52 protein-coding genes and 1 tRNA gene (2 of these 53 cut by a window edge) are annotated in these 57,273 nt (G+C 73.3%); 34 read left to right on the forward strand and 19 right to left on the reverse strand.

From position 1 onward, the window contains the following. On the reverse strand, positions 1–180 hold the start of the coding sequence (locus tag CFP65_RS23060) for a hypothetical protein (RefSeq protein WP_104814471.1). Its footprint begins 366 nt before the window's first position; 180 of the gene's 546 nt are visible here — the first part of the coding sequence; its start codon is at positions 178–180; its stop codon lies off the left edge, out of view. Between the two features lie 194 nt (positions 181–374). Between CFP65_RS23060 and CFP65_RS23065 the strand changes: the two genes are divergently transcribed. Beyond that, a complete protein-coding gene (locus CFP65_RS23065) occupies positions 375–794 on the forward strand; it encodes a hypothetical protein (RefSeq protein WP_158702325.1) in 420 nt (139 codons plus the stop codon). Between the two features lie 614 nt (positions 795–1,408). On the opposite strand, the gene CFP65_RS23075 is transcribed toward CFP65_RS23065, so the two are convergent. Together CFP65_RS23075 and CFP65_RS23080 are read right to left on the reverse strand one after the other, a co-directional pair. Next, positions 1,409–1,711 carry a hypothetical protein gene (locus CFP65_RS23075; protein ID WP_104817981.1) on the reverse strand — a complete coding sequence of 101 codons (303 nt, stop codon included), beginning with the start codon at positions 1,709–1,711 and terminating at the stop codon, positions 1,409–1,411. 267 nt (positions 1,712–1,978) lie between these two features. Beyond that, positions 1,979–2,806, reverse strand: a complete 828-nt coding sequence (locus tag CFP65_RS23080) for an SGNH/GDSL hydrolase family protein (RefSeq protein WP_104817982.1) — start codon at positions 2,804–2,806, stop codon at positions 1,979–1,981. Positions 2,807–3,151: 345 nt separating this feature from the next. Here CFP65_RS23080 and CFP65_RS41130 point away from each other — a divergent pair, with 345 nt between their 5' ends. Next, positions 3,152–3,577 (forward strand): FAD-dependent monooxygenase, encoded by a 426-nt coding sequence (locus tag CFP65_RS41130; protein ID WP_256387311.1) that lies wholly within the window; start codon positions 3,152–3,154, stop codon positions 3,575–3,577. A gap of 85 nt (positions 3,578–3,662) precedes the next feature. On the opposite strand, the gene CFP65_RS23090 is transcribed toward CFP65_RS41130, so the two are convergent. Continuing rightward, entirely contained in the window at positions 3,663–3,830 is a 168-nt protein-coding gene (locus CFP65_RS23090) for a hypothetical protein (RefSeq protein ID WP_158702326.1), read from the reverse strand. Positions 3,831–4,062: 232 nt separating this feature from the next. On the opposite strand from CFP65_RS23090, the gene CFP65_RS23095 reads away from it, so the two are divergent. The 5 genes from CFP65_RS23095 (at position 4,063) to CFP65_RS23115 (ending at position 11,169) form a co-directional block, all read left to right on the forward strand. Then, complete coding sequence (locus CFP65_RS23095) at positions 4,063–4,521, forward strand: hypothetical protein (protein WP_104817984.1); 459 nt, start codon at positions 4,063–4,065, stop codon at positions 4,519–4,521. Between the two features lie 306 nt (positions 4,522–4,827). After that, positions 4,828–6,738 carry a hypothetical protein gene (locus tag CFP65_RS23100; protein WP_104817985.1) on the forward strand — a complete coding sequence of 637 codons (1,911 nt, stop codon included), beginning with the start codon at positions 4,828–4,830 and terminating at the stop codon, positions 6,736–6,738. 66 nt (positions 6,739–6,804) lie between these two features. Then, positions 6,805–9,546, forward strand: a complete 2,742-nt coding sequence (locus CFP65_RS23105) for a hypothetical protein (RefSeq protein WP_104817986.1) — start codon at positions 6,805–6,807, stop codon at positions 9,544–9,546. Between the two features lie 150 nt (positions 9,547–9,696). After that, positions 9,697–10,350 carry a GNAT family N-acetyltransferase gene (locus CFP65_RS23110; protein WP_104817987.1) on the forward strand — a complete coding sequence of 218 codons (654 nt, stop codon included), beginning with the start codon at positions 9,697–9,699 and terminating at the stop codon, positions 10,348–10,350. 147 nt (positions 10,351–10,497) lie between these two features. Continuing rightward, positions 10,498–11,169 (forward strand): hypothetical protein, encoded by a 672-nt coding sequence (locus tag CFP65_RS23115; protein WP_104817988.1) that lies wholly within the window; start codon positions 10,498–10,500, stop codon positions 11,167–11,169. Between the two features lie 43 nt (positions 11,170–11,212). On the opposite strand, the gene CFP65_RS23120 is transcribed toward CFP65_RS23115, so the two are convergent. The 3 genes from CFP65_RS23120 to CFP65_RS23130 all read right to left on the reverse strand — a co-directional run bounded on the left by CFP65_RS23120 (position 11,213) and on the right by CFP65_RS23130 (position 14,299). Continuing rightward, complete coding sequence (locus CFP65_RS23120; RefSeq protein WP_104817989.1) at positions 11,213–11,647, reverse strand: DUF3052 domain-containing protein; 435 nt, start codon at positions 11,645–11,647, stop codon at positions 11,213–11,215. A 319-nt stretch (positions 11,648–11,966) separates the two neighbouring features. After that, a complete protein-coding gene (locus tag CFP65_RS23125) occupies positions 11,967–12,875 on the reverse strand; it encodes a peptidase (RefSeq protein ID WP_254552526.1) in 909 nt (302 codons plus the stop codon). A gap of 14 nt (positions 12,876–12,889) precedes the next feature. Further along, positions 12,890–14,299 (reverse strand): VWA domain-containing protein, encoded by a 1,410-nt coding sequence (locus CFP65_RS23130; RefSeq protein WP_217368180.1) that lies wholly within the window; start codon positions 14,297–14,299, stop codon positions 12,890–12,892. A 298-nt stretch (positions 14,300–14,597) separates the two neighbouring features. Here CFP65_RS23130 and CFP65_RS23135 point away from each other — a divergent pair, with 298 nt between their 5' ends. The 10 genes from CFP65_RS23135 to CFP65_RS23180 all read left to right on the forward strand — a co-directional run bounded on the left by CFP65_RS23135 (position 14,598) and on the right by CFP65_RS23180 (position 28,033). Beyond that, entirely contained in the window at positions 14,598–15,482 is an 885-nt protein-coding gene (locus CFP65_RS23135) for an ATP-binding cassette domain-containing protein (RefSeq protein WP_254552527.1), read from the forward strand. Further along, complete coding sequence (locus CFP65_RS23140) at positions 15,479–16,174, forward strand: ABC transporter (protein WP_104817991.1); 696 nt, start codon at positions 15,479–15,481, stop codon at positions 16,172–16,174. Before CFP65_RS23135 ends, CFP65_RS23140 begins: the two co-directional genes overlap by 4 nt. A gap of 134 nt (positions 16,175–16,308) precedes the next feature. Beyond that, the gene (locus CFP65_RS23145; RefSeq protein WP_104817992.1) at positions 16,309–16,818 is read left to right on the forward strand and encodes a DUF1269 domain-containing protein; all 510 of its coding nucleotides are present in this window, start codon (positions 16,309–16,311) and stop codon (positions 16,816–16,818) included. Positions 16,819–17,099: 281 nt separating this feature from the next. Then, positions 17,100–18,500: an FtsW/RodA/SpoVE family cell cycle protein gene (locus CFP65_RS23150; RefSeq protein ID WP_254553065.1), complete on the forward strand. Its 1,401-nt coding sequence runs from the start codon at positions 17,100–17,102 to the stop codon at positions 18,498–18,500. Positions 18,501–18,625: 125 nt separating this feature from the next. Beyond that, positions 18,626–20,050: a penicillin-binding transpeptidase domain-containing protein gene (locus tag CFP65_RS23155; protein ID WP_254553067.1), complete on the forward strand. Its 1,425-nt coding sequence runs from the start codon at positions 18,626–18,628 to the stop codon at positions 20,048–20,050. A 259-nt stretch (positions 20,051–20,309) separates the two neighbouring features. Next, on the forward strand, positions 20,310–21,737 hold the full coding sequence (locus CFP65_RS23160) for a DUF2079 domain-containing protein (protein WP_254552528.1): 1,428 nt from the start codon (positions 20,310–20,312) through the stop codon (positions 21,735–21,737). A 164-nt stretch (positions 21,738–21,901) separates the two neighbouring features. After that, entirely contained in the window at positions 21,902–23,596 is a 1,695-nt protein-coding gene (locus tag CFP65_RS23165; RefSeq protein WP_104817995.1) for a DUF2079 domain-containing protein, read from the forward strand. A gap of 117 nt (positions 23,597–23,713) precedes the next feature. Further along, positions 23,714–25,195 (forward strand): APC family permease, encoded by a 1,482-nt coding sequence (locus tag CFP65_RS23170; RefSeq protein WP_104817996.1) that lies wholly within the window; start codon positions 23,714–23,716, stop codon positions 25,193–25,195. A gap of 19 nt (positions 25,196–25,214) precedes the next feature. Further along, on the forward strand, positions 25,215–26,522 hold the full coding sequence (locus tag CFP65_RS23175) for a glycosyltransferase 87 family protein (protein WP_104817997.1): 1,308 nt from the start codon (positions 25,215–25,217) through the stop codon (positions 26,520–26,522). Next, positions 26,453–28,033 (forward strand): N,N-dimethylformamidase beta subunit family domain-containing protein, encoded by a 1,581-nt coding sequence (locus CFP65_RS23180; protein WP_104817998.1) that lies wholly within the window; start codon positions 26,453–26,455, stop codon positions 28,031–28,033. Before CFP65_RS23175 ends, CFP65_RS23180 begins: the two co-directional genes overlap by 70 nt. A 5-nt stretch (positions 28,034–28,038) precedes the next feature. Here CFP65_RS23180 and CFP65_RS23185 read toward each other — a convergent pair whose 3' ends face one another. Further along, positions 28,039–29,736 carry a penicillin-binding transpeptidase domain-containing protein gene (locus tag CFP65_RS23185; RefSeq protein ID WP_104817999.1) on the reverse strand — a complete coding sequence of 566 codons (1,698 nt, stop codon included), beginning with the start codon at positions 29,734–29,736 and terminating at the stop codon, positions 28,039–28,041. 26 nt (positions 29,737–29,762) lie between these two features. After that, positions 29,763–31,520: a dolichyl-phosphate-mannose--protein mannosyltransferase gene (locus tag CFP65_RS23190; RefSeq protein WP_104818000.1), complete on the reverse strand. Its 1,758-nt coding sequence runs from the start codon at positions 31,518–31,520 to the stop codon at positions 29,763–29,765. 88 nt (positions 31,521–31,608) lie between these two features. Between CFP65_RS23190 and rsmI the strand changes: the two genes are divergently transcribed. The 8 genes from rsmI (at position 31,609) to CFP65_RS23230 (ending at position 40,137) form a co-directional block, all read left to right on the forward strand. Next, the gene (rsmI, locus tag CFP65_RS23195) at positions 31,609–32,451 is read left to right on the forward strand and encodes a 16S rRNA (cytidine(1402)-2'-O)-methyltransferase (protein ID WP_104818001.1); all 843 of its coding nucleotides are present in this window, start codon (positions 31,609–31,611) and stop codon (positions 32,449–32,451) included. Between the two features lie 238 nt (positions 32,452–32,689). Further along, positions 32,690–33,115: a hypothetical protein gene (locus CFP65_RS23200; RefSeq protein WP_104818002.1), complete on the forward strand. Its 426-nt coding sequence runs from the start codon at positions 32,690–32,692 to the stop codon at positions 33,113–33,115. An 89-nt stretch (positions 33,116–33,204) separates the two neighbouring features. Beyond that, positions 33,205–34,806 (forward strand): methionine--tRNA ligase, encoded by a 1,602-nt coding sequence (gene metG / locus CFP65_RS23205; protein ID WP_104818003.1) that lies wholly within the window; start codon positions 33,205–33,207, stop codon positions 34,804–34,806. Further along, positions 34,806–35,684: a TatD family hydrolase gene (locus CFP65_RS23210; protein WP_104818004.1), complete on the forward strand. Its 879-nt coding sequence runs from the start codon at positions 34,806–34,808 to the stop codon at positions 35,682–35,684. The genes metG and CFP65_RS23210 overlap by 1 nt, the downstream gene beginning before the upstream one ends. 56 nt (positions 35,685–35,740) lie before the next feature. Beyond that, complete coding sequence (locus CFP65_RS23215) at positions 35,741–36,316, forward strand: Uma2 family endonuclease (RefSeq protein WP_104818005.1); 576 nt, start codon at positions 35,741–35,743, stop codon at positions 36,314–36,316. A 16-nt stretch (positions 36,317–36,332) separates the two neighbouring features. Then, positions 36,333–37,217: a 16S rRNA (adenine(1518)-N(6)/adenine(1519)-N(6))-dimethyltransferase RsmA gene (rsmA, locus tag CFP65_RS23220; RefSeq protein WP_104818006.1), complete on the forward strand. Its 885-nt coding sequence runs from the start codon at positions 36,333–36,335 to the stop codon at positions 37,215–37,217. Further along, positions 37,214–38,134, forward strand: coding sequence for a 4-(cytidine 5'-diphospho)-2-C-methyl-D-erythritol kinase (locus CFP65_RS23225; protein WP_104818007.1), 921 nt, complete (start codon positions 37,214–37,216; stop codon positions 38,132–38,134). The genes rsmA and CFP65_RS23225 overlap by 4 nt, the downstream gene beginning before the upstream one ends. A gap of 209 nt (positions 38,135–38,343) precedes the next feature. Then, positions 38,344–40,137 carry an ABC-F family ATP-binding cassette domain-containing protein gene (locus CFP65_RS23230; protein ID WP_104818008.1) on the forward strand — a complete coding sequence of 598 codons (1,794 nt, stop codon included), beginning with the start codon at positions 38,344–38,346 and terminating at the stop codon, positions 40,135–40,137. A gap of 21 nt (positions 40,138–40,158) precedes the next feature. Here CFP65_RS23230 and CFP65_RS23235 read toward each other — a convergent pair whose 3' ends face one another. Then, positions 40,159–42,024, reverse strand: coding sequence for an FUSC family protein (locus CFP65_RS23235; RefSeq protein WP_104818009.1), 1,866 nt, complete (start codon positions 42,022–42,024; stop codon positions 40,159–40,161). A 144-nt stretch (positions 42,025–42,168) separates the two neighbouring features. Here CFP65_RS23235 and CFP65_RS23240 point away from each other — a divergent pair, with 144 nt between their 5' ends. Further along, entirely contained in the window at positions 42,169–43,485 is a 1,317-nt protein-coding gene (locus CFP65_RS23240; RefSeq protein WP_104818010.1) for an MFS transporter, read from the forward strand. A 114-nt stretch (positions 43,486–43,599) separates the two neighbouring features. On the opposite strand, the gene CFP65_RS23245 is transcribed toward CFP65_RS23240, so the two are convergent. After that, positions 43,600–44,199 (reverse strand): flavodoxin family protein, encoded by a 600-nt coding sequence (locus CFP65_RS23245; RefSeq protein WP_104818011.1) that lies wholly within the window; start codon positions 44,197–44,199, stop codon positions 43,600–43,602. A gap of 113 nt (positions 44,200–44,312) precedes the next feature. On the opposite strand from CFP65_RS23245, the gene CFP65_RS23250 reads away from it, so the two are divergent. The 8 genes from CFP65_RS23250 (at position 44,313) to CFP65_RS23285 (ending at position 51,095) form a co-directional block, all read left to right on the forward strand. Beyond that, positions 44,313–44,747, forward strand: a complete 435-nt coding sequence (locus CFP65_RS23250; RefSeq protein WP_104818012.1) for a helix-turn-helix domain-containing protein — start codon at positions 44,313–44,315, stop codon at positions 44,745–44,747. A 97-nt stretch (positions 44,748–44,844) separates the two neighbouring features. Then, a tRNA-Thr gene (locus tag CFP65_RS23255) sits at positions 44,845–44,920 on the forward strand. Between the two features lie 178 nt (positions 44,921–45,098). Next, positions 45,099–45,773, forward strand: coding sequence for a response regulator transcription factor (locus CFP65_RS23260; RefSeq protein ID WP_104821058.1), 675 nt, complete (start codon positions 45,099–45,101; stop codon positions 45,771–45,773). Positions 45,774–45,896: 123 nt separating this feature from the next. Beyond that, positions 45,897–47,054, forward strand: a complete 1,158-nt coding sequence (galT, locus tag CFP65_RS23265) for a galactose-1-phosphate uridylyltransferase (protein WP_104818013.1) — start codon at positions 45,897–45,899, stop codon at positions 47,052–47,054. Further along, a complete protein-coding gene (gene galE / locus CFP65_RS23270) occupies positions 47,051–48,025 on the forward strand; it encodes a UDP-glucose 4-epimerase GalE (RefSeq protein ID WP_104818014.1) in 975 nt (324 codons plus the stop codon). Before galT ends, galE begins: the two co-directional genes overlap by 4 nt. Continuing rightward, entirely contained in the window at positions 48,018–49,160 is a 1,143-nt protein-coding gene (gene galK / locus CFP65_RS23275) for a galactokinase (RefSeq protein WP_104818015.1), read from the forward strand. The genes galE and galK overlap by 8 nt, the downstream gene beginning before the upstream one ends. A 210-nt stretch (positions 49,161–49,370) precedes the next feature. Then, positions 49,371–50,216: a response regulator transcription factor gene (locus CFP65_RS23280; RefSeq protein WP_104818016.1), complete on the forward strand. Its 846-nt coding sequence runs from the start codon at positions 49,371–49,373 to the stop codon at positions 50,214–50,216. Positions 50,217–50,312: 96 nt separating this feature from the next. Next, on the forward strand, positions 50,313–51,095 hold the full coding sequence (locus CFP65_RS23285; protein WP_104818017.1) for an isocitrate lyase/phosphoenolpyruvate mutase family protein: 783 nt from the start codon (positions 50,313–50,315) through the stop codon (positions 51,093–51,095). 8 nt (positions 51,096–51,103) lie between these two features. Here CFP65_RS23285 and CFP65_RS23290 read toward each other — a convergent pair whose 3' ends face one another. From CFP65_RS23290 to CFP65_RS23325, 8 genes are all read right to left on the reverse strand, one after another. Then, complete coding sequence (locus CFP65_RS23290) at positions 51,104–52,048, reverse strand: serine hydrolase (protein WP_104818018.1); 945 nt, start codon at positions 52,046–52,048, stop codon at positions 51,104–51,106. After that, complete coding sequence (locus CFP65_RS23295; RefSeq protein WP_104818019.1) at positions 52,048–53,277, reverse strand: oxygenase MpaB family protein; 1,230 nt, start codon at positions 53,275–53,277, stop codon at positions 52,048–52,050. Before CFP65_RS23295 ends, CFP65_RS23290 begins: the two co-directional genes overlap by 1 nt. Positions 53,278–53,353: 76 nt before the next feature. Beyond that, the gene (locus CFP65_RS23300; RefSeq protein WP_104818020.1) at positions 53,354–54,271 is read right to left on the reverse strand and encodes a hypothetical protein; all 918 of its coding nucleotides are present in this window, start codon (positions 54,269–54,271) and stop codon (positions 53,354–53,356) included. 85 nt (positions 54,272–54,356) lie between these two features. Beyond that, positions 54,357–55,298, reverse strand: a complete 942-nt coding sequence (locus CFP65_RS39160) for a hypothetical protein (RefSeq protein ID WP_158702327.1) — start codon at positions 55,296–55,298, stop codon at positions 54,357–54,359. A 23-nt stretch (positions 55,299–55,321) separates the two neighbouring features. Next, entirely contained in the window at positions 55,322–55,528 is a 207-nt protein-coding gene (locus CFP65_RS23310; RefSeq protein ID WP_254552530.1) for a hypothetical protein, read from the reverse strand. A 134-nt stretch (positions 55,529–55,662) separates the two neighbouring features. Beyond that, positions 55,663–56,157, reverse strand: a complete 495-nt coding sequence (locus tag CFP65_RS23315; protein ID WP_104818021.1) for a MarR family winged helix-turn-helix transcriptional regulator — start codon at positions 56,155–56,157, stop codon at positions 55,663–55,665. 117 nt (positions 56,158–56,274) lie between these two features. Beyond that, complete coding sequence (locus CFP65_RS23320; RefSeq protein ID WP_104821060.1) at positions 56,275–56,877, reverse strand: TetR/AcrR family transcriptional regulator; 603 nt, start codon at positions 56,875–56,877, stop codon at positions 56,275–56,277. Positions 56,878–57,026: 149 nt separating this feature from the next. Then, on the reverse strand, positions 57,027–57,273 hold the end of the coding sequence (locus CFP65_RS23325; protein WP_104818022.1) for an acyl-CoA desaturase. 716 nt of this gene lie beyond the right edge of the window; only the last 247 of its 963 coding nucleotides appear in the window; the start codon falls outside the window, past its right edge; its stop codon occupies positions 57,027–57,029.

Raw genomic sequence — 57,273 nt, forward strand, 5'->3', positions numbered from 1 at the left:
GTCTCCTTCGCCCGGGGACAGCACCTCGCCGACGCGTGAACGGGCGATGACCCACTCGCTCCACTCCCGCTCGGCCGCGACCAGCTCGGCCTGGATACGGTCCGCCTCCTCCCGCAGCTCATCCACACGACGGCGAGCGGTCAGCTCACGCTGTTCCAGCAGCCCCACGACCGACGGCATCCTTGACCTCCACCAGAGCGACGACACGACACGTCACCACTCCCCGAGACCACCGCCCCTATGCCTGACCAGCGGAAACACAGCTCTCAAGTCAGGAAAGACAACAGCCACTGAGGGCAGACATCACCGTCACCCTGGACGCTGCCGCAGTCGAGGCCACCCAGCGGCTGGTGCAGGCGTGCCAGCAGCAACAGTTGGAGGACGCTGTCTTCCTCCAGGCAGTCCGAGCGCGGGCCCGTGCGCTGGCCGACCCGGCAGTTCTGGCTGCAGCGCTGACCATGCCGGAGGTCGGCCCATGGGCCGACCTCGTCAAGGACTTCAAGCTGACCGACGACGGCGGCAGGAAACAGTTCGCCGGTGCGCTGACCCACCTGTCTCAGCTCCTCGCCACAGCCCGTGCACCGTCTCATGAGCCGTCCGACCGCCAAGTCCTCGAGATCATGCGCACCTTCTTCTCCCGCTTCCAGAGCTCGCACCAGCAGCGTGCTCTTGTCACATTCACGGCCGACTACATGAGGGCACTCGGTCACCCGGATCTGGCCACCCAACTGGAACAAGGCGATGAGATGTTCGCGAATACATACGGGGGCGATGGCCTAGAAGTGGCGCCATGACAACCGCCCTCCTGCGATGGCTGCTCGCTCCGCGCACAAGCTGGCTGGCTTGGCGTCTGGTGCGGAGGGCCTCGGGGCTCATCGACTTCGATGCGGCATGGCGCAACGCCCGGGTGTGGCTTCACCGGGACGAGGACGGGTTCCGAGCACAAGGTCATCTGTCCTCTCCGGGATCGCAAGGGCCAGAGCCGCATCGGGCGGGGCAGCACGGCCCGGAATGAGCAGGGTGCCTGGCTTCCGGACGACAGGGATAAGTCATGGACATGATGATGTGGGAAGTGATCTTCGCCGGGATGGGAAGCCCACCGTCTGACTCGCCCATTCCTGCAGACCAGCGACACTCGTGAACGGCCCACCCAATGACTGTTTACGAGTGAGACTCGTGAAGGGTCACGAAATCCCGCTCGGCCGATTCGGCCGGGCGGGATTTCTGCTTTGAGCGGGCTTGTTCGAGGTGGCGTGCGATGGCGACGGGGCTTCGTGGCGTAGGTCATGGCGCCATGCGGGCTGTTCGTCAGTCCGCCGAGGGGCGGCGGACGCGAGGACCTGGCCCTGGACGGGTCGGTCAACGGCTGTGCGTGGTGGATCTCTTCAGGACGGTCGCGGAGTGGTCGTCAGCTGAACGGAGCGGGGCCGGACGGGGCTGGTGTGAGGCCGTCGTAGTCCTCGACAGTGACGGCCGTGGCCAACTCGGGGGTGGTGGTGAGGAGCCAGTCCTGGATGGTCAGCAGGTTGATCATGAAGACCATCAGTGCGAGCAGGACCGCCTGGACGACGCGTCCGTGGGCGAGGCGCTTCTTGGGATCCGCTATCTCGATGTGATGGCCCTTGGCCCGGCCGTTGATTCCTTCGTTGTGGGCCCGGTGCCGGCTGCGGAACTGGAGGAGACGGACACCCTGCTGGTCGAGCCGGACCACCCCAAGGTGCGGGGCCCGTACGAGCGGTGGGGTTACCGGCCGATGGGCTGACCGGCCGGGGCGTAGCTCGACCGGACTGCCCCCATGGCCGCCGGGCGGAACACGGTGCGGTCCCCGGTCTGCCCGCTGGCTCGGCGCCGAGCCGGGCGGCCGCCGCTGCCTTGGTCGGCTTCTGCGGAATCCGCTGGGTCAGGGCCCCGTCCGACCCGCTTCCGTCTGCCGTACGCGGTTGCTCCATGAGGTGGAGCAGGAGCTGGGCAAGGCCCGTCAGCGCGGGATCAACTCCGGCTCCGGGCGCTTCGCCGTGAGCCGGTCGCCGGAGGATTCGCCGCGCACTCGGCGGCCGACCCACGGCAGGAGGAACTCGCGCGCCCACTGGATGTTCTCCCGTCGCAGCTCCGCGCTGGAGTGCGGGGCGGTGTGAGGCCACGGCGCCTCCGGGTCGTCCGCGGGCACGCCGAGGGCTCGGGCTGCTAGTTCGGCGACCCGCTGGTGACCCTGGGGCGAGAGGTGGAGCCGGTCCTCGCTCCACGCCCGCCGGTCCTGCACCGAGCGCAGTCCCCACAGGTCCGCGACCAGCAGATCGTGCCGGTCGGCGATGGCGCGCAGGTTGGAGTTGTAGATGGCGATCTTGCCTCGCAGGTGCTTCAGGACCGGTGTCGCCCGGGTGTCGAAGCCGGTGAAGATGAGCACTCGGCCGGCGTGCGGCGTGAGCAGCTCGATCGCGCGCTCGAACCGTTCCGCGACCTCGTCCGGGTCGGTGCCGGGGCGCAAGATGTCGTTGCCGCCCGCGCAGATGCTGACCAGATCGGGTTGAAGCTGTTCGACCTGCGGCACCTGTTCGGCGACGATCTGGTCCAGCAGGCGGCCGCGGACCGCCAGGTTGGCATACCGCAGGTCGTAATGCCCGGACGCTGTCACCGGGCGGCGTTCGGCCAGCAACCGGGCCAGCCGGTCAGCCCAGCCCGCGAAATTCCCGCCGGGACCGGGATCGTTGAGGCCTTCGGTGAAGCTGTCCCCGAGCGCCGCGTACGAGGTGATCGGTGCGGACCGCCCGGGTCCGCCTGGTGTCGGCCGTGCGCCATCATTCTGCATATGGCTAATATTTCAGCACATGAAGCTTTTGTGCTCTCCCAGCTGGGGTGATATTTCCCACGCGCGCCGTCGCCGGGCCCTCGCCCCATGGGCCCGCCCGGCCAGCGGATGCGAGAAAGCCGCTGGTGGGCCGCTGCGGCGGTACGTCGGCCGACTCCGGGGACCGCCGGCGGGCGGACGCTGATGAACTGGGTCCTGGGAGTCCGGCACCAGAGCGGCCAGGACGCACGGGTGGGTTCGAACCGCCGGATCAACGCGGCCGAGGCCGGCGCCGGCCCCGGCCGCCTGGAAGCTGCCGTGGGTTGACCTGCCGGACCTCCTGGCGAACTCCTCAGGGATCTTCGAATACCCGATGCTCGACCGGGACCCACTGGCGCGCGCTGGAGCTTCGGCCGGGTCACGCTGCTCGGCGACGCGGCACACCCGATGTTCCCGATGGGCATGGACGGCGGCTCGCAGTCCATCATCGACGCCCGGGCGTTGGCCTGGTGCCTGGCCAAGGACGAGGAACCGGTGGCCGCGCTGCGCCGCTATGACCAGATCCGCCGCGAGGTGGTCAACCGAGTCGTTCTGCGCAACCGGGAGTTGGGCCCCGAGGAGATCATCGCCCGGGCCGTGGAATGCGGTGGAGCGCTGCCCGGTCCGCAGGCCGCGCTGATCTCGCGTGACTACAAGCGGGTGGCGCGGTTCACCACCGAACACGTCAATGCCGGCGCATCCTGGACGGTGCCCCGCAGCGACGCCGGCCGGGCCAGGGTCCGATCCAGGTGAACTGACGAAACGTCGATCAGCACTGGGACGACGTCCGGCCGTCCCCCGTCGAGTGCGATCCGGCAGAGGCCGAGGGTGGTGCGCGTCAGCCGACGCTGGGCCGAACGGAGTCCAGGAGGGCAACCAGCTTCTCGACCGTCTCCTGGTTGGCACGTCCGAGCATGATCAGCGGCTGGCCCCCGAGGGGGAAGTCGGCCCCCAGCGAGGGGAACGTGATGTCGTGCCGCCCCAGCGCCGTCATCAGCCTGTTCACGAGTGCGTCGCCGAGATGGTGGACGTCGGTTCCCGGGGCGGGCTCGCTCCAGCTTCGCGTCGACGGCGCGCACATCAAATAGCAGCATTCATCCATCAAGGTTCGATCAGCCGTGAATGCCCGTGAACCGGGGTAATCCGATGCCCCTCCTCGACTCATCCCTCAGCGAGCCGGCTGCCCGCCGGACCTGACACGCACCACGCCGGTGCGAACACCGAGGAGACCGACCCGCATGAGCGTCGTCCCGCTCGACCCCGCCTCACCCGCCTCTCACGCCGTGGGCATCGACTTCGACCAGACCCTGGTCGCACACGACGACGGCTGGCAGGACGGACGCATCTACGGCCGACCCATCCCCGGAGCGATCGAGTCGCTGCACGAGCTGAGGAAGGTGCGGTCGGTGTTCGTCGTCACCGCCCGCCCCCGCCGGTTCCACCCCGAGATCGCGGCCTGGCTGCGCCGGCACACCGGCCTGGAGACCATCGTCGACGACGACCCCGACCGCGCCTACTGGCAGGGAGACTGCCTGCTGGTCACGAACAAGAAGCTCGGCGCCGCCGTCTACATCGACGACCGAGCCCTGCGCTTCACCGGAGACTGGACGACCACCCTGGCCGAAGCCCACCACGCCATCGGCCTGCACCACCGCGGGCCCTTCCAGGGCATGGGGGCGTGCACGCCGCGGTGTTGACGGTCACGTCGGCCATCGGACCGCCGGCGCCAGCGCTGACGGGGCGTCGAGTCCTCCGGAGGCGTGCGGCTGCCGGGGCGTTACGCGTTCTTCACGTGATCCGGTACAACCATTCCCCCGTTGCGGAATCTTGACGAAATGGGTTGGGCACGGCCCAGCCCCGGCTGGTAGAAGTGTTCAGCCGGGATCACGATCCGGCCGGGGGACCTCCCAGTGACAGCCGTGGCGCAGCCTCTGCGCGCCCGCTGCCGGTGATGGCCGCACCCCGGCGCCCGGCCCGCCACTTTCTCTCACTGGAGCCACCAGATGGTCCGGGCCTCTTCGCCCTCCCTGCCCCGTCGCCTAGGCCGCCTCTCGCTGGCCGGCGCCGCCGCGCTCTCGCTCGCCACCGGCGTCACGCCGGCCTTCGCCGCCGACCCGACGCCGACCGGCTCGGTGCCGCCGCCCGCGCAGACCGGCAAGTTCGTGCCGACCACGCCCACCCGGATCCTGGACACCCGTCACGCGATCGGCGTGCCCGGCCGGACGCCGGTGGCCAACCGGGCCAGCATCCGGGTCGACACCGGCCTGGTCGCGGCGGACGTCACCGCGGTGGTCATGAACGTCACCGTCACCGACACCACCGGCCCCGGCTTCCTGACGGTGTATCCGGACGGCACCCAGCCGCCGACCACCTCGAACCTCAACTTCACGGCGGGTCAGACTGTGCCGAACCTGGTCACCGTCCCGGTCACCAACGGCCACGTCGACTTCTACAACTTCGGCGGCAGCACCGACGTCATCGCCGACCTGGCGGGCTACTACACGGACAGCGGCGCGATCGCGGGCTCCTCGTACGTGCCGCTGCCCCCCTCGCGGGCGCTCGACACCCGCTCCGCCCTCGGCACCCCCAAGGCCGCGCCGATCGGCCAGCGGGGCACCCTCAACCTCAAGCTGGCCGGCACCCACGGCATCCCGCCGAAGGGCGCCACCGCGGTCGTCCTGAACGTCACCGCGACCCGCCCGAGCACGGGCGGCTTCCTCACCGTCTACCCGCACGGCACCGCCCTGCCCACCACCTCGAACCTCAACTTCACGACCGGGCAGACCGTGCCGAACCTGGTCACCGTCCCGCTCGGCGCCGACGGCAGCGTGGACGTCTACAACTTCCTCGGCACCACCGACGTGGTCGCCGACGTGTTCGGCTACTACCAGAGCGCCCCGACCGGAGCCGGGTTCACCCCGACCGGCCCGAAGCGCATGGTCGACACCCGCGACAAGGGCCACGCCCCGATCGGCCCGGGCGGTCTCCTCCAACTCCCCGTCGCGACCGGCGGCCTCGGCACCACCAAGGTCTCCGCAGTCGTCCTGAACGTCACCGCGGTCAACGCCACCAAGGGCGGCTACCTCACCGTCTTCCCGGGCAACGGCACCAACCGCCCCACCACCTCGAACCTCAACTTCGGGCCCAAGCAGGTCGTCCCGAACATGGTCGTGGTCCCGGTCGACGACTCCGGCCTGATCAACATCTACAACTTCCTCGGCACCACCGACGTGGTGGTCGACCTGTTCGGCTACTTCACCGACCCGGTCGGCGGCCCGACCGGCCTGAGTTACGGCGGCGGCAACGCCCCGGTCTACTCCTGCGGTGCCACTGCTCCCGGCCGATGGGCGACCGTCGCGCAGGGCGACCCGATCACCCTGGGCATGGACCCGGGCCCGTTCCGGGCTCCGGGCCAGCTGTCGGACACCCAGATCCACGCCGTGGTGACCGATCCTTCCGGCAAGACCACCGACTCGGTGGCCGGCAACGCGACCCTGGCGCGCCTGACTATTCCCACGCCGTTGAGCGGGGCGTACAGCTGGTACGCCTACGCGACTGACGGTACGAAGTCCTCCCCGCCGAGTAAGCCCTGCTACTTCCAGGCGGACGGTGACAGCGTGATCACCGGTGTGCAGGTCACCTCCAACACCGGTAACGGTCCGACCCACACCGGTGACCCGCTGACCCTCACCTTCAAGGCGACCTCGACCGGTTCGACGGACGGCAAGAAGATCGCGAGCTTCTGCTACGCGGAGGAGAGCGGGAGCTGCACCCAGATCCCGGCCGATGCGAACGGCCAGGCGACGGTCAACACGACAGCCGGCCACTGGGGCACCCACGTCCTGTACGTCCAGGCGTTCACCGTCTCCGGCTGGGTCGCGTCCACCACCTCCTCGTACTACGTCGCCGGCTAGCTCCACCCGCACCGCAGGGGCGCCCGCCCCGACACCCACCGCACGCTACCCAAGACTGGAGGGCCGGTGTCCCACCGCCGCCTCACCGCGACGGCCGCCCTGTGCGCGGCCGGCCTCGCACTGATACCCGCCGTCGGCCACGCGGCCGACCACGGCGCCGACCCCACCTTCGTCCAGGCCCCGGCGCCCGCCGGTGACCTGGCGGCCGCCCGCTCGGCCGCGCTGGACACCTTCGAGAGCCCGGCGGCCAAGTCCCACCGGGTCGCCCAGGCGCTGCCCAAGGGCGTGGTGAAGAGCCGGGTGGCCGCCACCGGGCAGACGATCTACGTGTCGCCCCGCGACTGCCAGTACGGGGTCGGGACGGGCACGGCGGCCTCGCCGTTCTGCTCCGTCCAGCACGGCGTGGACGCCGCGCAGTCCGGTGACACCGTGCAGGTCGAGGGGGGCAACCTCCGGGAGTCGGTGACGGTCCACACCTCGGGCCTCACCATCCTCGGCCTCGGCAACGCGGGCGTCTTCGCCACCGACGCGCAGGCCGGCAAGCCCGCGCTGACCCTGGACGGCGCCAATGACGTGACGCTGCGCAACCTCAGCCTGGTCTCCGCCGGAGCCCCGGCGCTCAAGGTGGTCGGCTCCGCCCGGACCACGATGGACTCGGGCGTCGCGAACGCCACCGATGCTGACGCCATCACCGTCGACGGCACCTCCAAGGACGTCTCGGTCACCCGGACCTACGCCGTGGCCGGCCGCACCGTCGGCGACAAGCTGACCGGCCTGGCCACCGTCCGGGTCGCGGCCGGCGCGAGCGGGATCACCCTCAGCGCCGACGCGCTGGTCGACGGCGGCGTGGTCGCCACCGGCGTGCAGGGCCTGGCCGTGGCCGGCAACACCGTCCAGCGCGGGTGCGCCCCGGCCGTGGATCTGGACGGCGCCTCCACCGGGGTCAGCCTCCGCAACAACCTGTTCGTCGACTCCGGCCCGGTCGAGAACTCGCTGGGCAACAAGGCGGCCTGCCTGGCCGGCGGACAGAGCTGGGACCCGAGCGTGCGGGTCTCGGCGGACGCGGCGGCGGGCACCACCGCCGACACCAACACCTTCTACTTCCAGCCCGGCAACGACACCGCCCCGTACGCATTCGGCGGGACGACCTACCCGACCCTCGCCGATGTCCAGGCCAAGACCGGCCAGGCCGTGCACGACACCGTCGACACCGTCGCGCCCCGCTCGACCGTGGTCCGCGGCATGTACGGCGGCCAGGACCTGGCGCTGCAGAAGGGCTCGACCGCGATCGGCACCGCCGACCAATCGGCGCCCGGCCAGCTGGACACGGACTTCTACGGCACCAAGCCGCGCACCAGCCGCGGCGCGGTGGAGTACCTGAGCACCGACCCGGGCCTGGCGATCGGGCTGAAGATCACGAACACCAGCGCCCGGGGGGTCCAGGCCGCCACCACGCTGGTCTCGAAGAACTCCGACTTCATCGGCTACGTGGTCGACTGGGGCGACGGGCAGAAGAGCTACGGCGCGATCTCCCCGACCAGCGGCCGGATCGACCCGCACACCTACGACAAGCCGGGCCACTACACCGTCACCGTCACGGCCACGCCGAATTACACCGGCGACCAGGTGACCAACTCGGTGGACATCACCACGGCCGGCTCGCACTACACCGCGTACGGCCCGACCCGGCTGCTCGACACCCGCAACGGCACCGGTGCGCGGCTCGGCAAGGTGGGTCCGTTCTCCACCGTCCGGATCAAGGTGGCCGGCCAGGGCGGCGTGCCCGCCGACGCCGTCGCCGCGGCGCTCAACGTCACCGCGACCGGCACCGAGCAGGGCGGCTTCATCACCGCCTACCCGGTGGGCAAGGACCGCCCGGGCACCTCGAACGTCAACTACGTGGCCGGACAGACCGTGCCGAACCTGACGATCACTCCGATCGGCCAGGACGGCGAGGTCGAGTTCTACAACGGCAGCCGCGGCTCGGTCGACCTGGTCGCCGACATCACCGGCTACTTCACCCGCTCGTTCTCCAGCGCCTACACGGCCACCAGCCCGGGCCGCCTGGTCGACACCCGGATCGGCGTCGGCACGGCCAAGGGCTCGGTGCGCGGCGGCGGCTCGTTCACCGTGCAGATCGCGGGCAACCGGGTCGGCCCGCTGCCGGCGAGCGGCGTCACCGCGGTGGCCCTGAACGTCACCGTGACCGGCCCGCAGAACTCCGGCTACCTGACCGTCTTCCCGGACGGCGGCTCGACCCCGACCGCCTCCAACCTGAACTACAGCCCCGGCCAGACCGTGGCCAACGCGGTGATCGCCCCGGTCGGCGCGGACGGCAAGATCAAGATCTACAACGGCAGCTGGGGCTCGGCCGACGTGGTCGTGGACGTGATCGGCTACTACAGCCCGACCGGCGTCAGCGCCTACCTGCCGGTCACCCCGTTCCGCTGGCTCGACACCCGCAGCTGGGGCCACGGCCCGCTCAAGACCAGCGGCGACTACTACATCTACTCCCGCTTCGGTGACCCGGGCGACACCGGCTTCGTGCTCAACACCACCGTCACCAACACCACCGGCGGCGGCTACCTGACCGTCTCTCCGGACCCGAACTACATCGACGCCTACAAGAACAAGTACGCGTCCTGGCCGAACCGCCCGCTGGTCTCGACCCTGAACTGGAACCGGGGCCAGACCGTCCCGAACCTGGTCCAGGCGACCCCGGGCCCCGGCGGCATCGTGGACTTCTGGAACACCGGCAACGGCACCACCGACCTGGTGGTCGACGTGTTCGGCTTCTACACCGTCTGACGGTCGCCGAGCCGTCCGGCGATCCCGCCCGCAGGCTCCGCTCGACACAGGCCCTCCCGGGTGACCGGGAGGGCCTTCGGCGTTCCCAAGGGCCCCTGGGAACGCCGGAAATCGGATGACCGTTCCCCTCCCCGGCCCCGAGAATGGCGCATGCTGACCGACCACTGGCCCCTGCTGGGGCTCCGCCTGACCACGCCCCGCCTGGAGCTCCGGCTACCGGACGAGGAGCAGTTGGCCGCCTTGGCCGAGCTCGCCGCCGAGGGGGTCCACGAGCCCGAACGGATGCCCTTCCTGGTGCCCTGGACGGACCTCCCGCCCGCCGAACGGGCCCGCTCGGTGGTGCAGCACCACTGGCTGCGCCTGGGCACCTGGACGCCCGCCGACTGGGCCCTCACCCTCACCGTCCTGCGGGACGGCCGGGTGATCGGCCTGCAGACCCTGGCCGCCCGGGAGTTCGCCCTGCTCCGCCAGGTCAGCACCGCCTCCTGGCTCGGTCTCCGCCATCAGGGCCAGGGCTTCGGCACCGAGATGCGCGCGGCCGTCCTGCACCTGGCCTTCGCCGGCCTGCAGGCCGAGGAGGCCGTCTCGGGCGCCCTCGAGGGCAGCCACGCCTCCTACGCGGTCTCCGCCAAGCACGGTTACCGGCCGGACGGTGTCGAACACCACGTGGTGCGGGGCGCTCGGGTCACCAACCGCCGTCTCCGCCTGCTCCGTTCGGACTGGGAGCAGCACCGCGCCGTCCCCGTGACCCTCACCGGTCTCGAACCCTGCCTGCCGCTCTTCGGGGTGACCGGGGTGGGGTAGCCGGCTCGGGGTGACCGGGGTGGGGTAAACCGAACCTTCAAATCCTCGTGGTGGCACGGTCGTCAGGGGGTGGGGTGATTCGGGAGCCTTGAGGCACAGGGGTTCCGGAGCGTCCGGGGCCTCCCCGAGACCGAGGAGACGGTCGCCATGCGTGCCACGATCACCACGAAGCCGGCGCAGCCCCGGTCCGCCACCACGTCCACCCGGCGTGCCGAGCAGGACGAGCCTCGGCGGTCCGCACTCGGCCCGGCCGCGGTCAGCCCGGCCGCCTTCGGTCGAGCCGCCCTCGGTACAGCGGTCCGCGGTGCCGTCGGCCTGCCGCTCGCGGTCGCGGCCGTCCCGCTGGCGCTGACCGGCGGGGCGCGCCGGGCGGCGCGGGTCCAGCTGGCGGTGCTCCGCCGGTTCTCCCCGCAGCGGGTCCGTCCGGGTGCCCCGACGGCCAACCCCGTCCGGGTGCTGGCCCACAGCCTGCTGGCCGTCCTGCCGGCCCTGGCCGCCTTCGCCGCGACGGCGGTCGGCGCCTTCACGGTGTACTCCGGTTACCTGTACTTCCTACGGCCCGACGCGAGCTTCGCCCTCGGCCACCCGTTCACCGCCGACCGCCACTTCGACGACGCCTGGGGCGGCCCCACCCTGGTGGGTGCCTGGCTCACCCACTCCCTGGTGGCCCTCGGCATACAGGTGCTGGCGCTCGGCGCGGTGCACCTGCTCACGGCCGTGCAAGACCGCGCCGCCCGGCTCCTGCTCGCCCCGGCATCGGTCTCGGCAGCAGATCCGGCCCCGGTCCCGGTCCCGGCAACAGCAGCGGCCTCGCGCTGAGCGTCAGCTTCCCTCCGCCCTACCGCCCTACCGACTCACCGCCTCACCGAGTCTTCGGGCCCCGCATCCTCGTGCCGGACCACTCGGTCGCGACAGTGACGGATTTGGTCTGGGTGAGGCCCGCGGTCTGGGCCGCATCGGCCACGTCACTCGGCGCCACGTACCCGTCCCGTCCCGCCTTGGGGGTGAGCAGCCAGATGAAGCCGTCGTCCTCCAGTAGGCCGATCGCGTCCACCAGAGTGTCCGTCAGGTCGCCGTCATCGTCACGGAACCAGACCAGCACCACATCGGCGACATCGTCGTAGTCCTCGTCGACCAAGTCCTGTCCGGTCTGCTCCTCGATGGCTTCGCGGAGGTCGTAGGCCACGTCGTCGTCGTAGCCGATCTCCTGCACGACCTGCCCGGGCTGAAAACCCATCCGAGCCGCCAGACTGGTCTGCTCGTCCTGCGATGTCGACACCGCGGCCTCCTGCTCCATCTCCTGCTGTCTCTCCATCCCCTGCCACGAGGTTCGCCTATCGGCGGTCGGAAATGTGTTCCGACGCCGCCATCGAACCAGGATTCATCCGCACGGGGTTGTGAATCGACAAATCAACCCACCTCGGCCCAAAAGTATGCTCATTCGCACCCCGTTCTCCCCACCCCCTTCCCTTCCCTTTCCTTTCCTCCCCGTCCTTCCCCGCCTACCGATTTCACTTCCTCTTCGACTACCCCGGTCCCCCTCCTCGAATGCCGGGAGGCCGGAGCCCGGCCGGGAGGCCGAGCCCGGCCTCCCGGGGTCGAGCAGATCTGACGGTCTATGAGTGCGAGGGGTACTGCGGCGGCCGGGCCGAGTGGCGGTGGCCACGCGGGTGGCGCGTGAGGGTGTAGCCACCGATGCCGGCCAGCGCGGCCAGTCCGGCGCCGCCGATGGTCCAGAACCAGCGGGTGTTCCAACCGGAGAAGAGGTCGGAGTACCAGTGGGTCTCGGCGGGAGCGGGGGCCGGCGCGGCCGGGGCGGCGGAGGCGGCCGGCGGCACCAGCGGCGCCTTGAACTCGCCCCCCTCGGGCTGGGCGTTGTCCACGTTGCCCTTGGCGGCGATGTGCACCTCGACCTGGGCCGACAGCCCGAGGTCCTGCGGGTTGGCGTCGGGTAGCGAGAGCCGCACGTAGTAGGTGCCGGGCAGGGGGTCGCCCGACCACGGCTCGGCCCAGGACCGCACCTGACGCAGCGTGCAGTTCAGCCGCACCGAGGCGGTGGCCGGGTCGGCGGTGACGTCCTGCGGGCCGGCGGTGCAGGCCTGCCGCCGACGGAGGCCGTCGAAGACCTCCACCGACCAGGTCTGCGGGCCGTGCCGGTCGGTGGTGGGCGGGAGGCTGACGTTGACCTGGACGGTGTCCGTCTGCCCCTCGCTCGCACTGAACGCCCAGTACAGGTAGTCACCCGTGGAGGCGGCCACCGTCGCGTCCTGCCCGGCGACGAGCTTGGTCGCGGTCAGGAAGGAGGTGCCGGCAGTGGTGGCCGGCGCTGCGGCACTGCCCGGCGAGGCCGAGGTCGAGACCGAGCTCGAAGCCGAGGAGGAGGGCGAGGGCGAGGCAGCCAGCGCAGCCGGGGCCGACAGCGGCAGCAGAGCAGCCGTCGCCGCCCCGAGCAGCCCGGCCCGCCGCAGCCCGCCGGTCCGCAGTCCGGCCTGCCCGATCCTGGAGGAGCGCATGGAGGAACGCATGAGGTGTCGCATCGTCAGTTCTCCCGCCAGACAGCGATCCGCCAGCGTGCCAGCCAGCCGAAGATCAGACCGGTCAGCAGACCGGCACCGGTGAGCACCAGCAGCAGCACCCAGCCACGCCCCAGCCCGGCGGCCGGGCCGTCGGGAGCGGGGGAGGCGGCGGCCACGTCCACTGTCAGTTCGAGCGGGAAGCCGGGGTCGGCCTGGGCGCCCGCCCCGGGGGCGAGCGAGTTGCTGACGATCAGGCAGACCGTGCTGCCGGCCGCACCGGACAGCGCCACCGGCGTGCCCGCCGCTCCCGTGCCGCTTCCGGCGCCCGTCGACGGGGTGGCGGAGGCGGCGGCGGAGGAGGAGGCGGTGGCCTTGCCCGGGGCGGACCAGCGCACGCCGGTGGAGATCACATCGGTCCGGCCGCTGCCCGCGTCGGTCCCGCGGACGAGTTCCTGGCCGTTCGCGTCGGTGGCCTGGAGCAGCACGCCGTAGTCACGGGCCACGGCGCGGTCCAGCGAGACGCTCACGGCGGCCCGCAGCTCCTGCCCGGCCCGCACCGGCACCCGGTAGACCCGGTGCTCGGCGAACTTCTCCCGGTCGCTGTAGACCCCGGGGGCGAGCAGCGGGGCGTCCGGGCACTTGTCGGTGCCGGTGGTCTTCACCGGGGCCACCTTGTAGGTGTCCCCGGCCCGGTTGACCAGCTGCTTCACCTTGTCGGTGAGCTGCTGCTGGGTGCGCACGTCGGTGTAGGTGCCGCCGGTCGCGTTGGCGATGCACTCCAACTGCTGGGTGGTCTTGTCGTCGTGGGCCAGGCCGAGGGTGTCGACCACCAGGTGGGTGCCCTGGGCGGCCAGTTCGCGGGCCACCTCGCAGGGGTCCGGCGGGGCGCAGTCGTCCTCGCCGTCGGTGATGAGCACCACCCGGCGGGTGGTCTGGCCGGTGCCGAGGTCCTGGGCGGCGCCGCGCAGGGCGAGGCCGATCGGGGTCCAGCCGGTGGGGCGCAGGGTGGCGACGGCGGTCTTGGCCTCGACCTTGTCGGTCTTGCCCACGGGGTACAGCTGCTGGGTGTCCTGGCAGCCGTGCAGCTTGTCGCTGACCGGGTAGGTGGCGCCCAGGGTGCGGATGCCGAACTCGGTCTCGGCGGGCAGCGCGTCGATCACCTCGTCGATCGACTGCTGGGCAACGGAGATCCGGCTCTTGCCCTGGATGTCGGTGGCCCGCATCGAGCCGCTGACGTCCAGCACGAGGTCGACCCGCGGTGCCTCCGAGATCTGGTCCGAGTTCTTGGCGCCGGCGCCGGCGCTCTGCTGGGGCGGCGCGGTCGTTTCGTCGGCGTGCGCGGGGAGCCCGCTGAGCAGGGCCCCGGCGGCTATCGCGAGGGCCGCGAGCAGCCCCAGCGGCCGAGTCTGCCGTCGTCGTTGGATGATCGTCACGGGCGCATCCTAGGGACCGTCAGTTGCCGAAGACCAACCGGCGAAGGCGCCTTGGCCCACTCTCGCGCCGGGCGGAGGCGCACGGCTGATGGCACGTCGGGTCGTGGGCGACCGGTCGGCAGCCGGCTGGCGGCCGGGCGGGTGCCCCGGCGTTCACCTGGCCCGTCGCCCGCGTTCACGCCGCCCACACACGGGGGTCCGTAGGCTGCGGCCCGCGAGCGGACGAGAAGGGGGTTCGGTGGAGCTGCACGGTGTGGGCAAACGGTACGGCCGGGGCGGTCGGTGGGTGCTCCGTGAGGTGAGTCTGACCGTCGGTCAGGGCGAGCTGGTCCGGATCGCCGGTCCGAACGGGAGCGGCAAGTCGACGCTGCTGAAGGTGGCGGGCGGGTTGGAGTCGCCGAGCGCCGGGCGGGTGGTGGTGCGGGGGCGGCGCGCATACGTGCCCGAGCGCTTCCCACCCGCGCTGCCCTTCGACCCCCGGACCTACCTGCACCACCTCGGCCGGGCCCACGGCCTGACCACCGCCGAGGCGGCCCGGCGCAGCGCCGACTGGCTCGAACGGTTCGGCATCACCCGCTACGCCGACACTCCGCTCAGCCGGCTCTCCAAGGGCACCTGCCAGAAGGTGGCCGTCGCCCAGGCCCTGCTCGCCGAGGCGGACGTCCTGCTGCTGGACGAGGCCTGGACCGGTCTCGACCAGGCCGCCCGGGCCATGCTCGACCAGGCCGCCGCCGAGCGGGCGGCCCAGGGCGGCCGGGTCCTCTTCGTCGACCACGACCCCACCCGGCTGGCCGGCCTGACCACCGCCGGCTACGCCCTCGAGCCCACCGGCCTGAGCCCGCTCGCCACCTCCCCGGTGCCCGGCGCACCCGCCCTCGACACCCGGATCCTGATCGAGGCCCTGCCCGCCACCGGCCACCCGCTCCCCGAGCGGCTGCCGGGCGCCCCCGTCGTACGCCTCCTCTCCGACGGCGCGACCCGGCTGGAGGTGTCCGCCGAGCACTCAGACGCCCTGCTGCGCAGCCTGCTCGGCGCCGGCGCGCACATCCGTTCCCTCGGCGAGGGCGGCCCCGCGGACCGACAAGTGGGCCGACAAGAGGGCCGACAAGAGGCCCGGCGGGAGCACCGGCGCGAGCACCGGCAAGAAGGACAGGAGCAGGCAGAGGGGGAGGAGCAGGGGTGAACGGGTTGCTGCGGTACCAGTTGGAGTTGCTGTTCCGCTCGCAGCGGTGGCTGCCGCCGCTGCTGACGTACGTGTTGCTGATGGTGATCGGGCTGACGGCGGGGGAGGCGCTGCTGTCGGCGTACGGGTACGCGACGGCGGTGCTGCTGCCGGTCACGGCCTGGCTGGTGCGGTGCACGGTGACCGCCGAGGGGCCGGCCGCGCGGGCCTGTCTGGCGGCGGCGGTCGGGCGGCCCCGGGTGCACCTGTCGGCCGTGGTGGCGGCGGCCGTGGTCGCGGCCGGGCTCGGGACGGCCGGGTTCCTGGTGGTCTGGGCGTTCGGCGGGCCGACCACGGTGCGGACGGTCCCGGCCGTCCCGCCGGCCACGCTCGGGGCGACGCTGTTCGGGGCCGGGCTCGGCACGGTGGTCTGCGTGCTGCTGGGCCTGGTGGTCGGGGTGCTGGCGGTCCGTCCGGTGCTGGTACGGGCGCAGTACGGCATCCCGCTGAGCCTGGTGGGCGCGGTGCTGTTGCTGGCCCTGCCCGGTTCCCCGGCGAACGAGGTGGTCCACTCGCTGATCACCGCCTCCCGGACGGGCCGGGTCGCGCTGCCGTGGCTCGCCGCCGCCCTGGTCGAGGCGGGGCTGCTGGCGGCCCTCGCCACCTGGGGCGTCTGCCGGTTGGCGGGCCGTCGCACCGATGCGGTCGACTGACCCCGCCCACCGGGCAGGGGTCCAAATGCGGACACACCGCCTGCAATGGCAATAAATATGGCTAATCCTCGTTAGGGTGCAGAGCAAGGAGCCCGTACAGCCAGCCAAGCCTGACGCGTCGGAAGGAACACCCGGTGAGCAACCTCTTCGCGATCGCCTACCCCGATCTGGCCACCGCCCAGCAGGTCCGTGCGGAGGCGGTGAGCCTCCAGAAGCAGAAGCTGATCGAGCTGGAGGACGCCGTCGTCGTGGAACGGCGGGACGACGGCAAGATCAAGCTGCACCAGGCGGTCAGCACCACCGGCGCGGGGGCCGCCTCCGGCGCGCTCTGGGGCGGGGTGATCGGGCTGCTGTTCTTCATGCCGTTCCTCGGGGCGGCGGTCGGCGGAGCCACCGGCGCCGCGGTCGGCGCCTCGACCGACATCGGGGTGGACGACAACTTCATGCGCCAGGTCGGCGAGCACCTCCAGCCCGGCAGCGCCGCCGTCTTCCTGCTGGTCCGCAAGGCCACCGCCGACAAGGTCGTCCCGGCACTGGCCCGTTTCGGCGGCCAGATCATCCAGACCTCGCTCAGCACCGAGGCCGAGGCCGAGCTCCGCGCCACCGTCCAGGCCGCCCAGACCGGCCAGCCCGCCGGCGTCTGACCCCCGGGAGCCGGCTCGGTCTCACCCCTGGCGGTGCCCCCACGCGGGGCACCGCCCTCCGGCGTCCCAAGCCCGACCGCCGCCCCACCGTGCCCGAGCGCACAACCACGCAACCGCACGAGCGCACAAGCACGCAGGCATACAGGCACGCAAGTGCCCCAGCACCGACAGGAATCCGTAAGGAAGCCGTGGCCTCACCCTCAGCCGCCGCGCGGGCCGCCGCCCAGGCCCCGCTCCGACGCCCCGTCAAGAGCCGCCGCAACACCGAGCTCGCGCTCACCGTGGCGGCGGTGGCCGTCGCCGTCTTCGGTTACATCGAGGTCGGGGTGAACATCGACGGCAAGGTGCCCTCGGGTGCCGCCGGGTACGGTGCCGCGCTCGGGGTGCTCGCGCTGCTCGCGCACGGGGTGGTGCGCTGGAAGGCCCGGTACGCCGACCCGTTGCTGCTGCCGATCGCGGTGCTGCTCAACGGCATCGGGCTGGTGGTGATCTACCGCCTCGACCTGGCCACCCCGGGCAGCCAGGCCGCGCCGACCCAACTGCTCTGGTCCACCCTCGGGGTCGCGCTGTTCATCGCCGCGGTGATCCTTCTGCGCGACCACAAGGTGCTCCAGCGGTACGCGTACCTCGGCGCGCTGGCCGCCCTGGTGCTGCTGGTGCTGCCGATCTTCTTCCCGCCGGTCTACGGTTCGCGGATCTGGATCAAGATCGGCCCGCTCTCGTTCCAGCCCGGTGAGTTCGCCAAGATCCTGCTGGCGATCTTCTTCGCCGCCTACCTGGCCGTCCACCGGGACGCGCTCGCCCTCACCGGCCGCCGGGTCTGGCGGTTCCAGCTGCCGCGCGGGCGGGTGCTCGGCCCGGTGCTGCTGATCTGGGCGGCCTTCGTCGGGGTGCTGGTGCTGGAGACCGACCTGGGCACCTCGCTGCTCTTCTTCGGCCTCTTCGTGGTGATGCTGTACGTGGCCACCGCCCGCAGCGGGTGGATCGCGATCGGCCTGTTCCTGGCCGCCGTCGGCGCGGTCGCGGTCGGCTGGCTCTCGCCGCACGTGCACAGTCGGGTCACCGACTGGCTCGACCCGCTGGGGTCGATCGCCGCCGGTCAGGGCCCCAACCAGATCGCCCAGTCGCTGTTCGCCTTCGCCTGGGGCGGCCTGCTCGGCGCCGGGCTGGGCAACGGCCACTCGATCCTGATCCAGTTCGCCGCCAAGTCCGACTTCATCCTGGCCACCATCGGCGAGGAGCTCGGCCTGGTCGGGCTGATCGCGGTCCTGCTGCTGTACGCCCTGCTGATCTCGCGCGGCTTCCGCGCGGGCATCGCCCTGCGCGACCCGTTCGGGAGGTTGCTGGCGATCGGGCTCGCGGCCATCGTCGGCATCCAGCTCTTCGTGGTCGCGGGCGGGGTGCTCGACCTGATCCCGCTGACCGGCATGACGCTGCCGTTCATCGCCCAGGGCGGTTCCTCGGTGGTGACCAACTGGATCATCGTCGCGCTGCTGATCCGGATGAGCGACATCGCCCGCCGCCCCGAGCCGGAACCGACTCCGGGGCCGACTCCGGGGCCGACTCCTGAGCCGGGCCCCGCACCCGCGCCCGTACTCGGACCCGCGCCCGCACCCCTACCCCCACCCCCACCCGCACCCGAGCCCGGACCCCCGTCCGCGCCCGAACCGGAGGGCTCCTGATGTTCGGTCGCAGTCGCACCGCCCCCGCCGGAGAAGGCGGGAAGGGCAGCCCCAAGGGCAGGGGGAACGGCCCGCAGGGGCTGCCCGGCATCTCCACCACCGGCCGCCGGGCGGGCACCTTCTGCATGCTGCTGATCGTCGCGCTGGCCGTGCAGGCCACCCGGATCCAGGTCTTCCAGGCCGATTCGCTGGACCACAACTCGGCCAACCAGCGCCTCACCATCGAGCGGTACGGCCAGCCGCGCGGCAACATCCTGGTGGGTGCCGATCCGGTCACCGGCTCCGCACCCACCGGCGGCCGGTACGACTACAAGCGCACCTACACCGACGGCCCGCAGTACGCCGCCGTCACCGGCTTCTCCTCGCAGACCTACGGCAACACCCAGCTGGAGGGCACCGAGGACGAGCTGCTCTCCGGCACCGACACCCGGCTCGCCGGCTGGGCGCTCTGGGACGAGATCGCCCGCAAGCAGAACCCCGGCGGCGACGTCTTCACCACCATCGACAAGGCCGCTCAGCAGGCCGCGATGAAGGGCCTGGGCGACCAGAAGGGCGCGGTGGCCGCGATCGAGCCGGCCACCGGCCGGATCCTCGCGCTGGCCAGCACCCCCAGCTACGACCCCGGCAGCTTCGCGGGCGCCGGCAAGACCGACCAACAGGCCTGGGACCGGCTCCAGGCCGACACCAACCAGCCGATGCTCAACCGGGCGCTGCGTCAGATCTACCCGCCCGGCTCCACCTTCAAGGTGGTCACGGCCACGGCGGCCCTGGCCAACGGCGTGGTCACCGACATCGACAAGGGCACCGGCGCGCCCTATCCGTACGTGATGCCCGGCACCACCACCCCGCTGGTCAACGACACCACCGCCTGCGACGAGCCGAACCAGACCCTGGACCAGGCGATGGTCAGCTCCTGCAACAGCGTGATGGGCTACCTCGGCGTCCAGGTCGGCCTGGACAAGATGGTGGCGATGGCGCAGAGCTTCGGCTTCAACGACCCCAGGCTCGACATCCCGGTGCGGGCGGCCCGGAGCAACTTCGACACCAAGATGAACCAGTCGCAGGTCGCGCTCTCCTCGATCGGCCAGTTCGACACCGCCGCCACCCCGTTGGTGATGGCGATGGTCGCGGCCGGGGTGGCCAACAACGGCACGGTGATGCATCCACAGCTTGTGGACAAGCTGACCAAGAGCGACGGCAGCAGCGTCCAGGTGATGAAGCCCCGGACCTACCGGCAGGCGATGAGCCCGGCCGTGGCCCGCCAGGTGCAGCAGCTGATGACGGACGTGGTGGAGAGCGGCACCGGCTGCAGCGCCCGGATCGGCGGCGCGACCGTCGGCGGCAAGACCGGCACCGCCCAGCACGGGGTGGACAACTCCGGCATCCCGTACGCCTGGTTCATCTCCTGGGCCAAGCCCAGCGGCTCCGACCAGGTGCCCCCGGTGGCCGTCGCGGTGGTGATCGCCGACAGCGGCGCGACCGACGTCACCGGCGGCGGCCTGGCCGCCCCGATCGCCAGATCGGTGATGCAGAGCATCCTCGACCGCTGACCCCCGGAACACTCCCGCCCACTCGCGCACCACCCCTCACCAGTGAAGCTGCCCGATCGGGCAACTCCCGTCGCCGGAAGGCCTCATGACCGTCTGGCATCATCGAGAGCTTCCACAGGGCTCGCACGCCAGTACGTCGGCACCTCAGCAGTACGCAGGCAGTACCGCAGCAGCACTCCGGTAGTGCTCAGGTAGTGCTCCGGCGGTTCGCCGGTGACGGCGGGCGGCCCGGCGAGACCGCATTCCGGGGGGAATACGCGTGACCACGTTGACCACGGCCGCATCCGTACGGGTCGAGCCGGAGATACCCGAGCGCCCGGCCGTGGGCGCCCCGGGCCGGTACCTGCCCTGGGCGCTCACGCTGCTCTTCTTCGCCGTCTACACCACGCTCGCCTTCCGGCGGCAGGACCAGGCGCTGACCACCGGGTACGACCTGGGGATCTTCGAGCAGGCCGTCCGGGGCTACGCCGAGGGCCACGCCCCGATCGTGGCGCTCAAGGCGGACGGCTTCAACCAGCTCGGCGACCACTTCTCGCCGGTGCTGGCGCTGATCGCCCCGCTCTACTGGCTCTGGCCCGGGGCGAAGGCGCTGCTGCTCGCCCAGGCCGCGCTCTTCGCGCTGGCCGTGCACCCGCTGACCTCCTGGGCGCAGCGCCGGCTCGGCACCGGCACCGCGCTGGTGGTCGGCCTCGGCTACGGCGCCTCCTGGGGCATCGCCTCGGCGGCCGGCTTCGACTTCCACGAGATCTGCTTCGCGGTGCCGCTGGTGGCGTACGCGACGGTGGCGCTGGGGGAGGGGCGGCTCGGCCACGCGGTGGCCTGGGCCGCGCCGCTGGTGCTGGTCAAGGAGGACCTGGGGCTGACCGTGGCGGCCTTCGGCGCCCTGGTCGCCTGGCAGGGGGCGCGCCGGCTGGGTCTGGCCACGGTGGTCTTCGGGCTGGCCGCCACGGCGCTGGAGATGCTGGTGCTGCTGCCCGCGATGAACCCGGGCGGCGAGTTCGCCTACTGGGGCCAGATGGACGGCAGCGCGGCCGCCGGCGGCGGCCACAGCCTGCTCAGCCTCCCGCTGGACCTGATCACCCCGGCCGACAAGGCCCGCACCCTGATCCTGCTGCTCGCCCCGACGGCGGCGCTGGCGCTGCGCTCCCCGCTGCTGGCGCTCGCCCTGCCGACGCTCGGCTGGCGGCTGCTCTCGGCCAACCCGAACTACTGGACCACCTACTACCACTACAGCGCCGTGCTGATGCCGATCCTGTTCGCCGCCTTCGTGGACGCGCTGCACCGGCGCGGCCTGACCACCCGGGCCAGGCGCGGGGTGCTCGCGGTGAGCCTGGCCGTGACGGCCCTCCTGGTCCCCACCTACCCGCTCGGCCAGCTCGCCACCGGCGCGCTCTGGGCGCACTCGGACCGGGCGGCGACGGTGCACCGGCTGCTGGACCGGATCCCGGACGGGGCCAGGGTGGCCGCCTCCAACCGGCTGGTGCCGCAGCTCACCGACCGCTGCACGGTGATCCTCTTCGACCGCCCCGAGCGGTGGAACACGGCCGAGTGGCTCGCCGTGGACGAGGGCAAGCCGATGGGCTGGCCGCTCACCCCGGCCCAGGAGCTGGACGAGCTGGCGCTGGCCAAGTCGGACGGCTACCGGGTGGTGGTCTCCGAGGACGGCGTGACCCTGCTGCACCGGTGATTCCGAGGAGACTGCCGACGGGTCGAACCCGCTGTTCCGTTTCCTGTGACCGCACTGTGACGGCCAGGGTGACGGACGTCACGGAGCGCCCGGGGGCCTGCGGCTAGCGTGGGTGGCTTGGCCCGTGCCGTCCGGCCGGGCCGTCGACCGGGGGGACCAGCGCCATGCCCACGTCCAGCGGAGCGGCCACCGAGCAGGCGGACGCCCCCGCCGCCCTGGGCATCCCCCGACAGGCCGGCTCCCAGCAGGCCGGAGCCTCGTGGGCGGGCCCCCGGGAGCCGCAGCGGACGACCTCCCGCCGCCGGGCCCGGCGGCGGACCCTGCTGCTGATGCTGCTCTGCGCCGGCGTCAGCTTCGCGCTCGGCCTCCAGCAGTGGACGGCCGTCCAGATCGGCGGCTTCGACCTCTCGATATTCGACCAGGGCATCCGCGGCTACGCACACTTCGGCCTGCCGATCTCCGAGGTCAAGAGCTACCACCACGAGTTCCCGCCCGGCTTCTCGCTGCTCGGCGACCACTTCTCCCCGGTACTGGCCCTGCTCGCCCCGCTCTACTGGGTCTGGAACGACCCCCGCACCCTGATGCTCGGCCAGGCCCTGCTCTTCGCGGCGGGCGTGCCGCTGGTCCGCCGGATCGCGCTGCGCTGCTTCGCCCCGGTCGGCGGGTACGAGACCACCGGCACCGGCCGGGAGGCCGCCCGCCGGGCCGCCGACCTGGCCGGGCTGGTCTACGCGCTGGGCTGGCCGCTGCTGACCGCCGCCAAGAGCGGCTTCCACGAGGTGGCCTTCGCCGTCCCGCTCACCCTGCTGATGTTCGAGCGGGGGATGGCCCGCCGCTACGGCACCATGGCGCTGGCCGCCCTGCTGCTCTGCGGCACCAAGGAGGACATGGGGCTGCTGGTCGGCGCGTACGGCCTGGTCCTGCTGCTGCGCAGCCGCCGGGCCCGCGACCCGCGCGGCCTCGGGTACGGGATCGGCCTGCTGGTCGGCGGCCCGGTGGCGGCGGCCCTCGCGATCGGCTGGCTGGTCCCGGCGATGGGCGGCCAGCCCGGCTACTACTGGAACTACGGCTCGCTCGGCCCCGACGCGGGCTCCGCCCTGCGCAACGTGCTGGCCGACCCCTCGCTGCTGCTGCAGGACCTGTTCTCCACCCCGGTCAAGTCGCTGCTGGTGCTCTGGCTGTTCGGCACCCTGCTCCTGCTGCCGCTGCGCTCGGCCACCACGCTCTGCGCGCTGCCGCTGCTGACCGAGCGGGTGCTCTCCGACAACCCCAACCACTGGCCGATCACCCACCACTACGACGCCTTCCTCTGGCCGGTGCTGCTCACCGCGGCCCTGGAGGCACTCGGCCGGCTGCACGCCCGCGAGCCGCAGCGCCGCACGGCCCGCCGGCTCGGGCTCACGGTGGCCGCGTGCTCGCTGGTGGCGGCGGTGCCGCTGGGCATCGGCGGCCTGCTGCTGCCGACCAGCTGGACGCCCAAGCCCAGCGCCGCCGCGATGGTCCGGGCCGCCGAGCTGATCCCGGACGGCGCCACCGTGGAGGCCGACAACCAGGTGGTGCCCCGGCTGGCCGCCCGGACCGACGCCGTGCTGGTGGACGGCACCCCGCGCGGGCGCGCGTACGTGCTGATCCGGCCGCAGGTGCGGACCTTCCCCTTCCAGTCGGCCCAGCAGCAGGCGGACCGGGTGGCCCTGCTGCTGGCCCACGGCTACCGCCAGATCTGGGCGGAGGACGGCGTGGTGCTGCTGCACCGGGAGTCCACCGAGCCGGTCCCCGGCGAGCACGTGCCCGGCCCGGGCAGCAAGCCGGTGCAGGACGTCGTCCCGAAGGACGTCGGCCGCAACCTCTTCCGGGGGTAAGGCCGGCCCGTTTTGCGTGGCACGCGGAGTGACGGGGTACTGTCCCATGTTCGTTCGTGCCCCCTCCAGGGGTGCTGACCGGCCAGGACACCGTCCCCAGCCCGAAGGACCCCCGCGTTGACCACCCCCACGCCCCTGGCGCAGCGCCTGCTCCGCCGCAAGCCGATCGCGACCCTGGTCGCCGAGAGCGGGGCCGCCGAGGCCCTGCCCGCCGGTGCGCCCGAGGAGGGCGGCCGGTCCGGCATCCACCTGCGGCGTTCGATCGGGCTCTGGCAGCTCTCCTCGATCGGCATCGGCGCCACGGTCGGCACCGGCATCTTCTTCGTGCTGAGCAGCGCCGTGCCGGAGGCCGGCCCGGCGGTGATCCTCTCCTTCGTGATCGCGGCGGTCACGGCGGGCCTGACGGCGCTCTGCTACGCCGAGATGGCCTCGGCCATCCCGGTCTCCGGCTCCTCCTACTCCTACGCGTACGCGACCCTCGGCGAGGGCGTGGCCTTCGTGGTCGGGGTCTGCCTGCTGCTGGAGTACGGGGTCTCGGCCTCCGCGATCGCGGTCAGCTGGGGCCAGTACCTGAACAAGTTCTTCGACCTGGCCTTCGGCTTCACCATCCCGGACTGGCTGGCCGCCCCGCCCGGGGACGGCGGGTACTTCAACCTGCCCGCGGTGGTGCTGGTCGCGATGGTGGTCCTGCTGCTGGTCCGCGGGGTCAGCGAGTCGGCCAAGGTCAACGCGACCATGGTCGGCATCAAGATCGTCATCCTGCTGCTCTTCGTGGCGATCGGCCTGACCGGCTTCCACTCCGGCAACCTCAGCCCGTTCATGCCGCTGGGCATGAACGGCGTCCAGGTGGCCGCGTCCAGCATCTTCTTCTCCTTCATCGGCCTGGACGCCGTCTCCACCGCCGGCGAGGAGGTCAAGGACCCGCGCCGCACCCTACCGCTGGCGATCATCATCTCGCTGGTGGTGGTCACCCTGCTGTACGTGGCGGTGGCCCTCACCGCGATCGGCGCCCAGCCCTGGAAACAGTTCGACGGCCAGGAGGCCGGGCTGGCCCAGATCCTGCAGGACATCACCGGGCAGAGCTGGCCCGCGATGATGTTCGCGCTCGGGGCGATCATCTCGATCTTCAGCGTCACCCTGGTGGTGATCTACGGCCAGACCCGCATCCTCTACTCGATGGGCCGGGACGGCATGCTGCCGGCCAAGTTCGCCGAGCTCTCGCCGCGCACCGGCACCCCGATCTGGAACACCGTGGTGGTCGGCGTCGCCGTCGCCGCGCTGGCCGCCTTCGTGCCCCTGGACGTGCTGACCGACCTGACCTCGATGGGCACCCTGGTGGCGTTCTCGGTGGTGGCGATCGGCGTGCTGGTGCTGCGCCGCACCCAGCCGGACCTGCCGCGCGGCTTCAAGGTGCCGGGCTACCCGGTGACCCCGGTGATCAGCGTGGGCTTCTGCGCCTACCTGATCTATGGCCTGCACCCGCTGACCTTCCTCTTCTTCGGGATCGCGCTGGCCCTGGCCGCAGCCGTCTACTTCGGCTACAGCGTCCACCACTCCAAGCTGAACCGCGCCGTCGAGGAGTCGGTCAACCAGCCCTGACGACGGCTACCATTCACTCATGGTGAGCGGTCTGTGGCCCGACGTGACCAGCCCCAGAGTGCAGGCCCTCGGCTGCGCCCTGGCGGCCGGCTGGGCGGCCGTCTTCCCGCTCGCCGGGGCCGGGTCGAACCAGTCGGTCTGGGGCGCGCTGGCCGCCCCCGGCTACGCGCTGGCCGGGCTGCTCCGGCTGGTGCTGCCCCGGCGGGCGGTGGCGCCGCTGGCCGTGGCGCTGGGCGGCGCGGTGCTCGCGCCGCTGGTGCTGCTCTCGGTGCACGAGCGGCGGCAGTCCGAGGTGATGGTGGTCGAGCGCTCGGCCGACCTGCTGGTGCACACCGGCCTGCCGTACCTGACCCACCCGGGGCCGGTCAGCGACTTCAACCCGTACCTGCCGCTGATGACGGCCTTCGGCCTGCCCCGCGCCTGGCTCGGCAACGTGGGCCCGGTGCACCTGCTGGCCGGGGACGCCCGGGTCTGGTTCGCCGCCGTCTTCCTGCTCTGCCTGGCGGCGAGCGGCCGACTGCTCGCCCCGCCGGGCGGTACCCCGCAGCGCGGCACCAGACCGCGCGGCCCCCGGTGGGGTGCGCTCGCGGTGCTCACGGCCTCGCCGCCGATCGCGCTGGCGCTGGCCGTTGGCGGGGTCGACCTGCCGCTCACCGGGCTCTGCTGCCTGGCCCCCGCGCTGGCCGTCCGGGGGCGGGCGGGGGCGGCCGGGGTGGTGCTGGCGCTGGCCTGCAGCCTCAAGTGGACGGCCTGGCCCGCGCTGCCCGTGGTGGTGGTGCTGCTGCACCGGCGGCACGGGCCCCGGGCCGCCGCCCGCGGGGCGGCCACCGCGCTGCTCGGCACGGCCCTCACCGTGCTGCCGCTCGTGCTGCTCAGGCCGGCGGTGCTGGCCGAGCAGGTGTTCCGCTTCCCGCTCGGCCTGAGCGCGGTGCCCACCCCGGCCGGCAGCCCGCTGCCGGGCAAGCTGCTGGCCGGTCTCGGCCCGGCCGGCCACACCCTCTCGCTGGCCCTGCTCGCGCTGGCCGCGCTCGCCGTGGCGCACCGCGCGCTGACCCGGCCGCCCGCCACCGCCACGGCCGCCGCCGACCTGCTGGCGGCCGGCCTGACGGCGGCCTTCCTGCTCGCCCCGGCCGCCCGCTTCGGCTACCTGGCGCTGCCCGCGGTGCTCTGGCTCTGGCCCCGGCTCTCGGGCGAGCGCATCGCACTCAGCCCGGTGCGGCACGATGGAGCCGACACAGCCTCAGGAAAGGGCGCGGCATGGGCGAGCAGCGGGGCACGAACCGACGGCGATTCCTCGGGCTGGCGGTCGGCGCGGCCGCCGGGCTGACGGCCTGCGGTTCGGGGGAGGGCCCGGCGGCGAGCCTGAGTGCCAAGGCCCCCGGCGCCTCCGCCGCTCCGGGCGGTGGCACCGCCGCCGCACCCGGCGGCACCCCCTCGGCGGAGTCCGAGAACGCCCGCCCCGGCAACGCCGACTGGCGGATCGGCAAGGCCGGCCCGGACCAGGCGATCGAGGGCTACGCCGATCGGGTGAGCGTGCTGCCCGGTGAATCGTTCGGCCTGCACGTCTCCACCACCGCCCCCGGCTTCACCGTCTCGGCCTACCGGATGGGCTGGTACGGCGGCGCCCGGGCCCGCCTGGTCTGGAAGTCCGACCGGCTGCCGGGCGGCAAGCAGCCCGCCGCCACGGTGGACCAGAAGACCCGGATGGTGCGCACCACCTGGGCGAAGTCCACCACCGTGGCCACCACCGACTGGCCCGAGGGCTGCTACCTGCTCCGCCTGGACGCCGAGGGCGGGGCCGGCCAGCGGTACGTGCCGGTCACCGTCCGCTCGGCCTCGGCCGAGGGCCGCACCGTGGTGGTCAACTCGGTGGCCACCTGGCAGGCCTACAACGAGTGGGGCGGCTACAACCTCTACAACGGCCCCACCGGCGGCCTGCCGACCCGCTCGCTGCAGGTCACCTTCGACCGCCCGTACAAGTACGACGACGGCGCCGGCCTCTTCCTGGTCTACGAGGCCCCGCTGATCGCGCTGGCCGAGAAGCTGGGCATCCCGCTCGCGTACACCACCAACGTGGATGTGGCGGCGGACGCGAACGCCCTGCGGGGGGCCACGGCGGTGCTCTCGCTCGGGCACGACGAGTACTGGTCGAACGAGCAGCGGCAGCACTTCACGGCGGCCCGGGACGCGGGGGCCAACCTGGCGATCCTGGGGGCGAACTGCTGCTTCCGCCGGGTCCGGTTCGAGCCCTCGCCGCTCGGCCCGGACCGGGTGGTGGTCTGCTACAAGGGCGCGTACAAGGACGATCCGGGCTTCAAGGCGGGCAAGCCCGCGACCACCGACTTCCGGGCCGCGCCAGGGGCCGACCCGGAGAGCTCGCTGCTCGGTGTGATCTACGACGGGTACCCGGTGGACGCGCCGTACGTGGTGACCAACCCGGACCACTGGCTGTACGCGGGCACCGGCGCCAAGCAGGGCGACAGCTTCCCGCACCTGGTCGGGGTCGAGTACGACCGGGTGAACACGGCCTTCCCGACCCCGCGCCCGATCGAGGTGCTCTCGCACTCGCCGGTGGTCTGCGAGGGCCGCAAGAGCTTCGCCGACACCGCCTACTACTCGGCGCCGAGCGGGGCCGGGGTCTTCGCCAGCGGCACCATGCGCTGGGTGGAGTCGCTGGACGCCGGCACCCCGGAGGGCGGCGGCGACCACGGCATGGACGCCAGGGCCGGCGCCTTCACCCGGCAGGTCACCGAGAACCTGCTCCGGGCCTTCGCGGCCGGCCCGGCGGGCAAGGCCCACCCGGCCGTCGACAACCTGGCGGCCGTCTACCGCAAGTAGCCCTGCTACTTGTGGTTGCCCGTCGCCAGCACCTCGGCCACCGCCGGGCCGGCGAAGTCCGCGCCGTGGCCCGCGTTCTCGAAGTCGGCGGCCACCGCGAGGTCGCCGGAGAAGGCGGTGAACCAGCTGTTGGACTTGGCCTGGTTGCCGACCTGGGCGGTGCCGGTCTTGGCCCCGGCGCCGCCGGGCAGGTGCAGACCGGCGGCGGTGCCGTTGCTGACCACGGCCTGCATCATCTGCTGGAGGGCGGCGGCGGTGGCCGGGGACATCTTGCGGTCGGCGGGCAGCTGGGTCATGCCGGGCACCAGGATCGGCTGGCGGAAGGTGCCGTCCTTGACGGTGGCGGCCACCGAGGCCATCGCCAGCGGGCTGAGCTGGAGCTGGCCCTGGCCCATCAGCTGGGCGGCCCGCTGGTTGAGGCCGCTGGGCGTGGGCACCTTGGGCTGGGCGATCTGCAGGCCGGTCTTCCAGAGCGGCCCGAGGCCGAAGACCTCCTTGGCGGTGGCCTCCATCTGACCGGGCTGGAGCTTGTTCATCCCGGCCTCGATGAAGGCCGTGTTGCAGGAGATCGCGAAGTCCTTGAGGAAGCTCGCGGCGGGGTCGGTGTCGCTGGGCGAGTCGTTCTGGAAGGTCTGCCCGGAGACGGTCACCGAGGGCTTGCAGGGCACGTTGTCGTTCAGGCCGACCCCGGCCTCCAGCAGCGCGGCGGCGGTGATCACCTTCATGGTGGAGCCCGGGGCGACGGCGGTCTGCAGCGCCCGGTTGAAGCCGGTGGCCGGGTTGTTGGCGATGGCCAGGATGTTGCCGGTGGAGGGCTCGATCGCGACCAGGCCGCCCATCAGGCCGCTCTGCTTCTTCATCGCGTCCTCGGCGGCCTTCTGCAGGGTGCCGTCGATGGTCAGCTTGAGCGCGGGGGCGGGCTTGGGCTCGGTGACCACGAAGAGCTGCTCGGACTTGCCGCCGGAGGCGTCGGAGATCACCACGCCGGAGCCGGCGTCGGCCGGGTTGGCCTCGGCCTGGGCCTTGAAGTTGGTCAGCAGCGGGCGCAGCGAGTCGAAGCCCGCCAGCGACTTGCCGTGCCGGTCCTGCAGGGTGCCCGGCTGGGCCGCGATCGGCTGCACGGCGATGGTCTCGCCGGCGTCCAGGTGCGGGTGGATCACGTGCGGGGTCCAGTGCACGGCGGCGGTGCCGTCGCTCATCCTGACCAGCCCGAGCGCGCCCTCGTAGCTCCAGACGGCGGCCGTCCCGGCGAACTCGGCCTTGGCCTGGTACCCGAGCAGCATCTGCCCGGCCGGGGTGCTCTCGGCCGGCTTGGGGCTGGCCGAGGGCGAGGACGAGGAGGCGGTGGTCGGCGCCGAGGTCGAGGTGGGCTTGGCGCTCGGCGGGCCGGATTCCGCCGTCAGGGTCAGCGCGCTCGGGTTGACCTTGCTCTTGAAGGCGGTCAGCACGGTGAGCGCGGCGTCCGGCTGGTCGGTGAGCGCCGAGGCGGCCGCGAGGTCGCCCTTGGACCAGGCGTCCAGGAAGGACTTGGCGGTGGCCGCAGCCTTGTCGGCGGCCGGCGGCCCGTCGACCACCACGCGGGGCTTGGGTGCGCTCGACGTGGAGCTCCCGTCCGCACCGAACACGGTGTACGCGCCGTACCCGCCGACGGCGAGCATCGCGGTGCAGACCGCGGCCAGCCCTATCTTCGCGCCCTTGTGCACGGTACATCCCTTGCGTAGTGGTCGGGTCAGATCCAGCTGGTGAACCACATCCGGGCTCGCCAGGCGTCCATCGGGATCGTCTGCCCTGTATAGAGGGGGTAGAAGTACAGAAAGTTCCACATGACCGCCAGGACGATCAGTCCGGCCCCGGCCGTGCCGACCAGCCTACGGTCCCGCGAGGCGGTGGCCGGGCCGACCAGTGCGCCGAGCAGCATGGTCACGGCGAGCACCAGGAACGGCACGAAGGCCACCGCGTAGAACAGGAAGATCGTCCGCTGCTGGTACTCGAACCAGGGCAGGTACCCCGCGGCCAGGCCGCACAGGATCGCCCCGGCCCGCCAGTCCCGGCGCAGCACCCAGCGGTACAGGCAGTAGAGCAGCGCGAGGATCCCGGTCCACCAGAGCACCGGGGTGCCGATCGCCAGCACCTCGCGGGCGCACTCCGCGACCTGGCAGCCGCTCTGGCCGATCTTGGGCGACTCGTAGAAGTAGGAGACCGGGCGGCCCAGCACCAGCCAGCTCCACGGGTTGGACTGGTAGGTGTGCGGGCTGGTCAGGTGGACGTGGAACTCGTAGACCTGCGCGTGGTAGTGCCAGAGGCTGCGCAGCGCGTCCGGCACCCAGGTCATGTCCACCTGCGGCAGCGGGAGGCCCAGCACGTGGTCGGGGGAGAGCCCGGCCCGGTGCAGCGCCCAGTCGCGGCCGTAGCCGCCCTGGTTCGGGGCGGTGCTGCTCAGGAACCAGCCGGTCCAGCTGGCGAGGTAGACGGAGGCGGCCACCACCAGCATCACCGGCCCGACGAAGAGGGCGTCGAAGACGCCGTACGCCCACCAGCGGCGGGCCCCGGCGAGCTTGCGCGAGCCGGCGTCCCAGCACACCGTCAGCAGCCAGAAGGCGACCAGGGCGTACATGCCGCTCCACTTGGTGGCGCCCATCAGGCCGATCGCCACGGCGGCGGCCAGCCGGTAGGGGCGCCAGCCGAGGAAGAGCCACCAGCGGGATTCGCGCCAGTCGACCGAGGAGCCGGCCTCCAGCCGCTGCGCGATCAGCCCCCTGGTCCGGTCCCGGTCAAGCAGCAGCAGCCCGAAGGCGGCCAGGAACCAGAACATCACCACCAGGTCGAGCAGGGCGACCCGGCTCATCACGAAGTGCAGGCCGTCCACCGAGAGCAGCAGCCCGGCCACGCAGCCGAGCAGAGTGGAACGGAACAGCCGGCGCCCGATCCGGGCGAGCATCAGGATCGACAGGGTGCCGAGCACCGCCATGGCGAACCGCCAGCCGAACGGGTGCATCCCGAAGAGCTGCTCGCCGGCGCCGATCAGCCACTTGCCGACCGGTGGGTGGACGATGAAGGACGGGTCGGTCTTCAGCGGCACCGGGCCGCCGGCCATGATCTTGGCGTTGGCGTCGTCGGCCCAGTTCGACTCGTAGCCGTTCTGCCAGAGCGCGTAGGAGTCCTTGGCGTAGTAGGTCTCGTCGAAGATGATCGCGTTCGGCTGCCCGAGGCCGACGAACCGCAGCACCCCGCCGAAGAGCGCCACCGCGATCGGCCCGGCCCAGCCGGACCAGCGGGTGGCCCAGCGCCAGAGCACGGGCAGCACCAGGCCGGACATCCGCACCGCGAGCGGCGGGGCGATCTCCCGTCCGGTGGGCATCGGCGGCACCAGCCGCTCGGCGACCGGGCGCGGCGCGCGCGGCCCGGGCACGGTGGCGGGCCCCTCCTGCTCGGAGAGGTCTACGCCAATGGGCGGGTCGGATAGCAGATCGCCGGTCACCCGCCACATGGTAGGGGCGCTCCCCGAGCGGGCAACAGGGGTGTCCGTACCGGTACGGTTGCGGGCCCCGGCGGCTCGGGCTGCGAGGATAGGGCCCGTGACAGGTGTACTCGTACTCGCAGGGACCCCCATCGGCGACGTCTCCGACGCCCCGCCCCGGCTGCTCACCGAGCTGGCCTCGGCGGACGTGATCGCGGCGGAGGACACCCGGCGGCTGCGGCGGCTGACCCAGGCGCTGGGCGTCACCCCCGCCGGCCGGGTGGTCTCCTACTTCGAGGGCAACGAGGTGGGCCGCACCCCCGAGCTGGTCGAGGCGCTGCTCGGCGGCGCGCGGGTGCTGCTGGTCACCGACGCCGGGATGCCCTCCGTCTCCGACCCGGGCTACCGCCTGGTCGACGCGGCGGTGGCGGCCGGCATCAAGGTGACGGCGGTGCCCGGCCCCTCGGCGGTGCTCACCGCGCTGGCCCTCTCCGGCCTGCCGGTGGACCGCTTCACCTTCGAGGGCTTCCTGCCCCGCAAGAACGGCGACCGGGCCCGCCAGCTGGCCGAGATCGCCGCCGAGCCGCGCACCATGGTCTTCTTCGAGGCCCCGCACCGGATCGCCGAGGCGCTGGCCGCGATGGCGGCCGCCTTCGGCGAGGACCGCCCGGCCGCCGTCTGCCGCGAGCTGACCAAGACCTACGAGGAGGTCAAGCGCGGCCCGCTGGCCGAGCTGGCCGCCTGGGCCGCCGAGGGGGTCAAGGGCGAGATCACCGTGGTGGTGGCCGGCGCCCCGCCCGCCGCCCCGGCCGAGCTGACCCCCGCCGAGCTCGCCGAGCGGGTGGCGCTGCGCGAGGAGGCCGGCGAGCGCCGCAAGGAGGCGATCGCCGCCGTGGCGGTGGAGCTCGGGCTGCCCAAGCGCGAGGTGTTCGACGCCGTGGTGGCGGCCAAGCAGCGCTGAGAACGGGCGTTCGAGACTGGTGCTGACCTGCGGAGTGCCCGCCGAACCGGCCGGTCGTACGGTGGAGGGAGCACTCGGTAAACGCGGCGCGGGCGAAGCTTTGGCCCGGCTTTCGTACAGGCCTCTCCAATTCACCGCCAAGTCTTGGCAAGCCGGGTGGCGGAGTGCCTCACCTGGGCATTCCCTGGATGGGAAAGACCCGAGCCGGACGAACGTCCGGAGGGCGTGGGAGACGGCTATGAGCGAGACCATCGGTAGCCCCCTGACAGCGCGTGCGGCCGACGAACGCGAGCCCGGTGGCGTCGGGCTCACCACCCGGCCGGCCACCCCCGTCGAGACCGTCCGCGAGGCGTACTCCTTCGCCTGCCTCAGCTGCGGCTACGGCTGGGAGCAGGCCTACGACATCGAGCACCACCACGCCCGGGACGGGCACGTGGTCATCGAGTACCACGCGAACGGCGTGCGGGTGCCGTCCCCGCTGCTCAAGCCGACCTGCCCGGGCTGCGGTGGCCACACCGTGCGGATCATGCGGGAGGGCCGGGTGGCCACCGTGGAGCACTCCCTGCACACCGCCCCCGGCTACCCCGCGCACGCCGGCCCCGCCGACCCGGCCGCGGCCCCGCGCCCGGCGCGCCGGCACTGGTACTCCTTCTTCCGCCGCTGACGGCGGCCGGCCCACCCGCCCGCACCTCGAGGCTCCGCCACCCGGATATTCCGAATCACCCGGGTGGCGGAGCCTCTAAGCTTTCGGCCATGCCGGCCACCGAAGAGCAGCGCACGTACTACGTCACCACCCCGATCTACTACGTGAACGACCGCCCGCACCTGGGCCACGCGTACACCACGGTCGCGGGCGACGTGCTCACCCGCTGGCACCGCCAGCGCGGCGAGAAGGTGCACTACCTGACCGGCACCGACGAGCACGGCCAGAAGATCCTCCGGACGGCCGAGGCGCACGGGGTCACCCCGCAGGAGTGGTGCGACCGGCTGGTGGCCGAGGCCTGGCGCCCGCTCTGGGAGCACCTGCGGATCGCCAACGACGACTTCATCCGCACCACCGAGCCCCGGCACACCGCGCGGGCGGCCGAGTTCGTCCAGGGCCTGTACGACCGGGGCGAGATCTACCGGGGCGCGTACGAGGGCCCGTACTGCGTGGGCTGCGAGGAGTACAAGCTGCCCGCCGAGCTGCTGCCCGGCGCCACCGAGGAGGAGCGGCTCTGCCCGGTGCACAGGCGCCCGGTGGAGTGGCTGGCCGAGGAGAACTACTTCTTCCGGCTCTCCGCCTACGCCCTGCGGCTGCTGGAGCACTACGCGGCCCACCCCGAGTTCATCCAGCCCGCCTCGGCCCGCAACGAGGTGCTGCGCTTCGTCGAGCAGGGCCTGCAGGACCTCTCGATCTCCCGCTCGACCTTCGACTGGGGCGTCCCGCTGCCCTGGGACGACAAGCACGTGCTCTACGTCTGGGTCGACGCGCTGCAGAACTACCTCACCGCCGCCGGCCACGGCGCCGACCCGGAGCGGTTCGCCGAGCTCTGGCCCGCCTCGGTGCACCTGGTGGGCAAGGACATCCTGCGCTTCCACGCGGTGATCTGGCCCGCGATGCTGCTGGCCGCCGGGCTGCCGCTGCCGAAGCGGGTGGTGGCCAACGGCTGGCTGATGGTCGGCGGCGAGAAGATGTCCAAGTCGAACCTGACCGGCATCTCCCCGACCGACCTGACCGCGCACTTCGGCGTGGACGCCTACCGCTACTACTTCCTGCGGGCCATCCCGTACGGCACCGACGGCTCCTTCTCCTGGGAGGACTTCACCGCCCGGTACACCTCCGAGCTGGCCAACGACTTCGGCAACCTCGCCTCCCGGCTGGCCGCGATGGTGGGCAGGTACTTCGACGGCTCGCTGCCGGCCGCCGTCGAGCCCGGCCCGGCCGAGGCGGCGGTGGCCGCCGCGCTGACCGGGGCCGTGGCGGAGGCCGACCGGCGGATCGGCGAGGAGCTGGACTTCGCGGGCGGGCTCGGGGCGGTCTTCGACTTCGTCCGGGTGGTCAACGGCTACCTGAGCGACCAGGCGCCCTGGCAGGTGGCCAAGGACCCCTCGGACGCCGCCCGGGGCCGGCTCGCCACCATCCTGTACACCGCCGCCGAGGGCCTGCGGGCGCTCGCGGTGCTGCTCAACCCGGTGATGCCGGACACCGCCGCCAAGCTCTGGGAGTCGCTGGGCGCGGCGCCGCTGCTCGGCCCGCTGGCCGGGCAGACCATCGCCACCGCCGCCGATTGGGGCCGGCTGCCCGCCGGTGCGACCATCACCAAGGGGGAGATCCTCTTCCCCCGTCTCGAAGCCCTGGAAGAGAAGCACTGATGGCCAGCAAGGACACCGACCGCACCACCCCGCCGCCGCTGCCCGCCCCCCTGGCGGTGCCAGTCGCGGATTCGCACACCCACCTCGACATGCAGTCCGGCACGCCCGCCGAGGGCCTGGCCAAGGCCGCCTCGGTCGGCGTCACCACCGTCGTCCAGGTCGGCTGCGACGTGCCCGGCTCCCGCTGGGCGGCCGAGCTCGCCGCCGTGTACGAGTCCGTGCACGCCGCGGTGGCCCTGCACCCCAACGAGGCCCCCCGGATCTTCCTCGGCGACCCCGACGGGTGGTCCGGCCAGCAGCGTCCGGCCGGCGGCCAGGCCGCCCTCGACGCCGCGCTCGCCGAGATCGACGCGCTCGCGGCCCTCCCGCAGGTGCGGGCCGTCGGCGAGACCGGCCTGGACTACTTCCGCACCGGCCCCGAGGGCGTGGAGATCCAGAAGGAGTCCTTCCGCCGCCACATCGAGATCGCCAAGCGCCACGGCAAGGCCCTGGTCATCCACGACCGCGACGCCCACGAGGACGTGATCTCCGTCCTCCTCGCCGAGGGCGCCCCCGACCGCGTGGTCTTCCACTGCTACTCCGGCGACGCCGCCATGGCCGAGCTCTGCGCCGAGCACGGCTGGTACCTCTCCTTCGCCGGCCCGGTCACCTTCAAGGCCAACCAGCCCCTGCGCGACGCCCTCCTCGCCACCCCCCTCGACCGCATCCTGGTCGAGACCGACGCCCCCTTCCTCACCCCCCACCCCTACCGCGGCCGCCCCAACGCCCCGTACCTCATCCCGGTCACCGTCCGCTCGATGGCCGACACCCTCGGCCTCCACGAGGACGAACTCGCCAAGGCCATCGCCACCAACACGGGCCGCGCCTTCGACTACTGAGACCACACCCCGCCGAAGAGCTCGCTCGTTAGCATGAAGGCAGAGAGGAGACCGCGATGACCGCCGAACCGATCGACTTGATGCATCCGCCTTCCCAGGGCTGGACGTACGAGCAGGCCAGGGAGCTCGACCTGCCGTTCGACTGGGAACTGGTGGACGGAGCCATCGTGGTCAGGGGACAGACGAACATGTGGCACGACCTGGTGCGGTCGGGTATCGAGCGTGTGCTGTTTTCCGTACGGCAGTTGCCCTACGCCGTGTTGGCCGAACGATGCGTCATGATCGCCGAGGACAATGTCACGAAGCCGGACGTGGTGGTGTTCGACAAGACGGGTCTGGATGCCTTCGACCTGGAGTGCCTGCCGGTCGAAGCCGTGACCCTCGCCGTCGAAGTGGTCTCGTTCGGTTCGCGCTCGGCCGACCGGTTCCGCAAGCCCGGTCAGTACGCCGAGAAGGGGATCCCCTACTACTGGCGGGTCGAGCGCGGCACCGACAACCTCCCCGTCGTCCACGAGTTCCGCCGCGACACCGAGCAGGGCGTCTACCTCCCGGTCGCGCAGCACGAGGGGCTGCTCCGTACCGACCTGCCGTATCCCGTCGAGATCGATCTCAAGCAGATCGTCGAGCTCTGACCCGTATCCTTGGCGGGTGAGCAGCACCTCTGAGAACACCACCGACTCCCACCTCCTCGGCGCCTCGGACATCCGGGAGCTGGCGGCGGCGCTGGGCGTGAAGCCGACCAAGCAGCGCGGGCAGAACTTCGTCATCGACGGGAACACCGTGCGGCGGATCGTCCGGGCGGGTGGGGTGACGGCCGAGGACGCGGTGGTGGAGGTCGGGCCCGGGCTCGGGTCGCTGACGCTGGCGCTGCTGGAGGTGGCCGCGCACGTCACCGCGGTGGAGATCGACCCGCTGCTGGCGGAGCACCTGCCCGCCACGATCGCGGCCCGGATGCCGGCCAAGGCCGAGCACTTCGACCTGGTCCTCAGCGACGCGATGGAGGTCACCGAGCTGCCGGGCCCGGCGCCCACCGCGCTGGTGGCGAACCTGCCGTACAACGTGGCCGTCCCGGTGCTGCTGCACATGCTCGCGACCTTCCCGAGCATCGAGCGCACCCTGGTGATGGTGCAGAGCGAGGTGGCCGACCGCCTGGCCGCCAAGCCCGGCAACAAGGTCTACGGCGTGCCCTCGGTGAAGGCCAACTGGTACGCCGACGTGAAGCGGGCCGGGGCGATCGGCCGCAACGTGTTCTGGCCCGCGCCGAACGTGGACTCCGGCCTGGTCTCGCTGATCCGCCGCGAGCCGCCGAAGACCACCGCCACCCGCACCGAGGTCTTCGCCGTGGTGGACGCCGCCTTCGCCCAGCGCCGCAAGACGCTGCGCGCCGCACTGGCCGGCTGGGCCGGCTCCCCGGCCGGGGCCGAGGAGGCGCTGGCCGCCGCCGGGATCGACCACAAGCTGCGCGGGGAGATGCTCACCGTCGAGCAGTTCGCCGCGATCGCCGAGCACAAGCCGAAGGGCCAGGCGCTGTGAGCGTCACCGTGCGGGTGCCCGCCAAGGTCAACGTGCAGCTGGGCGTCGGCGGCCTGCGGGCCGACGGCTTCCACGACCTGACCAACGTCTTCTTCGCCGTCGCGCTCGGCGACGAGGTGACGGCGGGCCCCGGCACCGAGGGCGTCACCCTCAGCTGCGAGGGCCCCGGCGCCGACCAGGTGCCGCTGGACGGCCACAACCTGGCCGCGAAGGCGGCCCGCCTGCTGGCCGCCCACCACGGCCTGCCCGAGCCCACCGTGCACCTGCACATCGCCAAGGCCATCCCGGTGGCCGGCGGCATGGCGGGCGGCAGCGCGGACGGCGCGGCGGCCCTGCTGGCCTGCGACGCGCTCTGGGGCCTCGGCACGCCGCGTCCGGCCCTGCTCGAGCTGGCCGCCGAGCTCGGCTCCGACGTGCCGTTCGCGCTGTTCGGCGGCGTCGCGCTCGGCCGCGGCCGCGGCGAGCTGCTCGAGGCGCTGCCGGTCACCGGCACCTTCCACTGGGTCTTCGCGGTGGCCGACGGCGGCCTCTCCACCCCCGCCGTCTTCCGCGAGTGCGACCGCCTCCGCGAGGCCGCCGGCCTGGGCTCCTCGGACGTGGACTTCCCCACCCCCGAGCTCTCCGCCGCCCTGGTCGACGCCCTGGCCGTCGGCGACCCGAAGGCCCTGGCCACCGCCCTCACCAACGACCTCCAGCCGCCCGCCGTCTCCCTGCGCCCTTCCCTGCAGGCCACCCTCGACACCGGCCTGGCCGCCGGCGCCCTGGCCGCCCTGGTCTCCGGCTCCGGCCCCACCTGCGCCTTCCTCGCCCCGGACGCCGCCACGGCCGAGCGCCTGGCCGAAGCCCTCCGTACCTCCGGCACCTGCCGCGACGCCCACGCCACCTACGGCCCGGTGCCGGGAGCCACAGTGCTTTAGTTGCAGCTCCCGGGGGCGCGGGGAACGGCGCGGCCAGCCAAGCAGGCTCCGCACTCCTACGCAGTGACCCACTTGCACGGTCCGTTGACGGTGCAACTGTCTCCCGGCGTGATCTACTACTCCGCTTCTCCCGGCCTCGCGCAGTTCCCCGCGCCCCCGAAGAACTAGGCTGGGCATCCTCACCAGTCGATCCCAGGAGCGCAGCAGCAGTGGCCGTCAACCTCGCCACCATCGAGTCCGTCACGAAGGTCTACGGCACTCGTGCCCTGCTGGACGGGGTCAGCCTCGGGGTCAGCGAGGGTGACCGGATCGGGGTGGTCGGGCGCAACGGTGACGGCAAGACCACGTTGATCCGGATGCTGGCCAAGCTGGAGGAGCCGGACACCGGCCGGATCACCCACTCGGGCGGGCTGCAGATGGCCGTGCTCACCCAGCACGACTCGCTGGACCCGAAGGCCACCATCCGGCACGAGGTGGTCGCCGACCGCGCGGACCACCAGTGGCTCGGCGACAGCCGGATCCGCGACATCATCCAGGGCCTGTTCGGCGGCCTTGACCTGCCGGGCTTCGCCGACGGCCTGGACACCGTGATCGGCCCGCTCTCCGGTGGCGAGCGTCGCCGGATCGCGCTGGCCAAGCTGCTGCTCGGCGAGCACGACCTGATCGTGCTCGACGAGCCCACCAACCACCTCGACGTCGAGGGCATCGCCTGGCTGGCCCAGCACCTGAGCAAGCGCCGCTCGGCGCTGGTCTGCGTCACCCACGACCGGTGGTTCCTCGACCAGGTCTGCACCCGGATGTGGGACGTCCAGCGCGGTGAGGTCCGCGAGTACGAGGGCGGCTACTCCGACTACGTCTTCGCCCGCGCCGAGCGCTCCCGGATCGAGGCCACCGAGGAGCAGAAGCGGCAGAACCTGGCCCGCAAGGAGCTCGCCTGGCTGCGCCGCGGCGCCCCGGCCCGCACCTCCAAGCCGCGCTACCGGATCGAGGCCGCCAACGCCCTGATCGCCGACGTGCCGGAGCCCCGCGACAAGAGCGAGCTGATGAAGTTCGCCAACGCCCGCCTGGGCCGCACCGTCTTCGAGCTGGAGAACGTCACCGTCAAGGCCGGGCCCAAGCTGCTGCTGGAGAACCTGACCTGGAACCTCGGCCCGGGCGACCGGATCGGCCTGCTGGGCGTCAACGGCGCCGGCAAGACCTCGCTGCTGCGGGCCATGCAGGCCGCCTACGCGACCCAGGGCGACGTGCAGCCGGCCTCCGGCGTGATCAAGGTCGGCAAGACCGTCCGGCTGGCGTACCTGTCCCAGGAGATCGCCGAGCTCGACCCGGCCACCCGGGTGCTGCAGGCCGTCGAGCAGGTCCGCGGCCGGGTGGACCTGGGCAAGGGCCGGGAGATGAGCGCCGGTCAGCTCTGCGAGCAGTTCGGCTTCGGCAAGGACAAGCAGTGGACGCCGGTCGGCGACCTCTCCGGTGGTGAGCGCCGCAGGCTGCAGCTGCTGCGCCTGCTGATGGACGAGCCGAACGTGCTGTTCCTGGACGAGCCCACCAACGACCTCGACATCGAGACGCTCAACCAGCTGGAGGACCTGCTCGACGGCTGGCCCGGCTCGATGATCGTGATCAGCCACGACCGGTTCTTCATCGAGCGCACCACGGACACCGTGCACGCGCTGCTGGGCGACCAGCGCCTGCGGATGCTGCCGAACGGCGTGGACGAGTACCTGGAGCGCCGGGCGAAGATGGCCGAGGCCGCCGCGCCCGCCGCCCCGGCCGCCACCGCCAAGCCGGTCGGTGACACCCGGGCGCTGAAGAAGGAGATGCAGAAGGTCGAGCGGCAGATCGCCAAGCTCGACCAGCAGGAGTCCAAGCTGCACACTCAGCTCGCCGAGCACGCCGCCGACTTCTCCAAGATCGCGGAGCTGGACGCCCAGCTGCGCAAGGTCAAGGAGGAGAAGGAGGAGCTGGAGATGGTCTGGATGGAGCTGGCCGAGCAGGCCGAGTAGGTCTGGCAGCCACCCGGGGGATCACCCCAGCAGGACGTCCAGTTCGTTCGCCGCACGGCCCAGCGCGCTCAGCGCCGGGTCGTGCGGGCTTTCCGGGCGCGCCGCCAGGCCGGTCGGCGGGCGGTGGGCGCGGGCGGCCGCGGTGAGGCGCTCCAGCGAATCGAGCACCCGGGCCGCCTCGGCGGGGTCGGCGAGCCGGTCGCCGTACCGGATCTGGGCGGCGTAGGCGGCGACGGCGCCGCTGAGCCGTTCGAGGGCGGCGGTGGCGGGGAGCCACTGTTCGGCCAGGCGGCCGGTGGGCGGGGGTTCGGCCAGGCCGTTGCGGACTTCCTGGCGGGCCTCGGCGAGGGAGCGGTAGGCGGTGCGGCGCAGCCAGACCTCGGCGGGCGGGGCCGGGCTGCTCCGCACCACCGAGGTGAGGTAGGCGGCGAGGGCGGTGGCGGCGGCCACCAGGAGCGGTTCGATCCGGTGCCGGGGGCGTTCGGGCCAGAGCAGGTAGCCGAAGACCAGCACGATCACGCTGGCCAGGGTGGTGTCGAGCACCCGGGGCCAGAACTCGGCGGCCCCGCTCTCGCCGCCGAGCTGCACCAGGATCAGCGCCATCGGCGTCATCACGGCGGTGTTCAGGCCGTAGTGGGCGGCGGCCGAGTACGGCAGCAGGGCCACGCAGACCGAGGCGGCCAGGGCGAGCACCCAGCGGTCGGTGGTGAGCAGCAGCAGGCCGGCCGTCAGGGCGATCCCGATCAGGGTGCCGACCGAGCGGCTGACGGCCCGCAGGAAGACCGAGCCGAGGTCGGGCTTGAGCACGAAGGCGACCGTCATGGGCACCCAGTAGCTGCGGCTGAGCGGCAGCCCGGCGGTGACGGCCTCGGCCACGGCGATGCACAGCGCCACCCGCAGGCCGTACCGGGCCGAGCCCGGGGAGAGCAGCCGCACCCGCAGCCGCCAGGGGTCGGGCGGCGGGGCGGGGGCGGTGCCGAGGCTGACGGGGCGTCCGGCCACGGCCTCGCCGGCGTCCCGCAGGGCGGCGTCCAGGGCGCGCAGGGCCGGGGTGTCGGGAGGCCAGCCGGGGTGCGGTGGCGGCGGGTCGCCGAGCAGGGTGCGGCCGAGGGCGGCGGGCAGCACGGCGACCTCGGCCGGCACCGGCCGCCGGGCCCAGAGCAGGCCGGTGCTGGCCTCGGCCGCGGCGAGCAGGGCCTCGTACTCGGTGCGCAGGGCCGGGCCCCGGCCGAGCAGGTCCTGGGCGGAGTTGAGCCGGGCGGTGAGCAGCCGGCGGGCCTCGGCGCCCTGCGGGGTGCCGAGGGCGGCGAGGGTCAGGCCGAGCGCCTCGTAGGCGGCGGCCAGGGCGCGGCGGCGCGGGTCGGCCCGGAGCGAGCGGGGGCGCAGCGGCAGGCCGAGCAGGAAGACGTAGAGCGCGCCCAGCAGCATCATCGGCGGCCCGGCCCACCAGGGGTGGGGCGAGGGCATGCCGATGCCGAGGGCCGCGGAGACCAGCAGCAGCATCCCGGCGGCGGAGCCGCGCGGGCCGGTGGCGCTGACGGCGCCGGAGAGGAAGGCACAGGCCGTCATCGCGCAGGCGGTGAGCAGCACGCCGGTGTGGTGGTGCTGGAGGGTGGCGCCCAGCAGCATGCCGGTGGCCGAGGCGAGCACGGCGCCGGCGATCCGGGGTGCGCGCAGGGCGGTGGGTTCGATCCGGTCGTTGAGGGTCGCGTGCATCGCGCCGAGCCCGGCGAAGACGCCGAGGTCGAGCCGGCCGGCCAGCAGGCCGAGCAGCAGCGGGGTGGCCATCCCGAGCGCGGCCCGGGTGATCAGCGCCCACAGCAGCGGCGGGCGCACCGGTCGGGCGGCGTGCGCCCACCAGGCGCGCGGGCTGCCGGGGGCTGGCACGGGGTCGGGCCCTTCCAGGGGTGCTGCTCGGGACGCCGGCAGTCTATCGAGGGTGGCGGGGCGGGGGCGCAGGCCTGATCGTTCGCTCCCGGACCACCCGTCCGGTGGTGTCGGCGGGGCGGGCCCGGCCAGCAGGGTGGCCCCATGACCACAGACACCCTGCCGGCCGCCGCAGCCCCGGCCGGCCCCACCCTGCGGCGGGTCGCCACCACGGCCTTCCTGGGCACCGCGATCGAGTACTACGACTTCTTCATCTACGGCACGGCCGCCGCCCTGGTCTTCGGCCGGGTCTTCTTCCCCGGCCTCGGCGCCTCGGGGGCGCTGCTGGCCGCCTTCTCGGTGTACGCGGTGGCCTTCCTGGCCCGGCCGCTCGGCGCCGTGCTCTTCGGCCACTTCGGCGACCGGCTGGGCCGCAAGACCACCCTGGTGGTCTCGCTACTGCTGATGGGCCTCTCCACGGTGGCCGTCGGCCTGCTGCCCGGGTACACCGCCTGGGGCTGGTGGGCGCCGCTGGTACTGCTGCTGCTCCGCGCCTGCCAGGGCATCGGCCTGGGCGGGGAGTGGGGCGGCGCGGCGCTGCTGCTGGCCGAGCACGCCCCGCCGGGGCAGCGCGGGCGGTACGGCGCGTACCTCCAGCTGGGCCCCTGCGTCGGTTTCGTGCTGGCCACCGGCGTCTTCCTGGCCCTCTCCGAGGGGCTCGACGAGGCGGCCTTCCTGAGCTGGGGCTGGCGGGTGCCGTTCCTGGCCTCGGCGGCGCTGGTGCTGGTCGGGCTCTTCGTCCGGCTGCGGATCAAGGAGAGCCGGGTCTTCACCGAGCAGGCGGCCGAGGCGGCGGCCGGGCCGGTGCCGGTGGTCGAGCTGCTGCGGCGGCACGGGCGGGTGGTGCTGCTCGGGGGCTGCGCCACCATGATCGGGTACGCCCTCTTCTACCTGACCACCACCTTCTCGCTGGCCTACGCGACCACCCAGCTCGGCATCTCCCGGGGCCTGGTGCTCGGGCTGCTGCTGGTCGGCGCGGTGGGCAAGGGCCTGGCGGCCTGGTGGACGGCCGGGCGCAGCGACCGGTGGGGGCGGCGGCGGATGCTCCAGGGCGCGGCGGCGCTGGCGGCAGGGTGGTCGCTGGTCTTCTTCCCGATGTTGGAGAGCGGGAGGACGGCGTACGTGGCGCTGGCGTTGTGCGGGGGGATGGTGGTGCTGGGCTGTCTGTTCGGGCCGGTGGCGGCCTTCCTGCCGGAGCTCTTCCCGACGGCCGTCCGCTACTCGGGCGCGGCCCTCACGTACAACATCGGGGGCGTGCTGGGCGGGGCGACGGCCCCGATCGTCGCGAGCCGGCTGACGGCGGTGTACGGGACGGCGGAGCCGGTGGGGTGGTACTTGGCGGGGATGGGAGTTGTTTCGGTGCTCTGTCTGGCATTCAGGGGCGCGGGGAACTGCGCGAAGTCGGAAGCGGCGGTGCTGTGAGCGCAGCTCGGGAGCCAGTGGCACCCGCAACGGACAGTGCAAGTGGGCCACTTCGTAAAGCAGGCGGGCCGTGCATGCTTGGCCGCGCCGTTCCCCGCGCCCCCAAACAGATGATCACGCCCCGGAAATAACCTTCCGGCCCGCCAGCACGATCCGGGTCTGCTCGGTGAGGCGCTGGCCGAGGTGCTCCGCGGTGGCGATGTCGGCCTTGTGGACGGTGGCGGCGTCGCCGTCGACGGGGGTCTGGGCGGCGGCGCCGCCGAAGTAGCCGAGGCGGTTGAGGTCGTACTCGGAGGCGGTGCTGGCGTTCCAGCCGGGGTGCAGGCCGAGGTTGACCCAGGTCATGCCGTGCTGGGCGGCGAGCACCTGGAACCAGGCCAGGGTGGAGCTCTTGTCGCCGGCCTTGGAGCCGGAGTTGGTGAAGCCGGCGGCGAGCTTGTCGCCCCAAGCGCTGGTGAACCAGCGCTTGCTGCTGGCCTCGCCGAAGGCGTGGAAGGCGGCGGAGGCGGTGCCCATGTAGGTGGGGGAGCCGAAGACGATCGCGTCGGCGGCGTCCAGCTGGGCCCACTGCTCCTCGGTGATGGTGTCGACCGCGATCAGCACGGCCTCGCCACCGGCGGCGGCGATGCCCCGGGCGACGGCCTCGGCGAGCACGGCGGTGTGGCCGTAACCGGAGTGGTGGGCGATGGCGACGGTGGGGCGGATCTCGGTCATGGCGGACTGACTCCCGGTGGCGGAGGGGCACTGACTTGCTTGGTCTCCAATTTAGACCAGGTCTCTATTAGAAACCAAGTCCCGAATGGGGACCGAGCGCTATCCTGGGTGGCATGACCGAGCTGTCGTGGGAAGTCGACTCCGAGCCGCAGGCGCCGCAAGCGGCCGAGTGTGTGGAGCAGGCGCAGGTCTACGACGTCCTCGCCGCCATCTGCCCGAGCCGCGCGATCTTCGCGGAGCTGGCCGACAAGTGGTCGCTCCTCCTGCTGGTGAGCCTCGGTCAGCTGGGCGAGCAGCGGTTCTCGGAGCTGCAGCGCTCGGTCACCGGGGTGAGCCGGAAGATGCTGACGCAGTCGCTCCGCACGCTGGAGCGGGACGGCCTGGTGCTGCGCACGGTGCATCCGCAGACGCCGCCCCGGGTGGTCTACAGCCTGCTGCCGCTCGGCCGGGCGCTGGCCGAGCAGGTGGGGCTGCTGGGCAGCTGGGTGGAGCGGAACAGCGAGGCGATGCTGGCCGCTCAGGCGGCCTTCGACGCCGCGCAGCACTGAGTGGGCATTCGGCCTGATCCGGATTTCACACCGGGGCCGATGACCATGTAATGTCTTCCTCGTTGGAACGGCCGGGGGGAAACAACCGGGCGGACCGGCCCCTATAGCTCAGTCGGTAGAGCGTCTCCATGGTAAGGAGAAGGTCTGCGGTTCGATTCCGCATGGGGGCTCCATCAAGAGCACGAAGGCCCTCGCCGTCAGGCGGGGGCCTTCGGCCGTTCCGGGCCCGATCGGGCGAAGCTCGGGTACGCTCCCTGGCGCCCGGGCCCGTGATGCGCTGTGATGGTGCGTCAATGGCTGCTCCCGGCTCCTGTGCGGGCGAGTTGGGCCGGACGGGGAGTGGAGGGCGCCGTGGGCGTTCGGCTCGTGGTGGTCGACGACCACCGGTTACTGGCTGAGGCCCTGGCGTCGGCCTTGCAGCAGCGGGGCCACCGGGTGGTGGGCCTGGGTTCGCCCGCCGGGGCCGTCTGCGAGGTGGTGGCGGGCCGGCGGCCGGAGGTCTGCCTGCTCGGGGTGGACGGCCCGGGCGGCCCGGAGGACTTCGAGCCGGTGCGGCGGCTGCGCCGGGAGCGTCCGGAAGTGTCGGTGGTGGTGCTCGGGCCCGCCGACGAGCCCGGCCGGGTGGCCGCGGCCTTCGCGGCGGGGGCGGCGGGGTACGTCCGCAGCGACGAGCGGATCGAAGTGGTGGAGCGGGCGATGGTCCGCGTCCGGGCCGGTGAGGCGGCGGTGGCCGTCGAGGTACTCCAGCTGGCCTTCGACCGGCTGCTGCGGCCGGTGGCCGAGCAGGACGGCGAGGCGATCCGGCTGCTGCGGCTGCTCACCCACCGCGAGGTGCAGGTGCTGGTGCGGATCGCCGAGGGCGAGGACACCTCGGCCATCGCGACGGGGATGGGGATCGCCCCCAGTACGGCGCGCACCCATGTGCAGCGTGTGTTGATGAAACTCGGGGCCCGGACCCGCCTGGAGGCGGCCGCCGTGGCCGCCCGGACCGGTCTGCTGGACCGGGTGGACCGCCCCCGCGGCTGAGCCCTCAGCTCCTTCACCCCGGACGCGCACGTCCGGAACTCGCCCGTGTCCCGCCCCAAGTGTTGACCTGTGGTGGATTCTGTTTGATTATGTTCCCGCTGGGAGACACGGAAGGCGGAGGGCGTGAAGAAGACCACGACCAAGCTCGCGGACGGCCGCGAGCTGATCTACTACGACGCGGACGAGTCCCTGGTCCGCGACGCAGCCGATCAGCGTCCGCTGGAGGCCGCCGCCTCGCACTCCGAGATCCGCCGGGACGCCGCCACCGGCGACTGGGTGACCATCGCCGCCCACCGCCAGGCCCGCACCTACCACCCGCCGGCCGACGAGTGCCCGCTCTGCCCCTCCCGCGAGGGCCGGATGAGCGAGGTGCCCGCCGCCGACTACGACGTGGTGGTGTTCGAGAACCGCTTCCCCTCGCTCTCCGCCGAGACCGAGACCGACACCGACGCCGCAGCTGTCGCCGTCGCCGAGGCGATCGGCGGGGCGATCGGTGAGGCCGGCGGCGGGGAGGGCGCGGCCGGGCTGCACGCCCACGAGCCCGGCACCGGCCGTTGCGAGGTGGTCTGCTTCACCGCCGAGCACGCCGTCTCCTTCGCCGACCTCAGCGAGGCCAAGGCCGCCCTGGTGCTGGCCGCCTGGACGGACCGGACGGCCGAGCTCTCCCGACTGGGCGGGGTGCAGCAGGTCTTCCTGTTCGAGAACCGGGGCGCCGAGATCGGGGTGACGCTGGCCCACCCCCACGGGCAGGTCTACGCGTTCCCGTTCGTCACCCCGCGCACCGTGAAGATGATCGCCGCGGCCGACCTGCACCGCGAGCGCACCGGCGGCAACCTCTTCGAGGACCTGCTCGCCGCCGAGCTCGCCACCCCCGACCGGGTGGTCCTGACCGGCGAGCACTGGACGGCCTTCGTCCCGTACGCCGCCCGCTGGCCGTACGAGGTGCACCTCTACCCGAACCGCCGGGTGGCCGACCTGACCGGCCTGAACGAGGCCGAGCGGGCCGAGTTCCCGGGTCTGTACCTGGAGCTGCTGCGCCGCTTCGACCGACTGTTCGTCGAGCCCGGGCAGCCCGCCGCCCCCACCCCGTACATCTCGGCCTGGCACCAGGCGCCGATCCACCGGGGGGAGGAGCTGGCGCTGCATCTGGAGCTCTTCACCATCCGTCGTACGGTAGGCAAGCTCAAGTTCCTGGCCGGGGTCGAATCCGGCATGGACGCGTTCGTCAACGATGTGTCGCCCGAGGCGGCGGCGCAGCGCCTGCGGGAGGTCGCATCATGAGTAAGTACCTGGTCACCGGTGGTGCCGGTTACGTCGGCAGCGTGGTCGCCGCCCACCTGCTGGAGGCGGGGCACCAGGTGACCGTGCTCGACGACCTCTCCACCGGCTTCCAGCGGGCCGTGCCGGCCGGGGCCGAGTTCGTCCGGGGCCGGATCCAGGACGCCGGCGAGCTGCTCGACGGCTCCTACGAGGGCGTGCTGCACTTCGCCGCCTCCTCGCAGGTCGGCGAGTCGGTGGCCGACCCGGAGAAGTACTGGCGCAACAACGTGGCCGGCTCGCTCGAGCTGGTCTCCGCGATGCGCAAGGCGGGCGTGCGCAAGCTGGTCTTCTCCTCCACCGCCGCCGTCTACGGCGAGCCCGAGGTCTCCCCGATCGCCGAGACCGCGCGCACCGCGCCGACCAACTGCTACGGCGCCACCAAGCTGGCCGTGGACCACCTGATCACCAGCGAGGCCGTCGCGCACGGCCTGGCCGCCGTCTCCCTGCGCTACTTCAACGTGGCCGGGGCCTACCGCAGCGCCTCCGGCGCCGTCTACGGCGAGCTGCACGAGCCCGAGTCGCACCTGATCCCGCTGGTCTTCCAGGCCGCGCTCGGCCAGCGCCCGCACATCTCCGTCTACGGCGAGGACTACCCGACCCCGGACGGCACCTGCATCCGCGACTACATCCACGTGGCCGACCTGGCCGAGGCGCACCTGCTCGCGCTGGGCGCCGCCAAGACCGGCGAGCACCTGATCTGCAACCTCGGCAACGGCAGCGGCTTCTCGGTCCGCGAGGTGATCGAGTCCGTCCGCCGGGTCACCGGCCGCGAGTTCACCGTGGTCGCCACCGAGCGCCGCCCCGGCGACCCGGCCACCCTGGTCGCCTCCGCCCGGCGCGCCCACGAGGCGCTCGGCTGGACCCCCCGCCGTCCCGAGCTCGACGACATCGTCGCCGACGCCTGGCAGTTCACCCTGGAGAACCGTGTCTGACCTCCTGGCCGCCTTCGAGGCCACCTACGGCGCCGCCCCGGCCGGGGTCTGGGCGGCGCCCGGCCGCGTCAACCTGATCGGTGAGCACACCGACTACAACGACGGCTACGTGCTGCCGGCGGCCATCCCGTACACCGCCCGGGCCGCCGTGCGCCCGCGCACCGACGGGGTGCTGCGGCTCTACAGCGAGCAGGGCGACGGCGTGGTCACCGAGCTGCGGGTCGAGGAGCTGGCCCCCGGCTCCGTCGCCGGCTGGGCCCAGTACCCCGCCGCGGTGGTCTGGGCGCTGCGCGAGGCCGGGCACGAGGTCGGCGGCGCCGACGTCTACCTGACCAGCGACGTGCCCGGCGGCGCCGGGCTCTCCTCCTCCGCCGCGCTGGAGTGCGTGGTCGCCATCGCCTACCGCGACCTGCACGGGCTCGACCTGGACGCCACCGCGCTGGCGCTGCTGGCCCAGCGGGCCGAGAACGCCTTCGTCGGGGTGCCCTGCGGGGTGATGGACCAGATGGCCTCCACCGCCTGCACCGAGGGTGCGGCGCTCTTCCTGGACACCCGCACCATGACCGGCCGTCAGGTGCCGCTCGACCTGGCCGGCCAGGGCCTGCGGCTGCTTGTGATCGACACCCGGGTCAAGCACGACCTCGGCGACGGCGCCTACGCCGAGCTGCGGGCCGGCTGCGAGCGGGCGGCCGGGCTGCTGGGCCTCGCGGCGCTGCGCGACCTCACCCCGGAGGAGCTGCCCGGGGCGCTGGACCGGCTGCCCGCCGAGCTCCGGCCCCTGGTCCAGCACGTGGTGACCGAGAACCGGCGGGTCGAGCGCGCCGTGGCGCATCTGACGGCGGGTGAACTGGCCGAGCTGGGCCCGATCCTGACCGCCGGGCACGCCTCGCTGCGCGACGACTACCGGGTCTCCTGCCCGGAGACGGACCTCGCGGTCGCCGCCGCCGTCGCGGCCGGCGCGCTCGGGGCCCGGATGACCGGTGGTGGTTTCGGCGGATCCGTTCTGGCCCTGGTCCCCAGCGAAGAGCTGGACCAGATCGCCGCCGCCGTGACCACCGCCTTCGCGGAGGCGGGCTACGGCAGCCCGCGCACCTTCGCGGCCACCCCCGCCGCAGGGGCCCACCGGGTGTCCTGAGCACCCGAAGGGGGCAGCAGGCTCCGCCCGGAGCCGGGAGGTTGAGGGTCCTCCCCGGCTCCGGGCGGCACCGACGGCTCGCACGGCCGCCGCTGCCACCCGGGCCCCTCGCGGTGGGGAGGTTTCCCCAACTCCGCCTCTGGGCAGGCGCCGAGACCGTACCCTGAGTGCGTCGCCGGTGAGGCACCGCCTGACCAGGGGGGAAGCACTGTGGCCCGGATTCGCGTCCTGGTGGTGGACGGCCACCGCATCTTTGCCGAAGCGCTCGCCGCGGCCCTGGCCGCCGAGCCCGATGTCGAGGTCGGCGCGGCGGGCAGCGCCGCGGCCGCCGAACGCGCCCTGGAGCGCGCCCAGGTCGAGAACCGCCCCTTCCACGTCATCCTGGTCGACGCCGATCTCACCCCCGTCGCCGGCCCGCCCGGGCCGCGCCGGCCGGCCACCGTGCCGGTCCAGCGGGGGCCCGCCGCAGCCGGTGCCACTCCGGCTGCCGCGGCCCAGGCCGCTCCTCCCGCCGCCGTCCCGCCCCTCGCCGCTCGGGGGCCGGCCCCCGGTGGCGGGAGCGGGCGCGCGGCGGCCCCGGCCGACGGCATCGCGCTGGTCGCCCGGGTCTGCCGCGCCTTCCCCGAGCTGCGGGCCGTGGTGCTGGCCGCCGAGGACGAGCCCAGACGGGCCGTCCGGGCGCTCCAGGCCGGGGCCGGCGGCTGGGTGGCCAAGGACAGTTCGCTCAACCGGTTGCTCGCGGTGATCCGGGGCGTGCTCTGCGAGGAGACCCACCTGCCGCCGGCCCTGCTCACCGGCGTGGTCCGCGAGTTGACGGCGGCCCGCCGCGACCGCACCGAGAGCGAGCGCCTGGTCGAGACCCTCACCCCGCGCGAGGAGGAGGTGCTCCGCTGCATGGTGGCCGGCCTGGGCCGCCAGGCCGTGGCGGAGCGGCTGTACCTCTCCCCGCACACCGTCCGCACCCACATGCAGAACGTGCTCGGCAAGCTCGGCGTCCACTCCACCCTCGCCGCCGTCGCGGTGGCCCGCCGGGCCGGGGTGAGCCCGCAGCACTGAGCCCTCAACCGGTCGGGTGGGCGGCCTCCGGCAGGCCCTGCAGGACACGGAGAATTCCGCCTGACCCACTCCACCGAAGCGCACCAGGAGGACACCATGCCGGACACCCCCTTCGCCGCCCTGCACCGCCGACCGGGCCGTCCGCTGCTGTTGGCGAACGCCTGGGACCACGGCTCGGCCGCGCTGTTGGCGGCGGAAGGGTTCGAGGCGATCGGCACCACCAGTCTCGGGGTGGCGGCGGCGGCCGGGCTGCCGGACGGGGCCTCGGCCACCCGGCAGGAGACGGTGCGGCTGGCCCGGCGGTTGGGGCGCAGCGGTTGGCTGGTGTCGGTGGACGTGGAGGGCGGGTTCAGCGAGGAGCCGGCGGAAGTGGCGGCGCTGGCCGTGGAGTTGGCCGCGGCTGGGGTGGCCGGGATCAACCTGGAGGACGGGCGGGCGGACGGCACCCTCGCCCCGGCCGAGCTGCACGCCGCGAAGATCGCCGCCGTGAAGGCGGCGGCGCCGGAGCTCTTCGTCAACGCCCGCACCGACACCTGGTGGGCCGGGCGGCCGGACCCGCTGCCGGAGGCCGAGGATCGGCTGAAGCAGTATCAGGAGGCCGGGGCGGACGGAGTGTTCACGCCCGGGCTGACCGACCCCGCGCTGATCGCCGGGCTGCTCGGGGAGCTGACCGTGCCGCTCAACCTGCTCTGGTCGCCCGCCGGGCCCTCGTACCGGGAGCTGGCCGCCCTCGGGGTGGGCCGGGTCAGCCTCGGGTCGCTGCTCTACCGGACGGCGCTGGCGGCCGCCCTGGACACGGCCCGCGCGGTGCGGGACGGGGGCGAGGTGCGGCCGGTGCTCGGGTACGCGCAGGCGCAGGAGCTGCACGGGCAGGGGTGAGGCCGGCGTCAGGGCAGCAGGGCGTACGCGGCATCCAGGAAGCGGGCGGTGGGGCCGGAGTTGGTGAGGGCGGCGAGGGCGGTGCCGGCCGCCGGGCGCAGCGCGAGGAAGGCGGTGCAGCCCCGGGTGGCGCCGGAGTGGTGGCAGTCGTCCTCGTGCAGCTGCCAGACCAGCCCGTACCGGCGGCCGGTGCGGCCGTCGGCCACCCGGGGGCGCAGCACCTCGCGCAGGGCCGGGGCGAGCGGCCCCGCCGGGGTGAGGTGGGCGGTGAGGTAGCGCAGCAGGTCGGCGCCGCTGGAGCGGACCGCTCCGGCGCCCGGCAGGGCCGGGATCTCCCAGGGCGGCAGCGGACGGCCCCGGCGGTGGCCGACGGCCGCGCCGGGGCCGGGCGGACCGCAGTCGGTGGCGGTGAGGCCCAGCGGGCCGCAGATCCGCTGGGCGAGCAGGTCGGGGTAGTCGAGCCCGGCCCGTTCGGCGAGGACGCGGCCGAGCAGGCCCACGCCGTAGTTGGAGTACCGCAGACCGGGTCGGCGGCGCAGGCGGGTGCGGCCCAGTGCCCGGCTCAGGTCGGCGGGGGTGTAGGCGGCGTACGGGTTGCTGCGCCAGCGCGGCAGGGCGGAGCGGAGCAGGCCGGGCGGCAGCCGGGGCAGGCCGGCGGTGTGGGTGGCCAGCCGGAGCAGGCTGACGGGCCGTCCGGAGACCTCGACCCGGTCGGCCAGCGAGACCTCGCCCCGGTGGGCGGCCTCGGCGAGCAGCAGGGCGGTGAAGGTCTTGCTCACCGACCCGAGCTCGAACGGCGTGTCCGGGCCGACGGCCGGGCTGCCCGGCCCGTCCAGCGGGCCGTGGCAGAGCACCTGGGAGCCCGTCGGCCCGATCAGCACGAGCACCACGGCGGCCCCCGGCGCCGCCGCCCGGGTGAGGGCGGCGAGGCCGGAGTGTACGGGGGTGGGCATCAGCGGACGGGCATCTGGAGGTCGTAGTCGCGGAAGTCGACGGCGTACCAGGCGACCATCTTGGAGGCGGCCTTGAACATCTGTGCGTGGATCGGCGCGAGCAGCGGGAACTTCTGCTGGACCTCGTACGCGGGCCGGTAGAGGTAGGGGGCCAGGGTGGCGACGGGGGTGTCCAGGGCCGGGTTGGGCTTGATGTCGAGGACGTCCGCGACGTGGGCGTCCATCATCCGCACCAGCGAGGCCCCGACGGCGCCCGCGCCGGGGGCGATCTTCCGGTCCATCCAGTCCAGCATGCTGTGGGCCAGCTTGGTGCCCTCGTCGGAGGGGGCCCGGTGGTTGGCGGCGGCGTCGGCGAGCACCTGGTTGCACTGGTCGAGGGTGCGCGGGTTGTACTTCTCCTGGAGGCCGAGCAGTCGGCCGCCGACCCGGATCATGGCCAGCAGCTCGTCGATCTGCCGGGGGTCGGGGCGGAAGTCGAACTTGGCCGCCAGCTGGACGTTGTAGGCGCCCACGTACATGAGCTCCTCGGTCTCCAGCCGCTGGCTGATCGGCATGCCGTCCCGGGCTTGGTTCCAGCCGTGCGCCAGGCCCATCTGCCGGGCGGCCGCGTGCACCAGCCGCAACTTGACCATGGTGACCAGGGCATTGCCCGACGGGGCCCAGTTGTCGCCGTCGAGGCCGTCCCAGAGGGTGTTCATGGTGCGGGAGAACCGTCGGCCGATGTCCATCACCAGGTCGTACTTGGCGTACCACACCGACTTGGCCAGCAGCGGATCGGCCAGCGCGGCGAACAGGCCGCCGAAGGCCTCGGCCACGGTGACGGCCTCCATGTTGCCCTGGAGGAGCTTGCCCGAGTCTCCGTTCTTCACCCGGTCGATGGCCGCCCGTTCCTCCGCCGAGAGGACGGCGTTGCGCCGCAGGTAGTCGGCCAGCACGGAGGGGGCGGCGGAGGGCACCGGCTGGTCGTTGCGGGTCCAGTCGTGGAAGACCTGGTTGGCCAGGGCCATCTGACCGGCGCTGATCAGCTCCTTGACCACCTCGTCGGCCTCCGGGTCGCCTTCCTGGGCGGCCCGGTCGGTGGGCAGCTCCCAGGCCGGTGCGGGGTCGGCGGCCGGGCGGGGAGCCGGGGCGCCGGTACGGGCGGTGGCGGTGGCGGGCAGGCCGACGGCGGCCGCGCCGGTGGCGAGGGCGGCGGTGAGGGTGGTGCGCCTGGTGACGGTGTGGTCCATGGGGCACATCGTGGGCGAGCGAACGGCCCGATTTCCATCGCCGACCGGCGCGCCCACCCGGACGAGTGACGGAGGGTCAGCGCAGGGCCTGGGCCAGCGTCAGGGTGCCGGCCAGCAGGCCGACCACGGCGGTGTGCTGGTGGTCCTTGAAGGCGCGGTCCGGGTCGTCGGCGGGGACGGGCTCGGTGTCGCGGGGGAGCAGGCCGTCGGGGTGCTGGGCGGCGGCCAGGGCGAGCCAGGGGCGGGCGTCGCAGACGGGGGCGGGCAGGCAGGCGTCGACCACCAGCAGTTCGCCGAGCAGGTCCCACTGGCCGGTCTCCTGCCAGACCTCGGCCCAGGCCGGCAGCCAGCAGCGCAGGTAGTCGCGCAGCGGCGCCGGGAGCCGGTCGGGCTGCGCGCCCCAGTCGGTGAGGTGGAAGACGGTGTGGGTGAGGTCGTAGGCGGTCTGCCAGTCGAGCGCCCAGGGTTCGGGCCGGGCGCCGAGCCAGGTGGCGGCGGCCAGGGCCGGCCAGTCGGGCTCGGGCCGCAGGCCCAGCACCGAGCGGGCGTTGGCCACGGCGAGGCGGCGGTTGGGCAGGTGCTCCACGGCCTGGGCGGCCCGCAGCCGGGCGAGCTCGGCCAGCAGGCCGACGAGCGCGGGGTGGTGGTAGCCGGCCCGGTGGAAGTGCGCGTAGGTCTCCAGCGGGTCGGTCAGCAACGGGTGCCGGAACTGCCGCTCGTAGAGCAGGTCGCCGCCGCTCAGTTCGGCCCAGCCGAAGTCCAGCAGCGCCCGGGCGCGGGCCCGGTCGGCCGGCCCGGCCACCGGTTCGCGCAGCACCAGAGCGGCGGCCAACGCCCCCTCCCCGAGCGGCTTGTACGCGTCGTCCGGGTCGGAGAGGTCGGGGCCGGCGTCCGGCCCGAGCCCGCCGAGGCCGCTCTCGTGGGCCCGGTGCAGCCAGTCCAGCGCGCGGCCGGCCAGCTGGTGGGCGGTGCCCAGCACGGTGGCGTCGGTCATCGGAGGCCACCAGGGGTGACGGAGCCGTCCGGCGGGGTGGAGCGGCCGGGGCCGGCGGCGGGCAGGGCGCCCGGGGGAAGCCCGGTCATCGCGGGCCGTCCGGTGGGGTGGAGCGGCCGGGGCCGGCGGCGAGGTGGGTGGTGAGGGCGAGGTCGAGGGCGCTGCGGGCGCTGCCGTCGCCGGTGCGGGCGAGGTGGGCGAGCAGCGGGGGCAGGTCCAGCGGGGTGGGGCCGCCGGTGGCGGCCAGCCAGGCGAGCCAGCGGGTCAGCCGCAGGGCCGCGCGGTGGTCGCGGCGGAGCACCGCGCGGGTGGTGGCCCGGGCCAGGTCGAGGGCGCGGCGGCGGGCCAGCCGGTGCACCTGGCTGTCCAGGGTGGGCAGCGCGAGCGGGCCGAGCTGGGCCATCGGCTGGGCCCAGCGCTGCCAGCCGGCCTCGTCGGGCGGCCCGGCCGGCGGGACGGTGCTGACAGAGTGTCCGGCCCGGGTGAGCAGCTCGGCGGTGGCCCAGCCGTGCCAGGCCCGGACCAGCGCGGCGGCGGGCGCGGCAGCGGGGTCGGCGGCCCCGAACACCCGCTGCGCCTCCGCGGCCAGCGCGAGGGTGGCCGGATCGACGGGGGCGCCGTGCGCGGCGGGCGCGAGCAGATCGGGCCCGAGCACGTGGGCGGCGGCCAGCAGCGCCCGCGGCGCGGGCGGCCCGCCGCCGAGCTCGGGGGAGAGACCGGGGAAGGAGTGCGGCGCGAAGGGGCGGAGCCCGTGGGGGCCGGCCCCGGCGAAGGGGAGGCGATCGTCGGGGCTACCGCCGTGGCCGGGGGAGCGGGGGGTGTCGGTGCCGCCGTGGCCGGGGACGGAGCTCGGGTCGGTGGGGCCGGGAGCGGGGAGCCCGGGGGAGCCCGGGGCGGCAGGTCGGCCCCCGGCGCCGGGGAGGGCGTCGAGGGCCTTGGCCGCCAGCCACTCCGTCGCCGCGGCGTACTCCCGGCGGGGATCGTCGGGCCGCCGGGGGGTACCGGGCGAGGTGTCGGTGGAGGGCATGACGGGGAGTCGGTGACGGGGGGTCAGCGCTCGGGGCGCTTCGGGGGCCTGGGCTCGCGCGGCGAGAGCAGGAGCAGCACCGCGCCGAGCGCCTCGGGGCAGTGGGCCGGCGCGTCGCTGACGGCCGACTCCTCCTCGGCGATCAGGCCGGTGACGGCGAGCAGCTCGGGCGGCGACGCGCTACGGGCGGGGAGGGTCACCTCGCGGGGTGACAGGGTGGGGACAGGCATCGGACACGCCTCCTAAGGGGGAAGGACGTCATCGTCGGGTCGACAATGCCTTTTTCCACGCTAGGGGGCGCACTCCAGGGCCCGCATCTGAGCCGTCCCGCGCGCGGAGGTGCGCCCGGGGCACAGCGGGCCCGTCAGCCCGCGCTGTCGAAGGGGGCGACGAGGCGGCGCAGCAGCATCGCGAGGTCGTTCTGCTGGCCGTCGCCGAGCTCGGCCAGCAGGGCGCGCTCGTGGGTGAGCAGACCGGCCAGGGCCTGGTCGGCCCGGTCGCGGCCGTCGTCGGTGAGGCGGACCAGCACGCCGCGGCGGTCGTCCGGGTCGGGGAGGCGCTTGACCAGGCCCTTGCCGGTGAGGCGGTCGATCCGGTTGGTCATGGTGCCGGAGGTGACCAGGGTCTGGGTGAGCAGCTGGCCGGGGGAGAGCTGGTACGGGGAGCCGGCCCGCCGCAGGGCGGTCAGCACGTCGAACTCCCAGGGCTCCAGACCGTGCTCGGCGAAGGCGGTGCGGCGGGCGCGGTCGAGGTGCCGGGCGAGCCGGCTGACCCGGCTGAGCACCTCGAGCGGGCGCACGTCGAGGTCGGGGCGCTCGCGGCGCCACGCAGCGACCAGCCGGTCGACCTCGTCCTCCATGTGGATCAGTGTATCGGGGGATGTGTCGATATGAAGCCTCTTGACGTCAAGAAAGTGACCGCCGTACCGGCCCGGGGTGAGTGACCCCGGGCCCCGGGGCCCCGCGGGGGCCCGGCTTCACAGCTGACGCTCGCCCACCAGCTTGGGGTGGCGCTCCATCCCCTCCAGGCCGTGCCAGGCCAGGTTGACCAGGTGCGCGGCCACCTCGGCCTTCTGCGGCTTGCGGACCTCCAGCCACCACTGGCCGGTGAGCGCGACCATGCCGACCAGCATCTGCGAGTACATCGGGGCCAGCCGGGCGTCGAAGCCGCGGGCCTTGAACTCCAGGCCGAGGATGTCCTCGACCTGGGTGGCGATGTCGCTGATCAGCGAGGCGAAGGTGCCGGTGGACTGCGCCACCGGCGAATCCCGGACCAGGATCTTGAAGCCGTCCGTGGAGGTGTCGATGTAGTCCATCAGCGCGAAGGCCGCCTGCTCCAGCAGCTCGCGCGAGTGCCCGCCGGTGAGGGCGCCGGTCACCATGTCGAGGAGGAGCTGCATCTCGCGGTCGACCACCACCGCGTACAGCCCCTCCTTGCCGCCGAAGTGCTCGTAGACCACCGGCTTGGAGACGCCCGCCCGCTCGGCGATCTCCTCCACCGAGGTGCCGTCGTAGCCCCGCTCGGCGAAGACCGAGCGGCCGATGTCGAGCAACTGCTCGCGGCGCTGCTTGCCGGTCATCCTGACGCGGACGCCCTTGGCCGGGCGGGCCGGGGCGGCGGAGCGCGAGCGGGGTGTGGGGGCTTCCGGGGCCCCCGTCCGGGTGGTCCGGTGGCCGTCTGCGCTGTCTCCGCTGCTCCCGTTCACCCCTACATCATGCTGTAGTGGGCTCACGCGGCGCGACGGGCGGCGATCCGGTCGGCGTCCGGCCACCGGGCGTCCCGGGCCCAGCCGGCCTGCTCGAACCAGCGGATCAGCCGGGCGGAGGAGTCGATCTGGCCGCGCAGCACGCCGTGCCGGGCCGAGGTCGGGTCGGCGTGGTGCAGGTTGTGCCAGGACTCGCCGCAGGAGAGCACCGCCAGCCACCAGACGTTGCCGGAGCGGTCGCGGGACTTGAACGGGCGCTCGCCGACGGCG

Origin of the sequence: Kitasatospora sp. MMS16-BH015, from assembly GCF_002943525.1 — a bacterium.
GTDB lineage: Bacteria > Actinomycetota > Actinomycetes > Streptomycetales > Streptomycetaceae > Kitasatospora.

What these genes read in the sequence shown, in the direction of transcription:
- CFP65_RS23095 (WP_104817984.1), top strand. Translation starts at nt 4,063, where the DNA reads ATGAGCGTCGTCCCGCTCGACCCCGCCTCACCCGCCTCTCACGCCGTG.
- CFP65_RS23120 (WP_104817989.1), bottom strand. Translation starts at nt 11,647, where the DNA reads ATGGAGCAGGAGGCCGCGGTGTCGACATCGCAGGACGAGCAGACCAGT.
- CFP65_RS23155 (WP_254553067.1), top strand. Translation starts at nt 18,626, where the DNA reads ATGCTGCTGATCGTCGCGCTGGCCGTGCAGGCCACCCGGATCCAGGTC.
- CFP65_RS23245 (WP_104818011.1), bottom strand. Translation starts at nt 44,199, where the DNA reads ATGACCGAGATCCGCCCCACCGTCGCCATCGCCCACCACTCCGGTTAC.
- CFP65_RS23315 (WP_104818021.1), bottom strand. Translation starts at nt 56,157, where the DNA reads ATGGAGGACGAGGTCGACCGGCTGGTCGCTGCGTGGCGCCGCGAGCGC.
- CFP65_RS23320 (WP_104821060.1), bottom strand. Translation starts at nt 56,877, where the DNA reads ATGACCGGCAAGCAGCGCCGCGAGCAGTTGCTCGACATCGGCCGCTCG.
- CFP65_RS23240 (WP_104818010.1), top strand. Translation starts at nt 42,169, where the DNA reads ATGACCACAGACACCCTGCCGGCCGCCGCAGCCCCGGCCGGCCCCACC.
- CFP65_RS23115 (WP_104817988.1), top strand. Translation starts at nt 10,498, where the DNA reads ATGCGTGCCACGATCACCACGAAGCCGGCGCAGCCCCGGTCCGCCACC.
- CFP65_RS23125 (WP_254552526.1), bottom strand. Translation starts at nt 12,875, where the DNA reads ATGCGTTCCTCCATGCGCTCCTCCAGGATCGGGCAGGCCGGACTGCGG.
- CFP65_RS23290 (WP_104818018.1), bottom strand. Translation starts at nt 52,048, where the DNA reads ATGCCCACCCCCGTACACTCCGGCCTCGCCGCCCTCACCCGGGCGGCG.
- CFP65_RS23190 (WP_104818000.1), bottom strand. Translation starts at nt 31,520, where the DNA reads ATGTGGCGGGTGACCGGCGATCTGCTATCCGACCCGCCCATTGGCGTA.
- CFP65_RS23285 (WP_104818017.1), top strand. Translation starts at nt 50,313, where the DNA reads ATGCCGGACACCCCCTTCGCCGCCCTGCACCGCCGACCGGGCCGTCCG.
- CFP65_RS23175 (WP_104817997.1), top strand. Translation starts at nt 25,215, where the DNA reads ATGGTGAGCGGTCTGTGGCCCGACGTGACCAGCCCCAGAGTGCAGGCC.
- CFP65_RS23180 (WP_104817998.1), top strand. Translation starts at nt 26,453, where the DNA reads ATGGGCGAGCAGCGGGGCACGAACCGACGGCGATTCCTCGGGCTGGCG.
- CFP65_RS23210 (WP_104818004.1), top strand. Translation starts at nt 34,806, where the DNA reads ATGGCCAGCAAGGACACCGACCGCACCACCCCGCCGCCGCTGCCCGCC.
- CFP65_RS23200 (WP_104818002.1), top strand. Translation starts at nt 32,690, where the DNA reads ATGAGCGAGACCATCGGTAGCCCCCTGACAGCGCGTGCGGCCGACGAA.
- metG (WP_104818003.1), top strand. Translation starts at nt 33,205, where the DNA reads ATGCCGGCCACCGAAGAGCAGCGCACGTACTACGTCACCACCCCGATC.
- CFP65_RS23300 (WP_104818020.1), bottom strand. Translation starts at nt 54,271, where the DNA reads ATGACCGACGCCACCGTGCTGGGCACCGCCCACCAGCTGGCCGGCCGC.
- CFP65_RS23310 (WP_254552530.1), bottom strand. Translation starts at nt 55,528, where the DNA reads ATGCCTGTCCCCACCCTGTCACCCCGCGAGGTGACCCTCCCCGCCCGT.
- CFP65_RS39160 (WP_158702327.1), bottom strand. Translation starts at nt 55,298, where the DNA reads ATGCCCTCCACCGACACCTCGCCCGGTACCCCCCGGCGGCCCGACGAT.
- galE (WP_104818014.1), top strand. Translation starts at nt 47,051, where the DNA reads ATGAGTAAGTACCTGGTCACCGGTGGTGCCGGTTACGTCGGCAGCGTG.
- CFP65_RS23110 (WP_104817987.1), top strand. Translation starts at nt 9,697, where the DNA reads ATGCTGACCGACCACTGGCCCCTGCTGGGGCTCCGCCTGACCACGCCC.
- CFP65_RS23250 (WP_104818012.1), top strand. Translation starts at nt 44,313, where the DNA reads ATGACCGAGCTGTCGTGGGAAGTCGACTCCGAGCCGCAGGCGCCGCAA.
- CFP65_RS23295 (WP_104818019.1), bottom strand. Translation starts at nt 53,277, where the DNA reads ATGGACCACACCGTCACCAGGCGCACCACCCTCACCGCCGCCCTCGCC.
- CFP65_RS23100 (WP_104817985.1), top strand. Translation starts at nt 4,828, where the DNA reads ATGGTCCGGGCCTCTTCGCCCTCCCTGCCCCGTCGCCTAGGCCGCCTC.
- CFP65_RS23080 (WP_104817982.1), bottom strand. Translation starts at nt 2,806, where the DNA reads ATGCAGAATGATGGCGCACGGCCGACACCAGGCGGACCCGGGCGGTCC.
- CFP65_RS23215 (WP_104818005.1), top strand. Translation starts at nt 35,741, where the DNA reads ATGACCGCCGAACCGATCGACTTGATGCATCCGCCTTCCCAGGGCTGG.
- CFP65_RS23165 (WP_104817995.1), top strand. Translation starts at nt 21,902, where the DNA reads ATGCCCACGTCCAGCGGAGCGGCCACCGAGCAGGCGGACGCCCCCGCC.